Annotated in this window: 51 protein-coding genes (2 of these 51 cut by a window edge); 15 read left to right on the top strand and 36 right to left on the bottom strand. The window is 51.8% G+C overall.

The features are described 5' to 3' along the window. The 10 genes from HOV93_RS06195 to HOV93_RS06150 form a co-directional block, all read right to left on the bottom strand. A protein-coding gene (locus HOV93_RS06195; RefSeq protein ID WP_207395615.1) for an exo-alpha-sialidase crosses the window boundary here: on the bottom strand, positions 1–452 show its 5' end (the start). It extends 1,162 nt beyond the left edge of the window; only the first 452 of its 1,614 coding nucleotides appear in the window; its start codon is at positions 450–452; the stop codon falls past the left edge of the window. A 62-nt stretch (positions 453–514) separates the two neighbouring features. Then, on the bottom strand, positions 515–1,549 hold the full coding sequence (locus tag HOV93_RS06190) for a LacI family DNA-binding transcriptional regulator (protein WP_207395614.1): 1,035 nt from the start codon (positions 1,547–1,549) through the stop codon (positions 515–517). A gap of 21 nt (positions 1,550–1,570) precedes the next feature. Further along, entirely contained in the window at positions 1,571–1,978 is a 408-nt protein-coding gene (locus HOV93_RS06185; RefSeq protein WP_207395613.1) for a hypothetical protein, read from the bottom strand. Positions 1,979–2,008: 30 nt separating this feature from the next. Further along, positions 2,009–2,938 carry a DUF1559 domain-containing protein gene (locus HOV93_RS06180; RefSeq protein ID WP_235989886.1) on the bottom strand — a complete coding sequence of 310 codons (930 nt, stop codon included), beginning with the start codon at positions 2,936–2,938 and terminating at the stop codon, positions 2,009–2,011. Positions 2,939–3,445: 507 nt separating this feature from the next. Beyond that, the gene (locus tag HOV93_RS06175; protein WP_207395612.1) at positions 3,446–4,528 is read right to left on the bottom strand and encodes a LacI family DNA-binding transcriptional regulator; all 1,083 of its coding nucleotides are present in this window, start codon (positions 4,526–4,528) and stop codon (positions 3,446–3,448) included. 76 nt (positions 4,529–4,604) lie between these two features. Then, positions 4,605–6,473, bottom strand: coding sequence for a sodium:solute symporter family transporter (locus tag HOV93_RS06170; protein WP_207395611.1), 1,869 nt, complete (start codon positions 6,471–6,473; stop codon positions 4,605–4,607). Then, complete coding sequence (locus tag HOV93_RS06165; RefSeq protein WP_207395610.1) at positions 6,457–7,644, bottom strand: AGE family epimerase/isomerase; 1,188 nt, start codon at positions 7,642–7,644, stop codon at positions 6,457–6,459. The genes HOV93_RS06170 and HOV93_RS06165 overlap by 17 nt, the downstream gene beginning before the upstream one ends. Beyond that, positions 7,641–10,364: a hypothetical protein gene (locus HOV93_RS06160; protein WP_207395609.1), complete on the bottom strand. Its 2,724-nt coding sequence runs from the start codon at positions 10,362–10,364 to the stop codon at positions 7,641–7,643. Before HOV93_RS06160 ends, HOV93_RS06165 begins: the two co-directional genes overlap by 4 nt. A gap of 41 nt (positions 10,365–10,405) precedes the next feature. Beyond that, entirely contained in the window at positions 10,406–10,813 is a 408-nt protein-coding gene (locus HOV93_RS06155) for a hypothetical protein (protein WP_207395608.1), read from the bottom strand. A 36-nt stretch (positions 10,814–10,849) separates the two neighbouring features. Beyond that, positions 10,850–11,836, bottom strand: a complete 987-nt coding sequence (locus HOV93_RS06150) for a DUF1559 domain-containing protein (protein WP_207395607.1) — start codon at positions 11,834–11,836, stop codon at positions 10,850–10,852. A gap of 877 nt (positions 11,837–12,713) precedes the next feature. On the opposite strand from HOV93_RS06150, the gene HOV93_RS06145 reads away from it, so the two are divergent. The 10 genes from HOV93_RS06145 (at position 12,714) to HOV93_RS06100 (ending at position 24,079) form a co-directional block, all read left to right on the top strand. Next, a complete protein-coding gene (locus HOV93_RS06145; RefSeq protein WP_207395606.1) occupies positions 12,714–13,373 on the top strand; it encodes a GntR family transcriptional regulator in 660 nt (219 codons plus the stop codon). Between the two features lie 276 nt (positions 13,374–13,649). Continuing rightward, positions 13,650–14,633 (top strand): DUF1559 family PulG-like putative transporter, encoded by a 984-nt coding sequence (locus tag HOV93_RS06140; protein ID WP_207395605.1) that lies wholly within the window; start codon positions 13,650–13,652, stop codon positions 14,631–14,633. Positions 14,634–14,854: 221 nt separating this feature from the next. After that, positions 14,855–15,289: a hypothetical protein gene (locus tag HOV93_RS06135; protein ID WP_207395604.1), complete on the top strand. Its 435-nt coding sequence runs from the start codon at positions 14,855–14,857 to the stop codon at positions 15,287–15,289. 65 nt (positions 15,290–15,354) lie between these two features. Beyond that, positions 15,355–16,707 carry a Gfo/Idh/MocA family protein gene (locus HOV93_RS06130; protein ID WP_207395603.1) on the top strand — a complete coding sequence of 451 codons (1,353 nt, stop codon included), beginning with the start codon at positions 15,355–15,357 and terminating at the stop codon, positions 16,705–16,707. A 109-nt stretch (positions 16,708–16,816) separates the two neighbouring features. Then, a complete protein-coding gene (locus HOV93_RS06125; RefSeq protein WP_207395602.1) occupies positions 16,817–17,644 on the top strand; it encodes a sugar phosphate isomerase/epimerase family protein in 828 nt (275 codons plus the stop codon). A gap of 90 nt (positions 17,645–17,734) precedes the next feature. Continuing rightward, entirely contained in the window at positions 17,735–18,679 is a 945-nt protein-coding gene (locus HOV93_RS06120; RefSeq protein ID WP_207395601.1) for a ThuA domain-containing protein, read from the top strand. A 290-nt stretch (positions 18,680–18,969) separates the two neighbouring features. After that, a complete protein-coding gene (locus tag HOV93_RS06115) occupies positions 18,970–20,145 on the top strand; it encodes a C40 family peptidase (protein WP_235989885.1) in 1,176 nt (391 codons plus the stop codon). Positions 20,146–20,235: 90 nt separating this feature from the next. Beyond that, positions 20,236–21,597, top strand: coding sequence for a hypothetical protein (locus tag HOV93_RS06110; RefSeq protein WP_207395600.1), 1,362 nt, complete (start codon positions 20,236–20,238; stop codon positions 21,595–21,597). Next, positions 21,594–23,078 carry a sulfatase gene (locus HOV93_RS06105; protein ID WP_207395599.1) on the top strand — a complete coding sequence of 495 codons (1,485 nt, stop codon included), beginning with the start codon at positions 21,594–21,596 and terminating at the stop codon, positions 23,076–23,078. The genes HOV93_RS06110 and HOV93_RS06105 overlap by 4 nt, the downstream gene beginning before the upstream one ends. Positions 23,079–23,188: 110 nt before the next feature. Then, entirely contained in the window at positions 23,189–24,079 is an 891-nt protein-coding gene (locus tag HOV93_RS06100) for an endonuclease/exonuclease/phosphatase family protein (protein WP_207395598.1), read from the top strand. Between the two features lie 413 nt (positions 24,080–24,492). On the opposite strand, the gene HOV93_RS06095 is transcribed toward HOV93_RS06100, so the two are convergent. From HOV93_RS06095 to HOV93_RS06080, 4 genes are all read right to left on the bottom strand, one after another. Beyond that, complete coding sequence (locus tag HOV93_RS06095) at positions 24,493–25,350, bottom strand: SDR family oxidoreductase (RefSeq protein ID WP_207395597.1); 858 nt, start codon at positions 25,348–25,350, stop codon at positions 24,493–24,495. 63 nt (positions 25,351–25,413) lie between these two features. Then, a complete protein-coding gene (locus HOV93_RS06090) occupies positions 25,414–26,787 on the bottom strand; it encodes an alkyl/aryl-sulfatase (RefSeq protein WP_207395596.1) in 1,374 nt (457 codons plus the stop codon). Between the two features lie 190 nt (positions 26,788–26,977). Next, positions 26,978–27,838 carry an AraC family transcriptional regulator gene (locus HOV93_RS06085; protein ID WP_207395595.1) on the bottom strand — a complete coding sequence of 287 codons (861 nt, stop codon included), beginning with the start codon at positions 27,836–27,838 and terminating at the stop codon, positions 26,978–26,980. Positions 27,839–28,374: 536 nt separating this feature from the next. After that, entirely contained in the window at positions 28,375–28,623 is a 249-nt protein-coding gene (locus HOV93_RS06080; RefSeq protein ID WP_207395594.1) for a hypothetical protein, read from the bottom strand. 1,228 nt (positions 28,624–29,851) lie between these two features. Here HOV93_RS06080 and HOV93_RS06075 point away from each other — a divergent pair. Beyond that, positions 29,852–33,127 (top strand): VCBS domain-containing protein, encoded by a 3,276-nt coding sequence (locus HOV93_RS06075; protein ID WP_207395593.1) that lies wholly within the window; start codon positions 29,852–29,854, stop codon positions 33,125–33,127. 390 nt (positions 33,128–33,517) lie between these two features. Here the strand turns inward: HOV93_RS06075 and HOV93_RS06070 are convergent, their stop codons facing one another. The 12 genes from HOV93_RS06070 to HOV93_RS06015 all read right to left on the bottom strand — a co-directional run bounded on the left by HOV93_RS06070 (position 33,518) and on the right by HOV93_RS06015 (position 49,068). After that, the gene (locus tag HOV93_RS06070; protein WP_207395592.1) at positions 33,518–35,896 is read right to left on the bottom strand and encodes a hypothetical protein; all 2,379 of its coding nucleotides are present in this window, start codon (positions 35,894–35,896) and stop codon (positions 33,518–33,520) included. Between the two features lie 474 nt (positions 35,897–36,370). Beyond that, entirely contained in the window at positions 36,371–40,297 is a 3,927-nt protein-coding gene (locus HOV93_RS06065; protein ID WP_207395591.1) for a serine/threonine protein kinase, read from the bottom strand. 90 nt (positions 40,298–40,387) lie between these two features. Then, a complete protein-coding gene (locus tag HOV93_RS06060) occupies positions 40,388–41,002 on the bottom strand; it encodes an ECF-type sigma factor (RefSeq protein WP_207395590.1) in 615 nt (204 codons plus the stop codon). A gap of 152 nt (positions 41,003–41,154) precedes the next feature. Further along, entirely contained in the window at positions 41,155–42,372 is a 1,218-nt protein-coding gene (locus tag HOV93_RS06055; protein ID WP_207395589.1) for a hypothetical protein, read from the bottom strand. Positions 42,373–42,453: 81 nt separating this feature from the next. Next, a complete protein-coding gene (locus HOV93_RS06050) occupies positions 42,454–43,656 on the bottom strand; it encodes a DUF4852 domain-containing protein (RefSeq protein WP_207395588.1) in 1,203 nt (400 codons plus the stop codon). Between the two features lie 556 nt (positions 43,657–44,212). Beyond that, on the bottom strand, positions 44,213–44,827 hold the full coding sequence (locus HOV93_RS06045) for a pyridoxamine 5'-phosphate oxidase family protein (protein WP_207395587.1): 615 nt from the start codon (positions 44,825–44,827) through the stop codon (positions 44,213–44,215). A 38-nt stretch (positions 44,828–44,865) separates the two neighbouring features. Then, positions 44,866–45,327 (bottom strand): nuclear transport factor 2 family protein, encoded by a 462-nt coding sequence (locus tag HOV93_RS06040; protein WP_207395586.1) that lies wholly within the window; start codon positions 45,325–45,327, stop codon positions 44,866–44,868. Between the two features lie 88 nt (positions 45,328–45,415). Next, the gene (locus tag HOV93_RS06035) at positions 45,416–46,000 is read right to left on the bottom strand and encodes a carboxymuconolactone decarboxylase family protein (RefSeq protein ID WP_207395585.1); all 585 of its coding nucleotides are present in this window, start codon (positions 45,998–46,000) and stop codon (positions 45,416–45,418) included. Positions 46,001–46,111: 111 nt separating this feature from the next. Further along, a complete protein-coding gene (locus HOV93_RS06030; protein WP_207395584.1) occupies positions 46,112–47,065 on the bottom strand; it encodes an alpha/beta fold hydrolase in 954 nt (317 codons plus the stop codon). A gap of 53 nt (positions 47,066–47,118) precedes the next feature. Next, entirely contained in the window at positions 47,119–47,859 is a 741-nt protein-coding gene (locus HOV93_RS06025) for a cysteine hydrolase (protein WP_207395583.1), read from the bottom strand. Positions 47,860–47,949: 90 nt separating this feature from the next. Beyond that, positions 47,950–48,537 (bottom strand): TetR/AcrR family transcriptional regulator, encoded by a 588-nt coding sequence (locus HOV93_RS06020; RefSeq protein ID WP_207395582.1) that lies wholly within the window; start codon positions 48,535–48,537, stop codon positions 47,950–47,952. A 114-nt stretch (positions 48,538–48,651) separates the two neighbouring features. Continuing rightward, positions 48,652–49,068 (bottom strand): hypothetical protein, encoded by a 417-nt coding sequence (locus HOV93_RS06015; protein ID WP_207395581.1) that lies wholly within the window; start codon positions 49,066–49,068, stop codon positions 48,652–48,654. 98 nt (positions 49,069–49,166) lie between these two features. Between HOV93_RS06015 and HOV93_RS06010 the strand changes: the two genes are divergently transcribed. From HOV93_RS06010 to HOV93_RS06000, 3 genes are all read left to right on the top strand, one after another. After that, the gene (locus HOV93_RS06010; protein WP_207395580.1) at positions 49,167–50,504 is read left to right on the top strand and encodes a tyrosine-type recombinase/integrase; all 1,338 of its coding nucleotides are present in this window, start codon (positions 49,167–49,169) and stop codon (positions 50,502–50,504) included. 232 nt (positions 50,505–50,736) lie between these two features. Then, positions 50,737–50,964 carry a hypothetical protein gene (locus HOV93_RS06005; protein ID WP_207395579.1) on the top strand — a complete coding sequence of 76 codons (228 nt, stop codon included), beginning with the start codon at positions 50,737–50,739 and terminating at the stop codon, positions 50,962–50,964. Positions 50,965–50,986: 22 nt separating this feature from the next. Beyond that, on the top strand, positions 50,987–51,427 hold the full coding sequence (locus HOV93_RS06000; RefSeq protein ID WP_207395578.1) for a hypothetical protein: 441 nt from the start codon (positions 50,987–50,989) through the stop codon (positions 51,425–51,427). A gap of 6 nt (positions 51,428–51,433) precedes the next feature. Here HOV93_RS06000 and HOV93_RS05995 read toward each other — a convergent pair whose 3' ends face one another. Next, positions 51,434–51,904, bottom strand: coding sequence for a hypothetical protein (locus tag HOV93_RS05995; RefSeq protein ID WP_207395577.1), 471 nt, complete (start codon positions 51,902–51,904; stop codon positions 51,434–51,436). 182 nt (positions 51,905–52,086) lie between these two features. Between HOV93_RS05995 and HOV93_RS05990 the strand changes: the two genes are divergently transcribed. Then, on the top strand, positions 52,087–52,719 hold the full coding sequence (locus HOV93_RS05990; RefSeq protein ID WP_207395576.1) for a SprT family zinc-dependent metalloprotease: 633 nt from the start codon (positions 52,087–52,089) through the stop codon (positions 52,717–52,719). A gap of 252 nt (positions 52,720–52,971) precedes the next feature. Here HOV93_RS05990 and HOV93_RS05985 read toward each other — a convergent pair whose 3' ends face one another. The 9 genes from HOV93_RS05985 to HOV93_RS05945 form a co-directional block, all read right to left on the bottom strand. Further along, positions 52,972–53,205, bottom strand: coding sequence for a hypothetical protein (locus HOV93_RS05985; RefSeq protein WP_207395575.1), 234 nt, complete (start codon positions 53,203–53,205; stop codon positions 52,972–52,974). 223 nt (positions 53,206–53,428) lie between these two features. Further along, the gene (locus HOV93_RS05980; protein WP_207395574.1) at positions 53,429–53,674 is read right to left on the bottom strand and encodes a hypothetical protein; all 246 of its coding nucleotides are present in this window, start codon (positions 53,672–53,674) and stop codon (positions 53,429–53,431) included. A gap of 56 nt (positions 53,675–53,730) precedes the next feature. Then, positions 53,731–54,024 carry a hypothetical protein gene (locus HOV93_RS05975; RefSeq protein WP_207395573.1) on the bottom strand — a complete coding sequence of 98 codons (294 nt, stop codon included), beginning with the start codon at positions 54,022–54,024 and terminating at the stop codon, positions 53,731–53,733. 126 nt (positions 54,025–54,150) lie between these two features. Continuing rightward, complete coding sequence (locus HOV93_RS05970; RefSeq protein ID WP_207395572.1) at positions 54,151–54,558, bottom strand: hypothetical protein; 408 nt, start codon at positions 54,556–54,558, stop codon at positions 54,151–54,153. A 51-nt stretch (positions 54,559–54,609) separates the two neighbouring features. Further along, positions 54,610–55,029 (bottom strand): hypothetical protein, encoded by a 420-nt coding sequence (locus HOV93_RS05965; protein WP_207395571.1) that lies wholly within the window; start codon positions 55,027–55,029, stop codon positions 54,610–54,612. Between the two features lie 75 nt (positions 55,030–55,104). Continuing rightward, a complete protein-coding gene (locus HOV93_RS05960; protein ID WP_207395570.1) occupies positions 55,105–55,476 on the bottom strand; it encodes a hypothetical protein in 372 nt (123 codons plus the stop codon). Positions 55,477–55,536: 60 nt separating this feature from the next. Then, positions 55,537–56,448 carry a tyrosine-type recombinase/integrase gene (locus tag HOV93_RS05955; RefSeq protein WP_207395569.1) on the bottom strand — a complete coding sequence of 304 codons (912 nt, stop codon included), beginning with the start codon at positions 56,446–56,448 and terminating at the stop codon, positions 55,537–55,539. Positions 56,449–56,543: 95 nt separating this feature from the next. Next, positions 56,544–57,008: a hypothetical protein gene (locus tag HOV93_RS05950; RefSeq protein WP_207395568.1), complete on the bottom strand. Its 465-nt coding sequence runs from the start codon at positions 57,006–57,008 to the stop codon at positions 56,544–56,546. A gap of 22 nt (positions 57,009–57,030) precedes the next feature. After that, a protein-coding gene (locus HOV93_RS05945; protein WP_207395567.1) for a Holliday junction DNA helicase RuvB C-terminal domain-containing protein crosses the window boundary here: on the bottom strand, positions 57,031–57,671 show its 3' portion. Its footprint extends 316 nt past the window's final position; the window shows 641 of its 957 coding nt (coding positions 317–957); the start codon falls outside the window, past its right edge; the stop codon is at positions 57,031–57,033.

Genomic DNA, 57,671 nt, shown 5'->3' with positions numbered 1-57,671 from the left:
CGCTGCCAAAAGCCACGTGAAATCCAACGAAAACCTTTTTTGCTGCGCGTGTTATAGTACTCGGAACCCTTGCCTGAGCCAGGCGGCTCTGGCGTTAGATACTTTGGTTTACTCCAGTCGATGCCGTTCTTACTGATTGCGAACGATACACGTTGACCAACACGGTCTTCCACCGCTGGTCCATCGCTCCACATGGCCCAATAGTTGTTGTCGTAGAAGGTCAAGTAATTGTGCTGATTCACCCCGCTGGACTTGCGGACGTCGCTGATCACCACATGCTGGGAAGGAATTTTCGGCAGGTTGTCGAAATCAATCCAATGCGGACTTTCCGGTACCCAATCGCCAGAGAGCATGACCGAGGAGTGTTCTTTAGCGGTTGTCTCTTCGGCCTGAAGTCCATAGGCGTTTAGGGCCAAGGCTAACAGCATTGACAATGTAAGGATGCGAAACATGATGATAAGCAACTCCAGGTGAGGAAGGGGGGAAAGGGTCTCGATTAAGTAAGCCAGGGGCGCTATGAAAAGTCGGCTAGCGATTCCCCGTCAATCAGGATCGGCTCGACGATGAGCTCGACGCGGCGACCACTTAGCTGGGGCTGCCGGATGTTCCAGAGCAGTTGCTCGACGGCTCGCCGCCCAGTAAGTTCCGGGCCCAGATCAATCGTTGCCGGACGAGGATGAAGCCCGGCCAGGTATGGTTCTTCGTTGTTGCAAGAGACGATTTCGATATCGCGTCCCACTTCAACGTTTGCTCGTTGCAAAAGTCGGTAAACAGTGGCCGTGATTTGATCGTCTGGTAGAAACAGACCGATCGGACGGGGCATCTCGGCGAGCATCGTCTCGACCAATAGAGCAAGCGACTCTTCGAGTTGTTGAGATGACATTTTTTCAAACGGGACATCCTGCTCGCTTTGAAATCGCCTGATTTCATGTCCGGCAAGATGGACGGCGTAGCCAAAGCCATCGCCGCGAGCTGCAAATCCAGGATGATCGCTGTGAACAGTTAGAAAGCAAAGATTCGTGTGGTTTTGCTTCAACAGATACTCACCAGCCAACTGCCCGATCGCCGCATTTCCCTGCGAAACAACGCTATCGGTACTGCTGACATGCGACGAAAGCCAAACGGCGGGGATCCCTTGTAGCTTATCAAGTAGTTCTTTCGAGCCCCGATGGCCCCACAAAAGGACACCGTCGAGCTGCTTTTGAGCGATTGCTGGCACGTTGACCTCGCCGCTGCTGACATCGGCCAGAATCATGTTCATTCCGGCGATGGCGAGTGCCTGCTGCACACCTTTGAGCTTCGCCATCGCCAATGTCGGATGACGCTGACAGCTTTCATCGAGCATGACGACCGCTACGTTTTTAGGGGGCTTCACAGGCTCGGAAGACTTACGGGCTTTTCTTGGGCGTGGCTGGTATCCGAGACGCTTGATCATGTCGCGAACCAACTGAACCGTTTCCGGAGCGACGCCGGACTGGTTGTTAATCACGCGCGACACGGTGGCCTGAGAAACACCGGCAGCCTCCGCGATTTCGACAGTATTGGCCATGAAACACTTTCTTTTTCGGGATTAACGCTTCTTCCGGTCGGTCAATTCGATATCGAGCGTCGAATCTTGTTTCGGTAGATCGAACCGTTCTTGATAGGTCAAACCGATCGATGCTCCGTACGGTGCATAGTCAGGGTTCACTTCTTTACCGTCGAATGCTTCAATAATCACGAGATGGGGACCGCCGACACTCGCTTGTCCCTGGAGCTTCGTGCTGAACTTGCCATCCTTAATTTGAGCAACACCATAAGGGCCGCTATTTCCTTGAGATGGATCTGGTTGAAAGACAATTGAACCGACCGGCACCGATTGTCCTTGATAGGTGACAACGCCTTCAATGTGAAACTTCTCAACATCGTCCTGCTGACTGCATCCACACGCTGCGAATATCGCCAAAAACAACGACAGTGCTCCTGCAAACCACTTCACCACGGCAATTCTCCTTTTCTTACAAGGCAGTTAGGGCATCGAAACGACTTCGCCACCACCGCGGCTAGCCAAAGCCAGGTAGGTGGAGATTTCGATGGTCTCTGGTAGAAACGTCACGGCACCATCCGCCATTGTGAAGTTCGCGCCACCGGGATGCTGACTGCCGTAGCCGCCATTGTTGGCCACCATGGTAAAACTGGGATTCTTCACTCCAATATTGATCGGGTAACGATGGTTTTTGGTTGTTGCCAGATAAAGGCCACTCGAGGTCCAGTGCAGCCCGCGATTCCAGGCTCGGTAAAAGGGATATTCGTTCCAGGATAGCTCTCCCAATAGAATCGTATTCGACGAACCATCGGTCGAATCTCGCAGGCCAAGCTCGCTACGCAATTTGAAGAGACCTTCGTCCCCAACTTCGCCAAACATCGAAACGTTTTCACGCGATGTATCACGTGCATAGTTTTCGTTCGTCGTAGCATTCAAACCAATCGGCCCAGCATTGCCAAAATAATGAGTCGTCGGACAAGGAGCTTCCGATGCCAGCGTCGTGATCGTTTGAGAACTGCTGGGGCAATGCAACGTAGCCATATCGGACTGCGAGCAAAGGGACAGGTTATCGCGCCAAGTGGCCGAGAAGTTGTATTGATCGTATAGGTTGCCTGCTTCAAAGAAGGGGGCCGTGCGAATCCACATCCCATGCGACTTGCCGCCATCAATCCCCGACGGAGGAAAAGAACCGAAGGTATCGTGATAGTTGTGCAGCGCGAGGCCCAACTGCTTGAGATTGTTCGTGCAGCTCATTCGCCGCGCCGCCTCACGAGCCTGTTGAACAGCCGGTAGCAGTAGAGCAATCAACACACCAATAATCGCAATCACAACCAACAGTTCAACGAGCGTAAAACCACGAGCCACCATCCGGCGGTCGTCCAAAGCACTGTTTGTTCTTGGGCGAATGTTCATCGGGCACTCCCAAAGTAGAAAAGGGGGAATAGGATTTTTGGTGGGAAATCAATCACACAGGGCAAAACCTACGGCTGCAAGTCTAACTATTCATTACGATTATTCAATGCAATACCGGCGACTTTTCTATTATATTTTTATTTTCCTCTTTCCACACAACGCGTTCAGAGGCGAATTAAAGTACATTAAATGGCCTCTGAGATTGAAGAACCTAAGACCTTTGGAAGGATTTCAGCCTAGACTTGATGGATAAACTCTGATTTATCTATCACCCGGTCATGAATATTCATAGATCGCAATAGCTGCGGAGATTGCTTGCGTATTGCCCTTACTGCTTACGGCGAAGTAGCACGAATAAGAAGGCCGGTGGTAGCCATCACGATCTGCGCAAACCACTTTTCAGCAGAGACTTACCACCACAACTGATAGCAAGGGCTTTTCTAATCGGAATGCTGGCATGTGGCACCGAATTGAGATTCGAGTGTCGGTGAGTACTCCGGCGAAACACTACGCAGACTCACGTTCAATCAGCTGCGGCTGGATTAGGACCTGCCGTTGATCAGCAGGCAATTCTTCTCCTCTAATCATTTTCTCCAGCATCGATACCATTTCCGTTGCCGCGCTCAGGTGATTTAGATCGATGGTTGTAATGGCAGGATCAGTAAAGTCCGCTAGATAATGATTCAGATAGCCGACCACGGCGACATCGTCGGGAACTCGAACCCCTCGTCGGTGAAGGCGTTTTATGAGCGTGGCTGCCCAGTAGTCGTCATGGGCAATAATAGCATCTGCGGACTGGCCGATGATGAGTTTTTCGATCAGGTCATCGATTACCTCTTCGGGAAAACTCCATTTCAAACTATCTACATCGTGGCTCGCGTAGGCGTTTTTGTGTTTAGGCGACGCATGAAACACCAACTCCGGCGTAAATTTATGGCCATGCTGACTTAAGGCTTCTTTGTAGCCGATGAGGCGGTCTTTCTGGCTCTTCCTGGACTTCACGTTTAGGGCTAGCCCAATTCGCTCTCTTCCTTTTTCAATAAGAAAACTAGTGGCTTTCCGGATCGCAGCCCGGCGATCAACTGTTACAAAACATGCGTTCGGCGTTCCCGGGTCTTCGTAAAAGACGGTACAAGGATGCTGTCCTAATAGGTCAGCCCGATCGCCTGGCAGCCAACTGTGCACAGCGCAGAGAACTCCATCGACACCGCTATTAGTAAATAGCTGTACTGTCTTTTCGAAACGATCAGGAGCAATAACCGTGTTTCCGATCAAGGTGCGATTGCCATGGGCGACCGCTTCTTCATCCAGATGCTGAATAAGAAACGACCGCAGTGGATCTCCTGCCGATGCAACCAGCAAGCCAAAGGTATGGGAACGTTTTCCAACCAATTGGCGTGCAGCAAGATTGGGCTGGTATCCCATCGACTTCGCGACGAGCTGGATCTCTTTCGCCTTTTGCTCTCCGACGGTAACGCGATTGCCGCCGGTTCCCAGCAGAACAGCAGAAACGGCTCGCCTGGAAACTCCGACTTTCTCGGCAATATCCACCAAGCGAACACGTTTGGGCCGGTCAAACTCAACGTTCATAGAGCCTATTCTGTCGAAAAGCAAAGGATAGCAACAGGAGAAGACTTTCCCGTGCTCTTAAATTAAGTATGCCAATTCAAGGGGACTCAACATAATGCGGATCCACCTTTTCGCGAAAGGGCTTCTGCTGTGCATCGCGTTCCAGATCGCCTGTACTTCGAGGCGGGATGAGCCTGCTGAAACCGAAGTAAAACACGGTTCCCGAAATAAGCATGGTTGCGGCTGCGATCGCTGCCCCATTCCAGCGACCAAGAAAAAGTAGTGAGAGCGCAAGAATACCGGCTGCCACCATGACCGTCCCGAACGGCGCCACAACGAACCCGGAGGCGATACGGCCGCGCGGAGGAAGCGGCTCTCCGGCAGCCTCGGCGACGGGACGCCACAAACCGAATGGCCGAGCTTGCCGGTAAAATTCTATCAAATGCGACATAGGCTCCGGCGGCGTCAGCCAAGCGACTGTTACCCAGAAAAGAAACGTCATTCCCATCGAAACAAAGATAATCATGTAGTCGTTATGGGGACCAAAGTCCAAGAGACTCGGAAAGGCAAACCATGGATTGGGAAAAACAAACAGCTTGTTCATGACGAAAATAAGTGGTCCGCCTAGCGAGGCTGCCAGTCTGGCCCAACCATTGAAACGCCACCACCACCATTGAGCCCAGTTTGCCGTTAACTCGGCCGATGACAAGCCTAGCATGAAAATTGAAATTTGGATGACATTCGTCGCGGCGACTGCCACCAGAATCCCAAGTATCAAAATGCCTGCCGAAAACACTTTACCCATCAGCAGATAATGTTTGACAGATGCTTTTTTGACCAGTGATCGTTGGTAAACGTCATTCACTAGAACCTGGGCACCGAAATTCATATTGGAGCTGACGGTGCTCATGATCGAAGCCAGGACGGCGCTCAAAGCAAGCCCGAGCAGCCCCGGTGGTAAATATTTTGCGAGTAGCATGCCATAAGCAAGCTCCTTTTGCTCAGCCGTTCTTACCTCCGGCCAATGGACCATCGCAGCCAAAGCCGGAAGTGTCAGTGTTGCCAAGAGGACAAAGAGCACGACCGTCGTCCAGACATACATCTTGGCCGATTCCCGTTCATTACGGCAGGAAAGGATGCGTTGCCCTTCCATTGCCCCTGCCATAGGTGCAGCATCACCTCCATATCCAATCGCTGTTCCCATTGTCCAGGCAGCTATCGCGATTAATCCAAGAACCTCGTGGCCTACCGGGGGAAAGACACTAGCAGCCTCGGTGCCAGCCGATTGTATTAATGCATCGTAGAGCTGAGTTGGGCCACCAAAGTCGACCAGTACGATGATCATCAGCAGAATTGAACTTCCGATAATGATCAGGGTTTGAAAAAAGTCGGAAGTTACAACGCCCACATATCCGGATGCCAACACATAAAACAGAATCACCGGAATAACTACGGCAAGAGTGGTGAAGATCGACCATTCAAGCAGTGGCGACGAAATTTTATGCAATCCCAATAACCCCGCACCGGTCCAGGCAGGCAAGGCGATCAACGCGCTTCGCAATGCCACCCAGCTACGCATTGTCAAAGCGGGTCCACCACTAAAACGCAGCTCGTAAAACTCCGGAGAGGTTCGCAGATTTAACCTCCGCCATAAACCGGCAAATAGCAAAGCTGCAATCATCAATGCCAGCCCAAACCGGGCAAAGTAAAACCAGCAGATGAATGCCCCCGTTACCACGGTCATCCCGCAGTAGGCAGGAGCAACATCGGCATTCATACACGTCGCCGCATACGAAAATCCATTTAGCCAACCAGGCAATTTGCGGCCGGCCAAAAAGTAGCCTTCTAAATCGTCTCCACTCCGCTTGCGAAGCAGGACCCCAAGGAGAAGAAGCCCACCAAAATAGAGCCCCAACACACTCCAGTCGAGCAAGCTAAGCTGCGTCGATTCAAACAGGCTGGGCATGAATTACTTCCTCGAGTAGCTGCCAGCAGTAGTGCTGCATTCTCGGCAAATGAAATGGCCCCTTCCATTGATTGCCCTTGATCGTGCTAGAGAGTGTTCCATCACGATGCAAATAGCCAAACCACTCCCCAAATTCAGGGTCAGCGAAATGCTCATACGCCCAATTGCTTATTTTTATATGCCAATTCCAATATTGGTCATCGCCTGTCAATCGCCAAGCGAGAAGCGTCGCGATGATTGCCTCGGCATGTGGCCACCAGAACTTCATGTCGTGCCAGTACTCGGAAGATGGGAGCCCGTGGCAATCTCGATAGTGATACAAACCACCGTATTGATTGTCCCAGCCTAACTCCAGAGACCAATCGAGAATTTGCCTCCCCAGCGAAGCCACCTTCGGTAAATCACGCTGGCGAGCCTCTTCCATAAGAAACCACGACAGCTCGATCGAATGACCGGGATTAATCAAACGCCCATCGAACGTATCGATCAGCTCGCCTTGCGACCCGACGTTTTCCAGTACACAACCTAAATCATCCTTAACGAAGTGACTGTGAATTTCGTCGATGCACTGATCGATAACCTCGTTACACTCAACAAAACCCGTTGCTTTGCGAATCTCTTGGGCAACGCCGATCAGTATCATTGGGTTAGCCAATGATTTCATCGAACGTACGTCAGGTCGCACTTTGGGTTCCAATATGGAATCGGGGCCCAAGTATTGTCGAATATTTTGAAACAAGTCGACAGCTAGTCGGCAATACTCGTCGCTTAGAGCCGCCTTCCCGTAGGCTGAATAGGCCATGGCAGCAAAGCATTCGGAAAATACATATCGGCGTTTTCGTAGTGGCTGTCCATCCTTGGTCACCAAGAAGAAGTATCTTCCATCGCGATCAATGCAGTGACGTTGAAGGAAGTCAATGCCGTGCTTGGCTCGCTCTAACCAGTAATCACGAGGCTCGACCGTTTCAGCGATGGTTGCAAGCATCCAAGCGAAACGCCCTTGAAACCAAACCGATTTATCTGTTTGAAGCTGCTTGCCGTCGCGATCAAACGCGGTGAAGTATCCGCCATGTTCTCCATCAATACTACGATCAAGCCAAAAAGGAAGTGTATCTTTAAATAGGTCATCTCGAAATTTGGCAGATGCTACTCGAATCTCATCAGACGTCACTTTGCTTCCTTCTTCTCTGAGTTAATGTGATTGAGTGCGATCTCGCTCACGAACAGCCACGTCGGCTTGCCTGCTGCGTGGTGGCCAACAGGAATTGTCCCGCGGCTTACGACTTCGACTTTAATGCGTTTGCAAGAGACCGTTTTGCCAGTAACTTGAATCCATTTAACTTGCCTGGGATGTGAATCATCTGGCTTGAATTGCAAGCTTGCCCACGGCTGGAATTTTCCATCGCTATCTGCGACTGATACACGAATGTTGCGTGGAAAGTAAATTCCGACCGGCGATGCCTGGAGTACATGGACATCAACCGTCTTGAGGGTTTGCTGTTTCTTAAATTCAAGTTCAGCGATAAGCGGCTCTCCTTCAATGCCAATCCACTGAGCGTCTTGATGCGACATTGGTCCGACTAATCCATTGGTCAGCGCGTGGGCACCCAAGGCACTGTAATGAGGTGCAGGCGTAGTGGCCAATTGGACCGAGGCGCCGTAACCATCATGCTGAGTGAGTTCTTGCTTGACCTGATTCACCATATCATGGGGCAACAATTGTTTACGATACTTGGCGTAGTCCCGGCGTGCATCGAGTTGCTGTGTCATCTCCCATAGGCTCATGTTGGCTTGCCGCATACCGAGCACTGCAACGATCCAGCCCTGCGTCCAACCAGATTCAATGGACCATGCTCCCCAACCAGCATCTCCATTCGACCCCCAGTACTCCCATCGCTTGTAATCAAATGCCCGCATCCAGGCACCATCTAACTCAGGATGAGCCTCACTTTTCGTTTGAATACGACAGAGAAATGCGGCCAGCTTGTCTTCGGCATCTTGATAGAATTTATCACCGGTAGCGGCAGCAGCTTCATGCAGCCCCAGGAACGCAAAGTTTGTTGTATAGAGCAAATCGCAAATAGGTTCGCCGTTTTCGTGAATTAAGGGTGCCTCGTGGGCACCAAACGATTCGTTGCTACGGTGAGGTGGATAGGCTCCTTGTTCAAGTCGTCCTAACTCTTCTCGTATCGCCCCGGACTTATCTTGGCAAGCAATTAGATCCTCGGCGATTTGTCTTAACCAGCGACGATGCTGTGGCTGGTCGTCCACTCGAATCAACCAGGCAAGCGGCAATAACATTCGGGCCCGCTCTTGCTGTAGACCGTTAGTCCACCGCCATTGATTGGGATAGCGAGACATCATGATTCGCATACCCGTACGAGCCCGATCTAAAAGCAACTCATCTCCAGACTGTTCATAGGCCCAAAGGTAACAAGCCCATAAGTAACATTGAAAGTGCGGGGAAGGATAGACGCTCGACTGTTTGAAGTAATACTGCCAGCCGTTACGTGACAGCTGATCTTGATCGATCCTTCCTGGCTTGAACCCCAGAGGTCCGGTTGTGCGTAGTCCGGCAACAACCGCCCGCGATATGTATGGGTTCCAGCGATAGTCGCCTGTAGCAGCTTCGGTGGCCATCGACGCTAATAGAACCCGCGCAATGTCGTCCCCATAATTGGCCTTCTTCCAAGCATCGTTCGAGATCCCCCAGGCAATCATGCCGTAAGAAGGATGGCCTGGATCGCCACGCTCTGCGTTGACGGCACCGGATCGCAGATAGAGATACTCTTGAAGGTTTTTAGCAATGGTCGACATCTGCTGATCGCCCATTACCTCACCGGCAATGCCAAGCCCCATCGCTGCCTCACTGATACAGTCGCTCCGCTGAATAACACGAACGCTTTGGCTACCATCAGGAAGAATCCCTGAGTCGAAACCTTCTAACATTCCAAACCGTCCATCGCCCAACTCGTCACGGAATACTTTCGAGTGGGCTACCTCGGAGGTCTTTATTTTTTCGCGACTTGTCTCAAGTGAACTTTCAGTAAGCAATAAGCCAGATTTAATGAACCACTGTGCACCACGCCGAAGCGATTCCCTCTCGGCATTCTCCGGAAGTATCTCTTGGGCCGAATAGCTGGGCCGCACTGTTGGCTCCCAGTGAATTCGAATCCCAGCCAAAGACGAGTCAAGCTTTTCCAACAGTCCGCTCCAGACGTCCTCCCAGGCCTTCGCAGGCGCGTAGCGAGCGGTCACGAAATCGCTCATTTTGCTGGCCGAAACATACATCTCAGGTGTCGCGTCCGTAGCTGCGAGGTGTACTAAGAGAGGCTGAGCTGTATCTGGAATTCCATAAACGGCCGTGTCGAGTCCCGCGACGCGTGCCAGTACGAGAAGAGGGTTCTCTGACTCGATGAGCACATACCGACTACGGTTCATTGAGAGTATCTGGCGTGGCTTGAGATGCGAACTAAGCTCATTCGAGGCAACGACCACACGTTCCCAACTAACGTCTATCGGCGTTCCAATGGAAACTCCAGGAATCTCCCTGGGATACTCAAGGTAAACCCGAAGCTGCTTGTTAGCTGCCTGCGACCAAAACGAACGGGGGACGACGGTTGTTTCTTCCGGGTACTTATCGGCCAGAATGGCAACGGTTCCTTGGTCGCTGACATGCTGTAGTGCTTCGTTCACGCTGGAAGCTACAGCAAACTCCACGTCGTTCTTTTGCAGCACTTTGCACAGATCGCAGGCTTGGCTGCCGACAATTACGAACGACGCCCTGTCTAAAGCGTCGGCTCGGCTGACAATGCCAAGCAAGAGCATAAGGCCGGCTAGAAGACAGGTGTGACGGATCGCAAGATTAATTTCCAATGTTTTAAAACGCATTTCTCTCTCAAACAAAGGTTCTAATACCAAAACTGGCAAGGTCATTTTTTAGACTGGACATCAAGTTCCAGAGAGTTTTTCCCGGGCGTAATATCGACCTTCAATCCGCTAGTTGCTGCCACTGTCAGATGACGTGGGAATTTAACAGAGACCCGCTGAGACTTGGTTTCGTGTGGTGCCGGTGGTGGGGGCGGTTGAAGAGCAACCGCATAATTGCCGGGAGGCAATGGGGTAGGAAACGAGAAACTTCCATCCTCTACAATGGCACTTCCTCCCGTGCCATTAGATTCATCTTGAAATAGAATCACACCGGTCGATACAGGGGATCCATCCAAAGCGATCCGGCCATCGACTTCAGCACCCGTCGGAGTTTCGGAACACCCAACAAGCGTCCCAGACGTAATGCAAAGTATCGCTACAGCTAACTTGGTGACTAGTTGATATTTCATTGATCTGTTTTTCTGAATCAATATGACGTGGGAAAGTTAGAAAGAATTCGTCAATCCGTCATCACATGCACTTAAACGGCGCAAGGTTTCCATATCAATCGTTTCAGGAATGAATCTGGTCGATCCATCCCCCAGTAAACCTAAGATTCCACCAGGATGAAATGAATTGAGAATGGTGTTATTCTCGTAGGGCTGGCTACTGGACGAAGAGGTTTTGGTGTCGTAGTTGATCTGCCAACGTACGGTGGAAAGCCCCGTATAATAATAATTGTCAGAACTGCTGGAGATCGAACTGACGGGGTAGTCCGCCAACTGCCCTGTCCATCCCCCGCCATAGTTGGCAGCAATCACTTCATTACCAACCATCCCGGACTGTTCGGCTACAGCCAAGCTGTTCGAGGTTCCGTCTGTAGCATCCCGAAACTTGGTCACCTGACCCGGCCGAAGCATACCGGTGCCGGCAGCGTACCCCCGAGAAGTTTGTTTCACGACGTCCGTTCGGCCAGCAGGGTCAGGGTATGCTCCAGCAATCCCGACATAGTGGTGCATCATCCCTGCCTTGTCTCCGTCGGCAGGATTATTCAGCCCTCCCGGGGCGGCAATTAGTGGATCAATCGGACTTGATGGACAGATGTAACCATCAAAAACGAGTCCTTCTAAAACCAAATTGCTTCCGGCGAAGGGAAAGTTGCTGTACCCGCTAAAGCTACCCGTTTCAAAATCAAGCTGATCAAACAGAGCGTTCTGCTCGAGAAAAGGAAGGATTGAGGTTCTCCAATTCACCCCTGATAGATTGGGATAGCTAACCGTACCGGCTCGTGAGCCATAGGGGAACGAACCAAAGGTGTCGTGATAGTTATGCAGCGCTAACCCCATTTGCTTGAAGTTATTGGAGCATTGCATCCGTCGAGCTGCCTCTCGGGCCTGCTGAACAGCTGGCAAGAGCAGGGCGATAAGAACACCAATAATGGCGATGACAACTAAAAGCTCTACAAGCGTAAAAGCGTGACGACCGCTTCTCATGACAATGACCCTGTAAAAACAAGCACGATATGTTGAATAACGAGTTTCGGGAAAAGCATGGTTGGGAGAAAATCATCCCTCGTGGGATTACTAGAGTCTAGCGGGATTAATTCGTGTGTCAAGTTAAATCATCCATCTTATTTTCAGTGGATGAGCCACTTAGATGCAAGAAGTTTCGTTTCGTAGTGGCGTCCACGCCTGAAAGCTTCGCGATCTGGGCAGGCCATCCCTGGTAGTTTCGTTACCTAACTTTTTTTCAAGGTGCGCGGCATGCGCACTGCTCTCTAGATCACCACCAATAAGAACAACCATTTTTAAAGACAGGCATTGGAAATCGCAGAGAGGTAAATCCGTGCAAACATAGAATCAGACATCCGAGGAACTTGCTACAGATTCATCGCTAAGGCCGTATCTGCAATCCCTAAGGAAAAGCGAGTTGCGACAGCTCACAACTGGGCTTAAGGGAAAGCGCGGGACTTAGTCGCGTTGCATGCCAACGAGTCTCGCAAATCATTTTGCACAGTGGCTCATAACGACACTCGTTCACTGAAGACTTATGCCTATCTAACGAAGTTGGCAAACACTTCTTGCCTTTTAACAACTTGAAAACGGCTGTTTTAGCGCTACTCAATAGGTGCAGACGAATATTCCCGTTTTCCATCGATCCCAATCTCGTAGCTCGAAATTACGGAGTGGGCAGATCTAGCCGCATGGAGACGATGCGTTCATTTGTGGGTTCTAGGCACTGCCTATTTGGGCTTAATCCACTTGTTTTATCGAATCTTTATTGACGCACCGAACAGTGTTGGTACACTGTTTATTCAGTGGCCCCCATAAGTCACATCATGCTCCCAGCTGCCCAGAAATGCAGGTACATATGACACTCCATCCCCCAAATAAGCATCCGGTTACCAAAGCCCAGCGAATATTTTTAGATCTGCGGTCCAAGATCCTAAGTGGAGATCTTACGCCCGAACGCCACCTGACGTTACGACCTATTGCTGAGACCTATGGAACCGGAATTAATGCCGCGTCCGAAGCTGTCAAGGCATTAGCTGCCGAAGGTTTGGTTCGACTCGAAGGAAAGGCCGGAGCGCGGATTCTCGCTCGGGATCTTAGCCGTATTCGCGGAGACTTTATCTTGCGATTGGCCATCGAGTGCGAGACCGTCCGCCGTGTTGCTGAAGTGGCCGACGACATGCAATTAGCTGCCCTGAAAAGAATTGCAGGGCACGTCGATGCCCTTTTCGCGGAGGGCGATTCGCTTCGAGAGTGCCGTGATTTAGACGTTCAATTTCACGATACTTTGGCCAGCTTTTCTGGCGTATCGCAACTACGTGAAGCCCTTGCTCCGCTATTAGATCGCTTAGTGTGTCTTGACCAAACAACGAATCGAAATGAGGAGATTCCAGGACAGAAGCACATGGAGGTTTTTGAAGCCATAGAAACTAGAGATCCCAATCATGCGGTTGAGGCTATGCGAATGCACTTAGAGCATTCCATGCATCTCTCGCTCGCTGAGTTGCAGTTTGGATAAATGGTGGATTCACAGATGCGCGAAAGATCAGCGATCAAGGCGTAAGCCTTTCCGGATCTATTCGTGGAACACCATCAGCCTTGCACGAACTGTGTGAGCTTGATGACCGAGCATCGTTCACCTGCAGGCGAAGCGAAAGCCATTTTGGGGATGACGTGTCATTCCGAATGGACATGAAATTGGGATCAGCTTACGAGAGTTGGCGACTTTTCAAGCAGCCAGTTCTTCACCAATTCAGCAGATTCCTATTTCATCAATCGTATTCGGAGTTAGCACATGACAGTCCACGCTACGCGTCGCCGGTATGCCGCTTTCACTCTTGTAGAACTACTTGTAGTGATCGCAATTATCGGTGTCTTGATTGCACTGCTATTACCAGCAGTTCAACAAGCGAGAGAGGCCGCACGCCGCATCCAATGTAACAATAACCTCAAGCAACTTGGCCTGGCGTTACACAACTATCACGATACCTTCTTGGTATTTCCGCCAGGCAAGATAGGCACAACTTTCCCGGACACCTATACCGCCGCAACCGCAAATCGCCGATTAGGTTGGACGGCGTTTATTTATCCGTTTATCGAACAAGACAACGTTTATCAGCAGTTCGTACCGTACATGAACGGTGATCTACAAATCGGATCCCCGGCAACTTGGCCAGCTTCGGAGACTAGAATACCTGCATTAAATTGTCCTTCGGATCCAGCCAGCTCTAAGAGTATTGGCTTCAACAGTTCCGGAGCCGAACGAGAGCGAGCCTATCACAGCTACGCTGGATGCATGGGGTCGACCGGCACCATGATTGGCTCGGATAATTCTGGTTCCCAACTAAATGGGATGTTCTATTCCGCATCCAAAACACGCATGCGAGATCTGACCGACGGAACAAGCAACACGGCCATGGTTGGCGAGATTCGATTGGCGGAAGCAGATGGCTCACAGTCAGGTGACTCCGGCGATGATTGGCGAGGATATACGTTCAACATGGCAGCACCAAATAATTGGTTTAGTACCCGAAACCCACCCAACACTGCGACGGCCGATCAACTTGGTCGATGTCGACAAGATTTCGACGACATGCCTTGTGTGAAGGTCAGCGTATCTAACGACAACATGTACCTTCACGCCAGAAGTATGCACCCAGGTGGTGCACTTACCTGTCTTGCAGATGGATCCGTACGGTTTATCCCCGAGACGATCCACACCGAGACATTTCAATTCTTAGGAAGCCGAAACGACGGACAGGTTCTCGGCGAGTTCTAAGTCTACCCATAGACGTTTAAACATCGGCATCGCTCCGGAATTTCAGCATGGGATTTCTGGACAGGGTCGCGGTACGTCTACGCACATGACCATGCTGACGGATTTTACGCTATGAGTTTCACCATTCGCTCAATGTCACATTCCGCTGTTCCATCGCACCGACAACAGCCCGAGGTGCGTACGAATGACCATGAGTTCAGCGCACCCATAAGGTCGAGTCAATGACACGTTCGTTAGTCTCTCACTCCCACTACTTCTGGCCAATGGCATTACTCGTATGCCATTGCCTGAGTTCCGGCTGTAGTCGCCAGGATACATCGCATGTTCGAGCTGGCTGGGTGTTGGCAGAAGGCAATGTATCGCTCGACGAGAAACCGCTGGACGACGCAAAGATATCGTTCGTGCCAGCTTCGTTAAAAAATCTCAAGGATCAAGAACAATGGTTTACCGCAGCCATTCTCAAAGGGCGTTTCAAGGTCGAACTCCCATTGGGTGATTACAAGGTGAGAATACAAAAATACCGGGAAGGGCCAGGCTATATCAGCATTCCAACGATTCCCAAGCAATTCAACGAAAGCACGGTCCTAACTGCCAAAGTAACAGAAGCAACGTTCAATGACTTGTCATTTAACCTCGATCAGAGCGAAGACGACTAAACCTCGTCTCAACACTACCTTGGCTCTGATTTCAAATCGGTCAACAAACAACTAAGGATACACCTATGCAAGAGAAGCCTGCCAACAAGTCAAACTCCTTCATTTCTCGACGGGACATGATTCGCGGTGCCACCGCCACCGGCGTTGCTGCCTCACTGACCGGACGGCCATACGCTGCTGGTGCGTCCAATCGACCAGGTCCCAATGAAACGATCAATATGGCTTTGATCGGTTGCGGTCATCGCGGGGTCGGCCGCGTAATGCCGGACTACATGATGTCGCTTCCAGATGTCCGGATGGTTGCCGTTTGCGATGTCAATGACGACGGCCGAATTGAGAAGGCGCAAGCTGTTGCGGGGGGAAGTCGAGTACGCAAATATCGCGATTATCGAAAACTGCTCGAGGACAAAGATATCGATGCGGTAATTGTTGCTACCAATGGCCATTGGCACGCCTTACCCACAATTCATGCCTGCCAGGCGGGAAAAGACGTGTACGTCGAGAAGCCAGCGGCGACCTCCATTGGCGAGGGCCGGGCCATGGTGGAGGCAGCGAAGAAGTATGGCCGCATAGTGCAAATCGGTACGCAACAGCGAAGTACAGAACACTATCAACGTGCCGCAGAAGTCATTAAGTCTGGCATCCTGGGAGAAATCTCGGAAGTCAAAGTGTGGGACTTCGACTACAAGTTTCCAGGCTTTGGTTCACCGCCAAACTCGAAACCACCAGAGGGATTGGACTGGGACTTCTGGGTTGGACCTTCCCCCGCCCAGCCGTACAACCCCAATAAGGTTGCCCAGCACTACTGGTTCTACGATTTCGGTAATGGCTGGGAAGTTGATTGGGGCGTGCATCACTACGACATCGTGCATTGGTTCATGCAGGTCAACGCCCCAAAAAGCGTGACTGCTATGGGAGGCAATCACGCTTTTCCACAACCATGCAACGCGCAATGGCCTGATACCTTTTCGGCCATTTGCGAGTATCCTTCTGGGGCGATCTCCAAGAATGGTTTCCTAATGCAGTATTCGAGCCGCGTCGGCAGCCGTGGCGAGAAGGTGTCACACGGAAAGTGTTTTTACGGCAGCGAGGCATCTCTAAGGATTTATCGTGGTGGTTACGAAGTGCGTGCAGAAGCAACCAAAGGCCGCGAACTTGGTGAGTTGATTGATTCATTCAACAAGACTGGTCCTAAACATGGTCAGGCTTTTGTCGATGCAATGCGTAGCCGCAAGCAACCATCCGCGAACATAGAAGTGGGGCACCACTCATCTAATCCCGGCCATCTAATGAACATCTCCTGGAAGGTCGGAAGAACCATTCAGTGGGATGCCAAGAAGGAGCAGGTCGTCGGCGATCCCGAAGCAAATTCGCTCGTGACTAAGCAGTACCGAGCACCATGGTCGCTGAAGGTGTGAAAGCCAACAGCAAGATATCGAGTTTTGACGACCGCGACCGGTTGTCGCAATGACTTCACAAAGTTCAACATCACGAAAATACGACTTGTAGAAAGATAAGGTAATTACCGTGGGAAAAGTATCTATTGGATTGAATGCGGAGTACTCGCGAAGCAGCGACAAGCCATTTGAATGGGCAGTCGAGCACGCCGCTAAGATGGGTTATAAGTTCTTTGAACCCATGGTTCATTTCGGTCGGGAACTAATGAGCGAAGCGGGGTACTTTCACACTGTCTCGCTATTCGACGATCCCTATCGAATCAAAAACGCATGCGATGAAGCCGGTTTGACGATCTCCGGGCTACAGAGCCACGGCCCCCTGGGTCGTCCCGAGGTTCACGGAGAGTACATCAAATTGGCGATTCGAACTGCAGCTGAAATTGGTGCACCTGTGGTTAACACCGACGAAGGCATCAAAGCAAAATGGACGACCGAAGAAGAAGACTTCGTTCTTATCAAATATACCCTGCAAGAGGCCGCTTTCGTCGCCGAGCGACGCAACATCAAAATCGGACTCGAGCAGCATGCACAATACTCTCAGCATCCTGAGGGGCTAGAACGAATCTATAATCTGGTAGATTCCGACGCGATTGGAATCAATTTTGATACCGGAAACGCGTATCTATGCGGCCATGATGTCTATGGCTGGCTCGACAGTGTTGTCGAGCGTCTGGTTCATCTTCACGCCAAAGACATTTCGGTCGAGCACTCTGACTCGGAACGCGGCAAGGTTACCGGTACACCGGTTGGCTGTGCCTGTGGCGAGGGAATCTTGGATTGGGAACGGATCATCAAGACGGTCCGGGATAACTGTCCTAACGACATTGTCTTCAGTGTCGAGTGTGGCACTCCGGTTCAGGCCGCTAGGAGTCTCGAGTACCTAGGGCAATTTGTTTAGCTCCATGGCTGCGACCGTAATCTGAAACTGTTTGCGGAGCAGATTGCGGATCACGAAGCCATTCGCCGACCTTGATTTGAAGTGCTTTCCATGAAAAGAAATTGTACTTTTACCTTTTGTGTCATTTCCAGTTTATTCGTGTTTATCGCTGTGTTTTCAGGCGTTGACACGTGTCGATTGAGCGCCCAGACAACCGAAGGGTTATCCTTCGGCAATCAACAGCTGGGCGAGCAATCGGCCGATGACCGTAAGCGTTTGCTCACTACGGACACCGAATCGGTTGTTTTAAAACCGAAAACGAATGACTCGGCCACAATACACATTCTGTTGCTTGTGGATGAAAAGGATCACGGTCCGGCAGGAAATGGCTTTCATGATTATCCTCTTTGGCAACGCCGCTTAGCCGCGTTGCTGAACACACCAGCGGATACTGATTCGAAAAAGGTTTCCGTAGAAATTGCCTGGACTTGGCCCAGCGATGAGCAGCTCGGCAATGCAGATGCCATTGTGGCTTACTGCTATATCGAGTGGTCCGAAAAGCGGATTGCACAACTGAAGCGATACCTGCACGACGGAGGTGGCTTGGTGTTTATTCACTCGGCAACCTGGACCAAGCCTGGCCCGGTTGCTGCCGTTGCCCAGGTGACAGGAGTCGGTGGGTTTGAGCTTTACCGACGTGGGCCTGTGCAGATGAAATTACCCGAGCCACAGCACCCAATTTGTAAAGGATTGCCAAACACGATTGAGTTGGCAGACGACGAAACTTATTGGCCGCCTGTTCCACTTTCCGACGATGCGGTTGTGTTGGCGACTTCCAGGGAAGGAAAAGGCAAGCATGGCAGTACCCCGGAGGCCGATCAACCAATTCTTTGGTGCTGCGAAAAAGGAAATGGACGGATTGTCGGCTGCGTCCCTGGGCATTGTATCGATACGTTTGACGAACCCGACTTTCGCTCGTTAATGCTTCGGTCGATCGGCTGGGTGGCGGGAGCTGACCCTGCTCGATTTGCCTCGTCATTCCCTAACCCTGATTAACTTGTGCGGTTTCCGCGCGGCTGCTTACTTGAACTAGTGCTTAGCCTGTTTGTACCTGACCTGAACGAAAATAATCCCTTAAACCGTTCTCATGCGGTTGGAGCGCAAGTCGAACCATGTTTTTCCGACGCATAATATTAACTACGATCGTCGCGATCACGATTTTAATATCTACAGAAAGCTTATCGCACGCTGAGAAAGCTACCCCAGCCCCGGCGACATCAGATGAGCTACCCCCCTGGAAAGAACAGGCAGTAACTTACGCACGCAAACTGTCTGAAGTGAAATGGATGCCCGTTGCACCGGGTATGCCCACACGAGGAGGTTATTTCGAAGAAGGCGTAGAGTATACCGGGCTCCCTTATTCAAGCGTCAAGTCGACCGGTCGCTATATCGGATTCGATATTTACCTAAAGACATTCCTGGCTGCCCTAGAGAATCCCGACAGTGTTCTCTATACGGAAAACCTCGCCGGTGAAATACCGAATGCCGAGAGTTACTACGGAACGGTTTGCTCCGCGTACACTTCTTACGCGTATCAATGCGGAATTTGGTATCTAAGCTGGTATCACGGCCCGACGCATCAACAGGGCGTTGAATTGGTAAAGCCGGCCAATGGTCAAACAGCCCAAGTTGGCGACGTGATCTTTCGACCGTCACGAGGAAAAAGTGGCTCTCACGTGCAACTCGTAACCGAGGTATTTGCCAACGACCAAGGCGTCGTTACCCACGTGCGTGTGGATGAAAGTACCTCGCCTCTTGCCAAGGCGACAAAGTATAGCGCTGAGGAGTTCAACGACCATCTCAACACAAGAGGAAGAGAGTTGTATCGAATCACCGACCCAGATGCCTGGCGTGCAGGCAATCGTGCAAACTCGTTTCAATTTCCTAATTATCAAGAAGACACAAGCACTCCCACCATTAACCGAGTCGTGCTGCTAGACCGCGGCGATTGGGTTGCCTATCAGAAAGATCAGTCCGTACGGTTCAACATTCTCGACAAGGATGATCAAGGCGTAAAGTCACTGGTCATCGAACGAGAAGGATCGGTGATCGAGAAAGTCGGCGTGACTGACAAGGGAATCGTTGAGCGCACATTCGAGCAGTGCGGGAACTACACCGCCCATTGTGTACTCGGTGACAACTCGCTGAGTCAGGAATGCGAGTTTTCTGTCTGTGATTTAGATTTTAGCCTTCCCACGAGTGGGGTGCCTGTTAGCGGAGCATGGGATCTCGACTTCCACACCTCCAATATGAATGCCGTTATCGTCTACTTCCGATGTGGAGTAAAAAGAGAACGACAACACACCATACTTATTTCGGAAGAAGACCGAACGCTCGGCAAAGTTGAGATTCCTGATGAGGTCGTACGTGAACTAGGAAACGTCGAGGTCTGGCTAATCGGCGAAAACAAATACGGACGCCTGAAAAAGAGAATGATGGTCGAAGTCAAAGATCATTCCTGAGGACCGCTTGGGCTCGGCCTCTAAGCTCTTCAAACCGCATTTGGAATTTAGTTTATGAATTGTTCATCTAGCCTGGGATCTGATTGCAATATGCGCAAACCAGCATCATTGTCTCACCTTGTCATTGCTTTCCATGCCATGGTGTTCCTGGCGTTGTCCGTGGGGACTTTGCCTGCCGATGAGCTGACACTTGGTTGGTCTAGCATCGATTTAACGCCTGATCAGCCGGTTGCCATGCGTGGAAAGATCCTTTCCGAAGGAGTCTTGGATCCCATTTACGCAACCGCGCTGGCAATAGAAAGTGGACGTGGCGAAAACTCGGAAAGAATCGTACTTGTGAGTTGCGATCTCCTCTGGATCCCCGATGGAAATCGCTACGAGGCAAACCTTCGCGATCGAGTTCGCGACTTAGTTCACCATGCCTGCCCCGAGATTCCTCACGCCAACATTATTCTCATGGCGACCCACACACATGTCGCTCCGTCAGTAAAAGCGGACGAGTCTTATGCTGAACTTGCAGCAAAGCGAATTTCATCGGCGGTAGTTCAAGCGTGGCAGAGACGTGAGCCAGGTGGAATTGGCTTTGGGCTTGGCCATGCAGCTTTGTCACACAACCGGATTGTAACCCATCGTGACGGCTCTTCACGCATGGTGGGATCCTTTCAGCAAGGCAAGACCAGCGATGACAAATTCAGTCACATCGAAGGCTTTGAAGACCATGCCGTTCAATTGCTTTTCACGGTCAACAAAACCGGCGACCTGACTGGCCTTCTGATCAACACGCCATGCCCTGCTCAAGTTCAGCGAGGAAATCTTATCAGCGCAGATTTCTGGCATGAGACACGCAATGAACTGCGGCGCCGTCTGGGCGACGATCTTTTTATCTTGCCACAAGTAAGTGCAGCCGGAGACCTGGCGACGTCGGTGATGGTGGAAACCAAGGGCGAAAAACGCATGCAAATGCTTAGCTTTCCAGATATCGAGGATACACGAGCGCTCCGGCGCCGACAAATTGCCACCCGGATTGCGGATTGTGTTTGCGATATCTTGCCGGTTGTACGCGACCAGACGGACTTCTCTCCGACAATCGCCTGTACCAAACAAATACTTCGATGGCCTCTCGGTTTTCCAACTCCCGACCCCAGTGCAGGGGACGTAGCCATTGAACTCAACGCAATACGTTTGGGAGATGTCGCCATGGTGACCAATCCTTTTGAACTGTACTGCGACTATGGCGTTCGCATCAAAGGTCGCAGCCCGGCAATCCAAACGTTCGTTGTCGAATTAGCTGGTAGCGGATCTTACTTACCAACCGCTCGGGCAGTTGAAGGAGGCGGCTACGGTGCAATTTCCAGGACTTGTCGCGTGGGACCTGCGGCAGGCGATGCGATTGTGGATGCCAGTCTGAAAATGTTGGACGAATTATGGAAGAAACAAAGGTCAAGCGAATGAACAAAACAAGTACCACAGTATGCCTTGCCTTCGTAGTATTCTTACTTGGCTTGCCGCTGGCAAATGGAGCCGATTCGCGCCCCAATGTTCTATTCATTATGGTGGACGACTTACGTCCGGAACTCGGGTGCTACGGAAGCCCGTACGTCCAATCCCCGAATATCGATTCGTTGGCGACACAAGGCCTAGTCTTTAAACGGGCCTATTGCCAGCAAGCTCACTGTCGTCCCTCTCGTTACAGTCTGTTAAGTGGCCTTCGCCCCGACTCTGCCGGCATCTGGACGAAAGAAGACGTTCGCCCGGCGCTGGCGGATACGCCGTTGCTGCCAGATTATTTTAAACAGCATGGCTATTACTGCGTCGGCATTGGCAAGATTGCCCATAACAATGAAGAAGATCCCGCTTGCTGGAGCGAACCTCACAGCATGCCTCAAAATTATCGATTTGAATATCGTACTCGAGCGGGACGTGCGATGGTCGATCAGATGCAACGGCAAGCTAGTGAGGCTGGACTTCCTAATCCCTTTGAAGGCGTATCGGAATCAAAACGTCGCGGAATGCCATACGAGTGCCTGGACGTCGCCGACAATGAACTTTCCGATGGGCAGATTGCAGATGAAGCGATTGCCGCACTGAAGCGGCTTCAAGATCGGCCTTTTTTTCTTGGTCTCGGATTTCTACGACCTCATTTGCCATTTGTGGCGCCGAGACACTATTGGGATCTCTACGACCCAGAGCAACTTCCTACAGTAGACCCAACGGCTGCCCATGATGGCATCCCCAAACTTTCTTCTGCGAACTCCAGTGAGCTGAGAAAGCAGTATCGGAACGTACCTGCCGAGGGTAACTTACCCGATGAGCTTAACCGGAATCTTTGGCACGGGTACTTAGCCAGCGTTAGCTATGTCGATGCGCAAATAGGCCGCGTCCTCGATACCCTCAATCGTCTGGGGCTCGCTGACAATACGATTGTGGTAATCGCGGGAGACCATGGGTTTTCTTTGGGAGAACTCGGACTATGGGGCAAGGCGACCAACTTCGAATCCGCAACCCGAACCACGCTGATCATCTATTCACCTGGCATGAAAGCATCGAGCGAGTCTACGGAATCCTTAGTAGAACTCGTCGGTCTCTATCCCACACTATGCGATCTCGCACGAATCCCAAAGCCGAATCACCTCCAGGGCAAAAGCTTCTCGACGTTGCTTGACGTTCCAGATCGAGCAACAAGCGACTGTGCAATAAGCCAATACGGACGTGGCGATAATATGGGGCGATCCATCCGGACCGAACGGTATCGTCTTGTCGAATGGCGACACCGAGAAAGCGGTAAATTAGTCGGTCGTGAACTCTATGATCATGAAAACGATCCAAATGAGACGACGAATTTATGCGAGTCTACCGAACACAACGGCACGCGAGATTCCCTACCCGAAAAGCTTCACGAAGTAACTCCTCACCGCCGTGCCGGCGATCAGTAACGTTGAATTTCCTCCTTCTATGCACTTTCGCAGCGACGAGGTGTTCTGAACATGGTAAAAAGTCGGTCCCCAAGAAGTAAATCGAACAAAGCACTCTGGGATCGGAAACCATGAGATCACCTTCCTCGCACGAATCGTGCACCCGGCGAGACGTGTTGAAACAAGCTGCATTCGGGAGTCTTGCCGTCGCAGCGACCGGCATGAGTAGCGTGCTTGCTGTTAATCAGAAGAGTCCACCGCTTCGAGTGATCTCCTACAACGTCTACAACTGCACGGGCTGGCCAAAGGATCGGGCGTTAGCAAACAAGGCAACCAACTTGGGACAAATGCCTGATCGCTTCGCTCACGAACTTGCTCTCTACGAGCCAGACATCATTAACTTCTCTGAGTCACCTAGTGAAGACATGGTAAAGGAAATCGCCAACCGGCTCGGCATGAACTACGTCCGCTTCCCCAGTGGAGGCAATTGGCCCGGCACGCTGCTTAGCCGTTTCGAGATCGTCGAGCCGAAGAACGTCCCAATGGTCGAAGGCGAACGGCCCCATGACCTGTTCACTCGGCATTGGGGGCAGGCCACGATCAAACTACCCAATGGTGAACCACTAATCGTCCACTCGGCTCATCTGCACCCCAGCGTTGAGCCAGATATTCGACTTCGAGAGATTCCGCTGATGTTGAAGTCTATGAAGCGAGACTTCAATGTCGGGCAATCAATGCTACTTATCGGTGATCTCAACCACACCCCAGACACCAAGGAGTACAAGCTCTGGGTCGATGCTGGTTGGACGGACACCTTTGCTAAGGTCGGCAAAGGCGATGGGATGACGATCAAGGCAGACAAACCGCAGCGGCGAATCGATTACGTGATGGCCGCTGGTCCGATTGCAAAGCAAATTGAGGAATCGCGACCATTATTCGAGGGAGCCTTCCGCACGAACATCGAAGACCCAAAATCCTTTGCTCTCAGCGATCACCTACCGCAGTTGGCCGTATTTGAGTAAGCCATTCAAGCTTTAAGTGGCGAGCTGCTATAGGTCCAACTTATTCGACTTTGAAACCAGAACATGGGCAGGCAGGAACGGAATCTCCTGACCAGTGGGTTATTTGGGAGATTATCTATCTGAATCAATCAAATGTGATTGGACAAAGCAGACGCGAGGAGCCGCAAAAGCAGTCGATTTTGGCCCGATCGCGGAAAGCTAACGATTATTAGGTTGTCGTAAATGGCTAAAGACAGAGGAGACCAATACCAATGGGGAAGAGGCTCTCTATCTCGCAGTAATCGATGAAGATGACTGCGTTGTTTACATGCGGACTGACAGCGAATTACTGGTCGCTTCCGAGTAATATGACCTCAATGACTAAGCGTTTTGCATATTGCAATGATGAAACCAACGCTGTGGCCGATTTTGTGCTAACCCGTCAGCCCCGCGAAATAGGCTGGCCAGTTTAGATGCTCGCGGCCGGCTGCCTGGCGGAAGTGGCTTTCGTTGTCCAGCTTTCCTTGGCGAATGCCTTCGTAGATTCCGGCAATGACCGTTCCCAGAAATTCTCCCAGTTCGGACTGGCGTTCTTCCTGGTATTGCTGAACGGTCATGTTCCGAAATTTCAGATCGGTGCCAAACGCATCGTTGATCAACTTCGTCAATTGCTTTTGAGTTATGGCCTGACCGTGTAGGTTGTAAGTCTGACCGTCGTGCTTCGACTGGGTCAACATGCAAGCGTAGGCATAGGCCAGCTCCTGACGCGTTGTGTAGCCCGCCTTACTCTCTCCAGCACAATTGGCAATCTCACCACGCGTTTTGTACGTTTCGATGTAATCGATGTCCGGCTCAATGTAGAGACCATTGCGCCCGATCACCCACGTTAGGCCACTAGCACGGATGTCTGCTTCGGTTTGCCGATTGCTTTGCACAATTGGGGAGAAAGCCGTACCGGTGTCCGCCCCTTGAATGCTCGTGTAAACGATCTTGCGAACGCCTGCCTCCTTGGCTGCCTCGATCACGTTACGATGTTGATCAATCCGCTTCTCAGGTGCATCCATCCCTGAGACCAGCAGCATGCTGTTGACGCCGGCGAGCGACTCTGCCAGTTCGCGGCGATGTGTATAGTCGCCGGCGCGGATCTCTACCCCCAGCGAGACAGCTTTGCTGGGAGTCCGCGCCAGTCCTACGACATTGTCCTGACCAACAACTTCGCTGACCGCTCGAACAATCGCGGAACCAAGGTTACCACTGGCCGCCGTCACGGCAATGAGTTCAGAAGACTTCATATCAGCAATGCTTCCACCTTAAGTATTCGTACTGGGAATTACGCGAGCACCTGCTCTAACTACTTAGAACCAGATGTCGCTCAAACGTCCTGACTCCAAATCATTGGCGTAGCTCAAGTAGTAATTCCGATTCGGGGCATTGTATTCCCGCGCTGCGAGACCACGTAGTGCCGCAATCTTCACCTGTCGGGCAAGCTTTCGGTCAGCGTCATCCAACCACTTAACATGGTCGGAAAGCTCCAAGGCCCACTGGTAGTCTTGCTTCTCTAATACGACCTGCATCTGCTCGGTAAGCCTCTGCGTTCCCCCGGCAAGCTCGGCCATTTTTTCTGCTTGCTGTTTGGGGGCCAGCGGATTAAGCGTCGTGGGATTGCCATCGTACCATCCCAACAACCCCGAATAGATGGCCCGAACCGCATGCGGTACGCTGCCATAGAACTGAATCAGGTACGGCTTATCTTTCAGATGCTCCGGCAACTTGACTTCATGCGCGATCTGACCTGGACTTTTGCCAGCATTGATTCCAAGGATCGTCTGGTCGTAAACACTTCGAATCGCTTCGCTATAGTCCTTAAGCGCCGTCGTGGATGCTTCCTCACCTCGGATTGGCATCGTGTGTCCCGGCACAAGCACATTCGGCCGAAACTCTGCCATCTCCGCGACACTTTCCGACCAGGTCAGTACATCCCGATAAGGCGTCCCTCGAATTGCGTACAAATTAGGGAACGAATGATAAAAGTTGTCGCCAGAGAACAGCACCTTTTCGCTGGGTAGCCAGATGAACATTGCATCATCCGTTTCGCCCGGAGCAATGTGGAACTCGATGTCGACGCCTGCAATGGTGGTCTTGAGACCACTGCCAGGTACCGTAACGGTCGGTGACAAATACCCTTTTCCACCATCGTGGTCGGTGGTCGAAGCCGGTGCGACACCACGATTGGTACTTTCAGCCGGCGAAAGGTTTCGCCCAAACTGACGTGCCCCTCGTTTCATCCCGATAGGACCGACGGCCTTATTCAATCCCGTGGCCGAGCCAAACCCCTTGGTGGCATAAATATCTGGTTTCTCGCTACCGACAAACGCACTCGCCCCACCGGTATGGTCGCCATGGCTGTGCGTGTAAACAATCGCTTTGACCGGTTTATCGCTGTACTTCCGAAATGCTTCCGCCGCTTTTGCGGCACTGGCTGGCCCACGGAGGGTGTCGATGATGATAACACCATCGGTGCCCACAATCATCGACGTGTTGGCCCCATGGTACCCCACGGCCGTATAGATGTTGTCGGCTACCTGCACGATCGCTTGTTCAAACTGATGCTGCTGAGAATTCAGCATTCGGATCGCGGTCTTCGGATCGACCTGCGTCTGCCCGCTGACAGCACCAGCAAGCCAAGTAAATGATAAAAGTAAGGCGAATGTTTTCGTCGGCGTACTCATGAGCGTATGTCTTTTCCAGAAAGTGCAATGCTTTTGACCCTTTGCGAGACGAACCGGCACAACGATGGGTCGACCAGCCCGACACTCAAATCTTAGGGAGAGAACTAAGGCGAGCCATGGTGGATGCCAGCATTCGAATGGTCAAAAGCGGACAGACGGTGGGATAAGCGACGATTGACCGCAGCAAAATTCACTTCTGCCACTGACGGCGAAAGACATCCGGCGTGCTACCGGCTAACCGTTGAAAGAACTTGACGAAGTTAGTCGCCTCGGTGAATCCCAGGCACTTGCCAATCTCCAAGGCACTATCCTGAGTGAATGCCAGCAAACGTCGCGATTCAATGGCAACTCGGCGGTCGATCATCGTCTTGGGCGTCTCGCCGCTTGCTTCCTTGCAGATACGGCACAAGTTCCGATACGAACAATCCAGCCGCCTGGCATACCACTGGGCATCGCGCCGCGTCGCATAAAACTCTTCGACAATCGTAAGAAAAGCGAAAAACAACGGCTGAGGAGGGCTTTGGTAAAGCGGGCTACTCGAAACGGCCGTGCGATAGGCAAGCGATGCCAGCCCAATCGCAACGTGCCTGGCCGCTTCGGGATGATCCCATATCCCCTGAGAGCAATGCTGCTTGGTTAGAAAACTAACCGTAGCCGTCACGAATTCAAGCGAAGGCTTATCAAGCTTCGTTGCAGGTGGCCAAAGGTATTCTGCCGGCGGCTGCGTTCCTGAGTCAGGGCCATAGAATTCAACCGGCAAGACCTCAGGCCGAAAGATGAGCAGGGTCGCTTCCGTGTCAATGTCACTGGCAAACGCATGCACCTGGTTCGGACTGATATGGATCAGCGTACCGCGGCGACAGTCGTGCATCTCGAAATCGACCATGTGAGCCCCGACGCCATTTTCGCAGAGGATCAACATATGAAAGTCGAGCCGCTGCGGCTCGGCCAAGCCAGGCCGCAGATCTCTCTCTCGCAACTGCCGCAAGGTCACAAGCTGAAAGCCGCTCTTAACATCCCGGCTCCAAAACACGCTACGAATTCGAGCCAACCAACCTTCCTCCACGAGAACTGAACAAGCCTAGCCATCGATCAATTAACCAACCGCTAAAGACTTGTTCTAATTCGTGCCAAACCTGATTGCCAGTACTGGCCAGTTGCACGTTGGCAAGTCAGTTGGATTCACCACGCATTGGTCGGGGGTTATACCTTCTAAAGTGCTTCATTAGTCAATCAAGTATTTGTGGCAGGCTGATTCGTCTACCTCGATGCGCAGGCATAACGCCTTTCTCGCGCATCGAGGTGCGAGAAAGGCGTTGCAGGGAAGCTTCGTGTCATCCAATTCGAGATGCACGGAAGCGATTCTAGTTGAACGCCGGTTTCTAGGGCTCAACAGCGCCGCCATCTTGGTTGCTGCCTTTTCCCTTGCCGAAACTACCACCGCTGCCCTGTCCTAGACCTGGCGGCTTCGCTAAGACGGTCGTCGTTATGCCCGGCAAGACTGCTCTGCCGGCGAGTAAGGTCGCCAGGAATTGACGTCGCTGAGAAACTATTCGATGCACATTAAGAGTTGACGACTAAGTCGGCTCAACGTTCGGTAGACGCCTCCGGTGACTTGCCAGTGTCCGAGGCGATGGCCTTCATCGATTGCTCGCCAGAACAGGCATTCAGAACCAAACGGCGTCTCTGATCAGGGAGCTTCTCAACGCAGCCTTCAAAGGCCCGAAGCTGATCTTGCTGGGCAGCCGGTTCCTCCAGCCCTTCATCGGAAATCAATTGCTCAACATCTTCTTCCAGTACAACCCGGTCTCGGGCTTTGACTCGCCGGTATCTCAAGACCTCAATTCCCACCGCAACTGTTGATCTGGATCTATGTGGCCGCCAGAGTGCATGTCACGGTAGAACTTCCTCCCCGGTTGGCCGACCCCCAACCGAGATAGTGATCGTCACTACGACTACCATCTAAAAGCTGGTAGCGGTTCTCGCCGACGAGGAACGTATTGGAAGATACATCGCTGATTCTGGCGAAATTGGTTCGTGAATTCTGAAAGAGAACTCCGTTGAAGTAAAAGCGTCTGCTATGGTTGCTCGATTGGCAGTTGGCAAGGTCACTAGCGCCATCCCCATATAGCCCTCATTTTTCCTGTCAGCGATCTTTCTTCCTAGCCAAGAGCTTTATGCCTGAAAATCAGTGGGATCGCGTGTATGAAAGTGGATTTTACCGACCAAAATCAGACACGAATGCGTTTTGTGGCCTTTAGGCGTGAAAAGGCCTATCACCCAAACCCGATAAAAAAGGCCGCTTGCGATTTCTCACAAGCGGCCTGAAAGTGGAGGCGGCGGGCGGGAAACTCCTTCTGAAAATCGGCATCGCAACGCCATGCGATTAAGACACTTACATAAACAGGTATTCTTGCTGCCAGGGTCGAAAAGGGCCAAAATCAGACACGATTTCAGACATATCAGACACGCATAGCTATGAGTGGTTGTATTCTGAATTCGCATTTCACGAAAATGACATAAGTGGATAATCATAGGACCTGCGGAATCAACAGGCAAAATGCTGAAAAACGCCTTACTCCCGAACGTGATTGAAAACGGGCATGCGATTGATACCCACGGTTTGGATGCAAGAGGAATCAAAAGACAATATTCCTCTCAGGCTGTTCACGGAATTCTCTGCTTCTCGTCCACCGAATCTCTTAGTGGCTCAAGCTGTTCCGAAAGCCACTCAGCTACTTTAGTTTCCAGTAGTTCTTAGCCTTCGCTTGACTGATCTACCTTCGTCGCCTGTCGGTCGACTACGAGGCCGCCACCAGTTTCAGTCAAGCCATCCTGCAACTGGACATGATCCGATTGATAGTGAGAAGACTGGCCAAATGAGGCTGCTCAGGCAGGTTCTAAATGGAAAATGGAAGTCGTCAACTTATTGCAGAATGTCGGCGGACGTGGCATCCTCCCTCAGATATTTTTCCCAAGAATATCGTCACCTCTGTCGGGTAAAGTTGTCGGATCGCGATTGTACCTTCGACAAGCCCGTATATTTTGTTGAAGGTGTCGTCTTATGTTTTGCAACTTCTTGGATTTCAATGCTTCCTCTCAAGCCTCGCCACGCCGTCGACTGGCCCGAAAACGGGGGCGACTGGAGACATTGGAATCGCGATGGCCCCTCTCGGTGAGTCCGATCTACGCTGACGTTTCGATCGATGACTCCTATGTTTCGTACGAATCTGGAATCGTTCTCGACGATGTCCTGTATTTTTCAGGCGAGACGCGACACGACCAAATTGGGCAGGAGTTCATGAAATACGATCCCAGTGCCAACGGGGGTCTGGGGCAAGCGTCACCGATTGCCGACATCAATTTGGGTTCTGGCGATGGCTCGAATACCTCTAACTTCAGTTCAAATCCCAGCAACTTTGTCACCATGAATGGCAAGGTTTACTTCACGGCAGAAACCTTTGATTCGTGGATCGACGTTTACGAGTACGACCCCGCCGCAAACGAAGGGGCCGGCCAACTCCGCCGGGTTTACGACCTGCCGACGACATTCACATTTGATGAGATGGAAGCGCTCAGCGGCAAGCTGTATTTCTCGGGCGACGACGGAGAACATGGCTACGAACTCTGGGAGCTTGATCTTACTAGCGAAGGAGGCATTCCAAGCGTTCGAATGTTAGCCGATTTCTTCGTGGGAACGAGCGGTTCGGTTCCGATGATGCTGACCGCACACAACAGCAAGCTCTACTACATGGCTAAAAACGATTCCATCGGTTACGCCATGTGGAGCTTTAATCCTGCTGACGACGGCGGACAGGGTACCATCGCCTTCGAGGTGGACGTGACTCAAACTCACCACCCTCCTAACCAGGAGTATCTGGTCAATGAAGAAATGGTGGTCATCGACGACACCCTCTACTTCCGAGAAAAACATGGCAGCGATGCCAATGAGGTGTGGGCTTACAACACCAACACTCAAACGGCACGCGTGATTGATATCCGGGAGGGCCATTACGGATCGGAACCGCAATACTTCACGGTCCTCAATGACCGGCTCTATGTGACGGCCAAGAAAGGGACTCAATTTGAACTGTGGCAATTCGATCCCCACGTCGGCGAACATGGCACGCTAACACTACTCACCGATGCCAATGGCTTCAGGCCTGAAGACACCTATGCCTATAACGGTCGGCTCTATTTCAATGTCGGGACCGATAGCGGAGATGATTTGTGGGAGTACGTCCCTGGTCCCGCTGGCTCGGTCGGGGAAACAAATCTGGTATTCGACTTTTCTTCCTATTTCAATGGTCCCTCGACCTTTATCGAACTGGATGGACTCTTGTATTTCGATGCGTATGTGCTTGAACTGGGGAACCCGAATTACGGCTATTTCCTGCACCGCTTCGACCCGAACCCTCCGCCGCAAACGATGTCAGATACATACCTTGTCGCCGAAGATTCTTCGCTGGCAGTGACGACCGGGGGCGTCCTCGATAATGACTCCGATCCGGACGGAGCCACCCTCACGGTTACGCTGGAAACGCTGCCGCAATTTGGGGTCGTGCAACTGAACGAAGACGGGACATTCACCTACACCCCCCACGAGAATTTTTCCGGGACCGATACCTTTACGTATCTTGCCAGTGATGGAGGAACGGGCCAAGCGATCGGGCATGTGACCATTACCGTCGAACCGACACCCGATGCCGCCGTCATTGCAGGAGACCTCTCGGCGACGATCACCGAAGACCACGGCACGCTCCAGGCCGGTCAACTCACCGTGACCGATCCTGACGAAGGTGAATCGGAGTTCCAACCTCAGACCGATGTTCCTGCCGAGTATGGTATATTTCAATTGGAAGCCAACGGCGATTGGACTTATCAGCTAGATCCAGAAAAGGTTCAACACCTGAACCTGGGCGACACCGCAAGCGAAACACATCTGGTCCGTGCGCAGGATGGAACCGCTCATGAACTCACCATAAACATTCAAGGTGCAAACGATGCCCCGACGGTTGCCTTCGATTCGATTAGCGAAGCCCCGGTGGTCGGTCAACCGATTGATGTCATGGTTTTGGCTGACGATGTAGACAACGCGAACGAAACGTTGACTTATACCCTTGAAGTATTCCAGGGCGATAACCCCCAGCCGATCGAAGTGCAAAGTGGTACGCATCAGACCCAATGGTCGGTGGTCACTCAAATCACGGGAGTATATACGTTATCCTTGACCGTGACCGATGCCAACAACGAATCGTCCACGGTGCAGAAAACCATTATTGTCGGCAACAGTTCCTCGCTTGATTTTCTCTTCACCACCGATGCCTCTCTGCCTGGAGCGATCAATAGCGAAGTCACCGCTCCCTCAGGCATGTTTCACGAGTGGGAAGATGCGACCGGGCAAATTTGGTTTACCCTAGGTAACGACCTTCCCCCTCGTCCCATCGATGTCGAATTTCAAATCACCTCGACAGCGAATCGGTTCCTCGCTCCCCATCTAATCAACGCCCTGGGCGAGGATCGACCATGGGTGCATAGCCAGGAAGACACCACAATTACTTCGACCGCGACACTGCAAAATGTCGATCTGTCCGAGTACCAACCAGGCGACCGTGTCCTGTTGGCGACGGTTATCTTTTCTCAGAACCTGGAAAACGTGGCCGGCATGCGGGTCGACGTGGAAGGACAATACATTACCCCCGCCAACACGCATGGTGTTCAGCTTGAAAATGCTCGAATTCTGGATACCAATCGTGCCATTGCCGTACAAGAAGAAGTGCCTGGCAACTTTGGACCGGTCATCTACGATACGAATGACGATGGCAAGATCGGTCTCAGGGACTTCGCCGATTTTATCCGTGAGTATGGAAAGTCGGTCGGCCCAGAGAACGGGGCTGCCTATCGTTTCGACTTCAATCGTGACGGAAAGGTGGGCCTCACCGATTTTGCCTACTTCATCCGTAACTATGGTGCTCGCAAAGCCGAGACCTCGAATCTTTCGTTTCCAGAATCTTACCTCGATGTCCCTGAGTCCGAGCCAGAACCACCATCGGTAACACTAGAAGGGGAGTTCCCTGTCACAAGCTTTGTAGAATCCCCGCAAGTCCTCCTCAGTGACTGGGATTCGGACTTCCTGAAACGTGAGGAAACGGCGAAGACGGCTCGTGACTCAATTCAAGAGAACACAGCGCCAGTCCAACCGCTTATGGCCAACCGAACGGAAGAGGAACTTCGCATCCTGGATGCTGTGTTCCAACAAATAGACAGCGATCGAGACCTTTCCGCTACGGCTGCCGATGATCACGCACCCGATCTACGCTCCCAAAGGATCGAGCGATGAAATGCTGAAGATTGGTGGGCGTCTGGTCGCCTAGTTCTTCGGCCAACTGCCAGCCATTCTTCCGCTCGACGCGGCTGATCAGCCCTTGCAGATATCGACCCGCGTGGGCTCGAAGGTCTCGTCGAGAATATCGATCCGCAATCCGTAGCGAAACGGCTTCCAGTTTACTTGCTCAGCCCTTAACATCCTGAATCGTCGGCATTCTTGCTCTTCCTGAAAAGATCGGGAGAGCATACCTTAGACCGTCAAATCAAGAAAGTCCAACTGTAGTACTTAGGCGGGCCACCGGGATTAAAGCGACTCGACTCCTGCCTGATATGTTGCATCAGGCAGGAACGTTTGTTCTTCAGCGAGGCATTTCACGAGGTTCATCAATATGTCGCTGAGAGCTTACCTACGATACTTCTTATCCAAGGCGTCTAAGAGATCGATCGCTCCGCGGCCTGGCTTCGAGAATTCCCAAGGGGTTTTTCGCTTTTGCATCGTTTGATTTCGCCAACCGCTGGTGGTTAGCACAAACTCATCTTGATGGACCGTGCTTCTGGACTCTTGTCGTAGCAATCGCTGCTGAATTTTCCAAATAGGGTTATCTGCGAGTAACGTGCCTGTGCCGATTTCGCTTGGATCTTTACCCGCGTGAATTCCTTCCGCCTTGAGTGCGTCACGCATGCCCAGTTCGTAGCGATACTTCGTGGTATGCGATACCCCCTTCGGTAACGGAGAGCGATCTTGAGGGCTCGATTCGATCTTGAGAAAAGGAATGTCATACTCGAAATACATGCCAAGCACCTTCGCCTTGGATGTGGTAAGCATCACTGTCTGGGGACCCGTAATCTCACCATTTCCACCTTTGGCGGCAAACTCACGCAGGATGGCCTTGCGAATTGAGTCCGCGCTAGGGGGAGGAACGATCTCAGGAATCTCAATATCCAACGAACCAAGCTTCATCCAACAGCGTTCTTGGACAGAGTATGTTGCCAGCTTGCTTTCAAATTCCAGTCGCTTCTGATTTTTGGCGAAATGCTTGGCGAGCGCTTGAGATGTTAACTTTGTGCCGGCCGTTTGATCGACGAGAGTCCAGTTTCGCAGCGCGTCGAACGATTCTTGATTGGCGGCCGTTTCTACTTGGTAGAACACCTCGTTTAGGTAGTGATCGAGGAGTTGCTGGTGACGTGTTTCCATGAATTGAACAGCGGCCTGATAGATCGCTTTGTGGGAAGCCGAATCCTGCAGCAGCGAATACTCCTGCGAAAATGCTGGTAGCCGCTTCCCCAGTTGCTGGAGTGTCTTGATATTTCCCGGCAAGGTGGCCAACTCTTCAAACTCGGCAACCAACTCCTGGTGAAGATGGTCGTATTGCTGGCGTTCGGCCTGAAGTTCCCGCCATTGAGCGGTTCTCTTTTGATGCTTGGCAAGATTGGCCAATTCGCCCTCGTACGGATTTTGAGGACGTCCCATGATTGCACGCAACACCCAGGGGTAAATTCGGTTGAAATTGGCAGCTGCCCCAGGATATTGATCGGGCTCTAGAATACGCTCCTGAAAATTCGCGTACCATTTCTCGTTGGCCTGCTGTTGAATGACATGCCCACGCAATATTCGGCGATCCCGATCGTTTGAAACATTCAATAACGCTGCAAAATTATCAAGCCACGAGAAATCTATGTCGGGAATATGAGGTACTTCTCCTCGTTGAATTCGATAGCACGCACCTCCTATAAAAACCCCAAAGAGGTATTGTTCCTGATAGTTCATTGCCAGATACGGCTTGCCAAACGCTTTCTCGAATTCTGGGCCGGAAATCATTGTCATGCCGCGGTGAGGCAGGTCGCCCCCGACCCATCGATCGAACGTTTCGTCGTTCATTTGATCTAAGAAATTCGCGTACCACGCAATCAGCTTGTCTACTTGCACTCGCAAACTGGGGTCCAAAGTCTCTTTCCGGAGTGCCTTCCTCAATTCTTGACCCTGGTTCATGGCACCTCTTCGAATATCACTAGGGCGGGTATATTCCGCAACGGCCAACTGTCGAAGCTGATCCATCGCTTGTCGGTCGCTAGAGAGTCTCACGTAGGTGTCGAGGCTGTTGACCCAACCTTGGATGGCATCCTCCTTCGGAAACCAGTAACCCGAGATCGCTGCATTTCTCAGTGTTTTATAACAATAAGGATGTTTTCCCGATTCCCACTCATCGACAAACAATGAGAATGTTCCCGACGCTGAATCGGACCATCCGACAAATGAAGCTGTATCGATTTTCTGCAGTTCGTCCGCCGGGTCTTTCCAAACCCCTTCAAACTCTTTGTTTTCCCGAATGCGATAAACGGTTAGACTACCTTTCATCTTTTCAGCATGGTCTGGATAGGCCGTGGGAATAACCTCGGATATTCGTCGTGCTAGATACCATCCTCCCCGCTTACCAAGATCACCTTGAAGTTTAGAGAGATCAATCTTGGGTTCTGGCAGTTCTCCGCCGAACTCTTCGACGGATATCTCAATCCAAACAAATCCTTTCCATTCATGATTAATTAGGCCGGCCCAGTGTTTTGGGAAATCGACTCTGTCAGGAAGGCGACCGAGGAATCCTTTCCCTTCCTGGTCTTTAGCACCGTGTAGCGAATTTAAATCTGGAATCGGAATGGATACGGGATGGGACGATGGAGGCGCTGGTTTGGGTATCACACGAGTGGGAATGGTCAAATCCCGAGGCAAAGACCCGGCCACCAACGGAATGTCATCCGCCGCCGCGGCTGCCTTCGCATCAACCACCTTGCTTTCGCGAGGCGCTGCTTGTGGACGCGTTTCTGTTGTCGTGGATGGCTCGGTCGACGATGGTTGGTTCGAGTCGACGGCAAGTGGTAACCGGACTTGTGGTTCCGAAGCGGGTTCATCGCGGGAATTTTTTGTTTCCGCATTTCGACTGTCATGAGAAGTCTCATTCTTCGTGCATCCAGAAACAACGAGCACAACTAAAAGCACACTGACACAGAGCACGGTAGTGAAAGAAGATTGACGGGCAGTACCCTCGCTTCGGCCTATTAAATCTGTTGAATTCATCTCATCCTTCTCTCATGATTCATGGGTCAAACACCAGGACTTGCCTCTTTACAGAAGTAAAGGACTAGATGAAGAATCGAAAAAGGAAGAACCTGCCCGACGTGAAATTGCGAGCCTGGTAGCGAATTCATATTTGAGATTAATTCGCCCAAGAAGCAGGGTGCTACCAAACTGAAATTGGCTACGTTATTCGTTTTGAGACTTGGGATCGTCCGCAGGTACCGAATCGTGGTCTAGCTCTGGAAGAAGTTCGTATTCCACGCCAAACGTACCGTACTGCGTTCGCAGGTTGATCAGCGGGTACTTCTGGTGGTAGTGGAGAAACGTATCTTTCGAGATGTCACTTCCTCTTAAGTCCATGTTGCCTGGACGAAAGCTGGGAAAGAGCGTTTCCAGATCTTCCTCTTGGAGGTCACTGTCGATCAACTCGATTTGCACAAGACCTCGCTTCGCCAGGTGTTGGGCCAGAAGCGAGGTGTTTGTCAAAGCTCTCCCATAGACGGCATGGAGCGGCTCAATGCGGTCGATTAGCTCGATACTTTCGGGTGTAACGTGAAATCCGTCTGGAAATTCGATTCGCCAAATCTGAGTTGAGGGATTTTCCCCCGGGGCTGGCACGGCGGTAATATCTGGTTTCGTGGTAAAGCCCATATCCAAAAGCTCTTTGGCAACGTGTCGCTGAACGGGATTACCTCGAAATGCCGTATGTGTTCCTGTCCACTGAGTAATGGCCAAAGTAGGATGCAAAGCCTGTATCTCTTCGATGATCGATTCGGAGAAATCGTTGCGAATGCCTAAGTGCAGCAGGCGTAAATCGCTATTTCGGAAATGCTCGGAGGCTTCCAAAGACTCCAACGACTCTTGTGTAGGATCGTCAATTCCTAAGATTCGAAGTCGCGGCATTTTGCTCAGTATTTCCCAGTTGTCGTCGACCTGGCTACTCCCTACACCAAACTCAAGCAGGTTCGATAGCCAAGCATGATCTGCCAATTCAGAAGTTTTCAACGTACCGAAAAAGATAATCAGCTCTTGCAGGGAAGACTTGAACTGCATCCCTTTCATCATTCCGGGGGATAATGAACCGTGAAGAAAGTCGAGCCTGGTCAATCCACGTAGATTGTCTAATTGCTGAAACTCGTGAGCTTGCTTGCTGTTGAGCTTAAGGCCTTTCACATAAGCGATAACAAATGCGTCGTCCGGCAATTCGCTCTTTTGAGTGATGGGTACTAGCGGCCGATCGGCAAGGCGTAAGTTGAGCGCACCTCCGTTTTCGAGAACCCAGTTGGCAACCCTGCGTTCGTAAGCCAAGTAGGAGTCTAACTCACGTTCAGTAGAATCTTTCTGCAACGGGATAAGCTGCGGCTGAAACGTTCCGTGATCACTATAGATGGTCAGCATAGGCGATTGCTTCTGGCATCTCAGAATCGTTTCTGCCGAGATGCTAGTTCCTCGAATATCGAGTTCCCCTTGCCGGTATCGGGAAGTGAATCTTATCAGCCCGTAGTTGGTTAAGTCGGAATCGGAGAGGTCGACGTAGCGGGTGCTGTAGTGCATCAGGTGCTCAATCAACTGGTCGGTGTTCCGCAGAGATGGAGCGGTTATTTTCGGAATCCATGTCGTCTTTGCTAGGAGTTGGACGATCTCGTTCGTTAGTTCGAGTTCCTTGGGAAAAACCAATTCACCCATTTGAAACGGCTTATCATCCGGAAAGGGAGAGTCCTTGGTAAAGAGTCGATCGCTTTTAAACCTGGAACGCGCCCGAACACCGAACCCAAATTCCATCAGCTCGCGAAGGGCCAAAGCGCGAACCGGCTTCCCAACATAGATTCGACCACCATCCAGAGTTTGAATGATGGAAAGATCCGGGCAGATATTCTGCAATCGACTTGCCGTCTTTTCGGATACGGAAGTGCCCCAGTCTCCCAGAAACAAATAGTTGAGCTTGGTATTGGGTAAAAACGTAGACTCCGCGAGCTGTCTCACGGCGTCCGTTCCTGAACCAAGAATCATGAGCGATTCGATACGTGGCAGAAGCTCTAAGCAACTCCATTTATCATCGACTTGCGACGCATGGACTTCAAACGCTGATACATTTCCTAAGCCAGAACATTGACGCAATTCTGAGGTCTTAATCTTGGTACCGGCGATATCGAGGAAACTCATGGCCGGACCAAAGTGAACCCCATTTAAGGAATCTTCGGGGATGTCAGGGTCGTGAATTTTTAGTTCCCGAAGCATCGTTAGTTCATTGAGTTGACGCAGTCCTTTCGATTCATCCGTTGACAGTTTCACTCCATGAATCTTGCGTACATAGAATGGCTCAGAAGGCAGTTTTGTCGCTTCCCTAACGACAAGGTCGGTGTGCGTATTGGCCAGCAGAATATGCACCTCGCCATGCTGAGCCAACACCCATTGAGCCACCTGACGTTCGTAAGCCAATACCTCTTCTAATGTTCGAACAGAAGGTGTTTCGTTTGCTACCGTTGCAACGCCCTCGGGTGGATGCAGCCACTCGATGTTGATGGCCGCGGTGGGACTGGTTCCGCGGGTGATTTCAAACCTGTCTCCTTCCAACTGAATGCCAGCGACATTGACACTTACCGTTCGTTTCTCATTGTTGAGTTGAATCGTTGTCGACTCATTTAATGACAACTCCTGGTCGCCAATTCTTAGCGCGAGTCGATGGGTTCCCGATGTTCGAATGCCTTCCCACTTCCCATCCACGAGAGATATTTTCTCTTGGTCGATGAGGACATCCACCGCCTGGTCATTCACGACCACCCGCAACGGGGCGCTCGGAGTTTGAATTAAAAGGACAACACCCCAAACGATTGCGGCCGCGAATAGCAATCCTCCGACGATTGTGGCGGCCTGCCTGGGGGTACGACTTCGACCTTCGCGAGTGGAGGGCGAGTCAATCGGGGTCTCGGCTTCCAGCCAGATATCGATCGCTTGGAGCACCTCTTGAAGCGAGGCGTAGCGATCTGCGATCTCTTTGGCCATCATGCGGCGGACGATCTCTTCGAGCCGCGGATCGATCGTATCGCGGAACGTCGCCATCGCAGGCGCGTCTTCGCTCATGATCTTTCCGAGAATGGCGGCGGTGGAACCCTCGAACGGTCGATGCTTGGTCAATAACTGAAACGTCATCACGCCCAGCGAGTAAACGTCGCAGGCAGGCCCCAACCGATCTAAATCGCCTTCTACTTGCTCTGGGGACATGTATGCCGGTGTGCCCAGGATTTGCCCGCTATGGGTGATCTGAGATGTACTATCATCGCTTCGATGAGCCAGGCCAAAGTCGGTGACAACCGGCTTGCCTTGTGCGTTAATCATCACGTTCGCAGGCTTTAGATCGCGATGCACGATCCCGTTTTCATGGGCCACGTGAAGCGCTCTGGAAATTTGCCGAACGAGCAGCATCACTTCACGATCGGTCCAGTCTTGCCCTGACTTCAATAACTCATCTAACGAGTGCCCTTCGATGTACTCCATCGTCAAGAAGTGCTGCCCGTCAACTTCGCCCACATCATAAACCGCACACAGATTGCTATGATTCAAGTTGGCAGCGGCTTTTGCTTCACGGTAGAAGCGAGCGATTAGTTGAGGATCGGAATGGTAGTCAAGTTGTGGCAGCTTGAGAGCAATGTGTCGCTCGAGTTGCGTGTCGGATGCGAGAAAAACACTGCCCATACCTCCTTCGCCTAACTGATGCAGAACACGATATCTCCCAAACTCGGCAGGCAATGAAGGAAAAAACGTTCTTCTGTTCGGTGCGGCAGATGGTTGAGATTTGGTTTCGTACGATACCTGAGTTGCTTCAATGTTCTGGTTGGACAGCAACTTAGAAATCTCAGTGGCGATCTCGAAATTATCAGATAAAAGCTGCTCGTTGCTGACTGGTTGCCCTAAATACAGTGAACGGTAATGCCGCTCAATCGAGATCAACTCTTGCAGAAGTAGTTCTCTTGTGCCTAGTTTCGTTTGCTCAAGAGTGTCGGCAATGGATACAGGCTCTTGTTCAATCCAAGCAACCTCGAACTGATCACAGATTTCGACGATACGAGCCTGATCTTTCGCTGACAAATCGAATAACACAGGTCTTGGGCTCATGGAAGGTTTACCTATTCAAGGAACAAATCGATTCCATAAGCTAATCGAAAATCAAACCGAAAGCCCGACATTTAAAGCGAGCGGGATTGCTCATGCCACACCAGAAGCCTCGGCATCGGCCAATTCCGTCCATGTTTGCCGGATCAAAACCAGGCGACGTTCAATGCTCCGCACCATCACGCCCTCTTTTTCAGCAATTTCGACGTTGGTATAGCCTTCCAGTTTCAATCTGGCTACTCTTTTAAGTGGCTCTTTATTTAACGCGTCAAGCATTCTTTTGGCCTCTTCTGCTGCTTGTACAGCTATTTCAGGCGACGCTTGCTGTCCGGCGAACTGATCGATCCATTTGCCGTCTTCCTCGTTGCTGCTTGCGGATACTACGCGACGAGCGTCTCGCTTCTGGGCACCTTGCCTCCGGTGAAGATCATGTGCCTTGTGAAGTGTCATGGTGACAAGCAGCGGCCAGAGCTCGGTTCGGTCGTTTAATTTGGGATATTGTCCTTCCTTCACCCGACCGAAAAAGCTGGTAAACGCACTCAGTACCACGTCTTCTTCGTCCTCGACACGACAGTAGTCGCGATGTATACGTGCCCGGGCAATCCGTACAAGCTGTTCGAAATACCGGTTCCAAACTTGTTGCTGAATCTCTCCCTCGGCACCGTCTTTCAGTTTGTTGATCCAATTAGTTACGGAACCCGCCTGCATGATTGCATCCCCAAAGTTTTCGATATTCGAAACCAAGTCTCCTAAAAGAGGTTCTCAGTCTAAATCGATACCGTATGCTTTTCCAGGGAAAGTTGGTTCGGAACCCAGGGGATTATCTTGTCCCGACCATCTCCGTTCGGTCCGCCCTTTCGCTACTGTTCAGACACTTCGAGGTCTTTAACATTCCAGCGATAGACCGTGGCATAAGGATCGTCCGTATGCACAAGTGACAATCCTGACAGTTCGGCGGTTACCGTAGGCTCGAGGCCTGGTTTTTGGGGATTATCAATCGCTGCCGAGCGAAAGTTGCTGAGAATGAAGTCATATTTGAGGACAACTCGCTTGCCATCGAGTTGACTGGAAATATCACGCGCCCTGGCAATGTCGACTTCTATTGTCTCAGGCTTCTTCCAGGGATTAGTTTTTACAAAGCTCATTGGCATTGAATATCGACTGGCCCCGCGTACTAGAATGTCTCGGTCACTATGGCGAAGTGGAAAACACTGACGATCGAAGTCATAGGTTTTAAGATCGACATTCTCCACAATTGTCAATCGAAGTTTCTGTGGCGTATCGATTTGGACCAGGTGCTTTTCATACATATCGATTTTCTGGGCAGTCTGCGTACCTCGCTCAAAGTCGTTTCGCGTATCCGTTGTTATTTTAGCTACCGCCTCCTTATGGCTCTTGAGATGAAAATACTCGTATAGCGAGTTGAAAACCTGGTACGTCTTAAACGTCTCTTGCTGTTGCTCGCTGTCGCCGGAATGCAACGTTCCTTCGAACCCTCGTTCCTTGAATTTGTTCGCCAGAGGTTTAAATGCGGCGCGATCTGTAAAGTAGGTGATGAGCGTTCCTATTTGGTCCTTTGCCTTTACTCGGAAGTATTCCTTTCGGCCCATCATCGATTGGATGTCGCCGATCACAGGCACCCCGTTGATCGTTAGCGGCCGGAACTGCGGCAAGAAGTACTCCAGCTGATCCCAGCCAGATGCCTGGGACATCCCTAGTTGATGCACTGGGGGAGGATCGAAGAGTCCCGCCGAATTTGGCTTCGTGCCGTGGCTGGCAGCATATTTCGCATTCCTGTCGAAAATGCGACTGTAGTGGTTTCGTAAGTATTTTTGGTCTTGGTCGCTGAATCGCTCGAAGCGTGCCGAAACCACATAATCGCGGTAGTTTGATTTCCAAATCATCAGTTTGCCGTCAAACGCAATACATTCGGCAACAAACGTTTCGTCATCCTCCATCGTCCACTCACGCTTTTCGGCAGAGGCCAACGCAGGGAAGATCAGCAGCAACACGATTCCGTAGTTCAGCAGTTTGAGGTATCGAGAGTCATTCACGTTGGTAGTAGGATGCGTCGGCATGGCAAGAGTTCCTCTAGGCTTAATAGTGCAGATATTCACGCGTTGGAAATTGCTTGGCAGAGAACATAAAGAGGCAACCGGCTATTCCTTTTCCGGCGACTTGAGTTCATCGACATCCCATCGATAGATCTCGGTATGAAGATCTTTTGCCAAGACCAGCGTTAAGCCTGTTAGGCGAACCGAGGCACACGGGTAATTACCTTTTTTGCTAAGGTCTTCGTAGTCGGTTCGGCGAAAATCGCTCAGGATGATCTCTTGTTTGAGAACGATGGAGCCGTCTTCCATTCGTTTGGCAATTTCGCGTGCTTTCGCGGCATCGACTTTCAACCCCTCTGGAAGTTGCCAATCGCTAAGAGGTTCAAGATTGAGTACGTGGCTCACTCCCTGGATTATTCCCATAGGCACGCGGTAAGTACTAGTATTTAATGGAAAATACTGGTTATCGAAGTCATAGGTACTCAAGCTGGCACTATTGATGAAAACTAAAGGAAGCTCTTTCGTTTCGCTGATCTTTGATAAATGTCCATCCATGAAGTCGACGCATTTAGCTTCCAACTCGCCTCGCTTAAAGTCGTCCTCGGTGCCGCGAGACGCGGACTTGAATTCTGCATATTCATCTAGGAAGTGTGAGTATTCATAAAGGGCTTCAAGTTGACTACTGGCCAGTGACATTGCCTGACGCTCTTCTTCCTCTCCCGATCGAAAGGCACCACTTCTGCCTCGTTCCTTGAATCTGGCGGAAAGCTTTTTGAAGCATTTTCGGTCGGTGAAATAGATCATCAACTCGGCAATTTGATTTTGGGCGAAGCTAATGTCGTAATAGCCATCTCTACTATTTGGAACCACTTTCAGGTCACCGATTACGGGAACTCCGTTGATCATTAAAGGTTTCCATTCCGGAAAAATCCGCTTGAATTGCTGCCAAGTAGTTGTGTCTAACTCCGTCTTGAAAGGCTGAGTTTTTGTTTTTGGCGATTTAGCTGCTTGCTGGGCATTCTCTGCGAAAACCCGGCGATACGTTTTTCGCAAGTACTCTTGATCCGCTGCGCAAAGGTCTTCCAGGTGTACCTTGGCGACCCGACCATTGGCTTCAAACTTGAGAACGACCAGTTCACCATCCGTACCATAGCACTCCGCGACCGCCTTTTGCTTGCCGTCGCTCGTCGTCCAAACGCGGGATTCCGCGATGGACAGAGATGGAGTGATCAATAGCAGGACTGCTGCGAAGTACGATAGATTGCGGATGGGAATAGATGTGCTGTTGAATAGTGTGTAGGCCAGCATTAAGTCGACTCCTGCTCGCTAGTTTCGGGATACAAAGTCCTTGCAAAAGAACAATCGAAAACCAGGAAGAACGCCCGACGTATAAAATTTAATTTTCACCTGGAAACTTCCGACATTCTCAACGCGAGCAATTATCTATACAGTCAGCTTGGGCACTTCGAGGACTACCTAGGATCAGAGCGGCTACTTTTCAAAAGCAGTTTTTAATTTTCTGTTGGAGAATCAGACACGAAATCAGACACACAAATGCTTGTTGACCGATTCACCACTTAAGCTGTTGCTGCAAAGCCAAAGAAAAACCCACCTTGCCTTTGCGGCCAAGGTGGGTCGGATGGAGGCGGCGGGCCGCCAAATACGCCGTCTTAACTATTGCTATTTAAAGACTTACGAAAACACCTCACTTCCAACCTGGCACGCTAACTGACACCCAGTTTGGTGACTGACACACGGGAATTGAACCCGTGATCTGGGAAATGCCCCAAGTGGAGGCAAGTTCCCTCTAACCCGTAGGTAAGCGTTCATTCACTTCGCTAAAGTGAATCGTTTGTAATCTCAGTCAGGTCTTATTTGCCTGCCGCAACGTCGCCAGTTGTGCTTCGAGTTCCTGAACTCGCTCTTGAAGCTGCTCGACGACCGGAGCAACTTCCCGCTGCGGAAAACGCTTGTGGATGTGCTGAGGACAGTTGATGTCCCACGCCTCAATTTCAAAAAGGATGGCACGTTCGACGCTGCCGGGATAATCTGGATCACGGAGCCTCTCTTCCAGTGCAGCATCGCCCTCTACAACTCTTGCATTGCCCCACAATTTGATGCGGCGGCTGTGAACATAGTCCATCAGGAAGATGAACGCCTTCGAGTTCTCTGCAAGATTTCCCAAGCTGATGTACTGCTGGTTGCCGCCGAAGTCAGCGAAGCCCAAAGTCTTTTCGTCAATGACCTTCAGAAAGCCGGGCGCACCACCTCGGTATTGGATGTAGGGCTGGCCTTCGGCGTTGGCCGTGCCGAGATAGAACATGTCCAGATCGGCAAGGAACGCTTCGAGATCAGGCGTGACTGTCGTTCGCCAACCTCCTCGCTCCTCCATCTTGGCGTAGGAAGACCGAGAACCGTTCTCCGACTGAATCGCTTTGACGGCAGGAGTGAAAGCGATGTCGCTGGGGTATTCGTGCATGGTCGTGATTCCTTATGCCGAGTGCGTGGATTGGATGGTCATGCGACATCAGGGATGTCTGCATCGTCCTTGGGACGTGGGCCGGGGGCTGGCCAATGGAACTTGCGTTGTTCCTCCTCGATGGCGACATCATTGATGCTGGCTTCTCTGCGCCGCATCAGTCCTTCTTTGTCAAACTCCCATAGTTCATTTCCGTAAGCTCGAAACCACTGCACCTCGGCGTTGTGGTACTCATACTGGAAGCGAACAGCGATCCGGTTATCGGTGAAGCTCCACAGTTTCTTCGTAAGTCGGTAGTCGAGTTCCTTTTCCCATTTGCCCGTCAGGAACTCTCGAATCCGCTCACGGCCATGAATGAATTGATCTCGGTTCCGCCACTCGGAGTCTTCTGAGTAGGCCAGTGAGACACGTTGCGGGTCACGGCTGTTCCACGCATCCTCAGCAGCACGCACTTTGGCGATGGCAGTTTCCAGCGTGAACGGTGGTCGAAGAGTGGTCATGATGGTTCCTTTCTTGATGATTGTTGTGGTGTCCCAGAGTGAACCGGGTGCTTGGACGGAGCCAAGCACCCGGTCAGGTCAGGTTGGCTCAATGCACAGAGCAGGCTTCAGTGCCGCAGTTTGAAGTTGAGCAAGCCTCGACCGGCTCGGCTTGCGGGACATCGAGTTCCGTATCGGCCACGTTGTTGAGAAAGTTGGTGAAGCAGCCCAGTACCACGCTGGCGACGATCTCCACGATCTCGGCGTCACCGAATCCAGCTTTCCGCACGGAATCGAGTTGTTGATCGCTGACCTTTCCTCGGCTTTCCAGTACGTCGTTGGCGAACGCCAGAGCAGCTTTGATGCGGTGGTCTTCGGACTTGCCCGTTCGACCTGAGAGAATGTCGGCAGCGGATAAACCCGCCGAGGGAGCCACTGCACTTAGAATCGACGTGCAGTAGTCGCACGAGTTAGTTTCGCTGGTGTTTAGCTTCACTTGGTTGTGGAGCTTCTCACCGATATTGGCCCCGCCCATCGCAGTGCTGAAGGCGAGGAAACTGTCGAGGACAGCCGGTGAATTCGCCATCACCTTGGCGGTGTTGGGGATCACACCGAATGCTTGCTCGACGGTATCGAGCAGCTCCTTGGTGCGGCCTTCGGCGACTTCTGGATTGACGGAATTGAGACGTTGCATGGTTGTTCTCCTGCGTTCGAGAAACACTTCGCGATGTGAACCGGGCAACACACCCGGCTGGCAAAAATACAGACAGGTCTGTATTGTATGGGTCAAAAAAAGGAGGGGCGGTTACTCAGTCAGTTGTTTGCCGAGGAAGCCTCGGATCAGTGAGGCGATCACTGCGTCATCTTCCTCAAGGGCAAAGTGGCCCGTGTCGAGCAAATGAAAGTCCACGTTCTTCAGGTCTCGCTTGTAGGGATGCGCCCCAGCAGCGGGAAAGATGGCATCGTTCTTTCCCCAGGCGATCAGCGTCGGCGGTTGATGCTTGCGGAGATACTCCTGCCACTGCGGATACAACGGTGGGTTGCTTCCATAACTGAAGAACAAGGCCAGTTGAATCTCTTGGTTGCCGGGACGGTCCAACAGCGGTTGAACATGCCCCCATGTGTCAGGGCTGATCGTTTCCACGTTGCGGACGCCGTGGGTGAACTGCCACTTGGTGGCATCGAGCGTCAAAAACGAACGCAAGCCGTCGCCATTCTCCTTGCTGCGGTCCTTCCAGTACTCTTTGATCGGTTCCCAGAAGTCGTTGTCAATTCCGTCGTCGTAGGCGTTGCCGTTCTGCACGATCAGCGATTGCACTCGCTCGGGGTGCCTCACGGCCAGCCGGAACCCGACCGGGGCACCGTAGTCCATCAGGTAGATCGAATACTTTTCCAGACCGAGCGTCTCAGTGAACTTCTCGATGACGTTCGCCAAGTTGTCGAAGGTGTAGTCGAAGTCGTTGACGGAGGGAGCCGAACTGGAGCCGAAACCGGGGTAATCGGGGGCGACGACGTGGTGCTTGTCCGCCAACGCTGGGATCAGGTTGCGAAACATGTGCGAGGAAGTCGGGAACCCGTGCAGGAGCAAGACGGTGGGAGCGTCTTTGGGGCCAGCCTCCCGGTAGAAGATGTCGAGGCCGTCGATCTTGACGGTGCGGTGCAAGACTTGAGTGGTGGGCGTCGTCGGCTCAGCGGCGTCGGCAAACGAGCCAACTGCCGTGAGAGCCGGTGCGATGGCGATGTTCTTCAGCGTGGTCATGGTTTCGTCTCCAGAGAAAAAGGTTGTTGAAACGGGTCAGTTGTGGTCTTGGACTATTTAAGTTTGGCCAACCGCTCAGCGGCTTCGCCGGTACTCCACAGGTCGCTGGCGAGGAAGCGGAAGTTGATGATCGCCGCTTCGTAGCCGTCGTAACCGGGTATCTGCGCAGCGGCGGTGGCATCACCAACGACAACCACCTCGAAGCCCTGTTCGAGCAATTCCCGCAGGTGCGACTCGACGCACAGGTTGGCCGACATTCCGGCGAGGACCACCTGCTCGATACGCCGCTTGCGAAGTTGCAGGACGAGATCATTCGACTGTGGGCCATAGACCTTGTGTGGACTGCACACGACGGTCTGGCCGTCATTGATGAGTGGTTTGTACTGCTCCACCCAATCGGCTCCCGAACCATCGAATCCCGCTGTGTCCAGTGGCCCCGGACGGTCGAACATCTTGATGTCGTGCATCAACTGTTCCAGCGCCCCCTCGAACTCCCACTTGTGATCGTGGGGGAAGTAGTAGTGCGGACTGACGAACAAGGGAATGTCGAGTTCCTTCGCCAGCGAGAACAACTGGCCAATGTTCTCCACGGTGCGGTTCTCGGTGACGTTCTGCCCGACGACGCCCCATGTGACACCCTGCGGACTGAGGAAATCGTTTTGCGGATCGGTGACGACGATGCCGACGTGCCCCTTGCGGAGCTTGAGTCCGGGTCGAGGGACGGCGGCATCCGGTCTGCGGCCACTGCCGTAGACGATGGTTTGTTGCGTGGTGTTCAGATTGGCTTCAGACATCGTTCAGTCTCCTTGGTTTTGGGTATCGAAACCCAGAATACAGACAGGTCTGTATGCTTACTTGCAAAAAAAGAGAGATGGCTTGTTGGGCTATTTCCTTTTCGACTGGGCGACCAGCGCCAAAGCTGCGTTTCGGGCCACGTCGGCAGGTTTTGCTGACTGCTCCATGACAGCGGTGACAATCGCCCCTTCCACCATCAGGGAGATGGCAGGAGTGAGCGATTCCGCCGCATTCTCCCCAGCGGTTTCGGCCATGATCCCTTTCAGCATCTCGTGAAATCTCTCCTTGTGACAGGCCGAGAACTTCGACGCTGGGTGTTCCGCATCTGCCAGTTCCGCACACGAATTTATGAACATGCAACCCCGAAATCCGGGACTCTTGAACCAGTCTTTCAGGGCGGCGAAAAAGGCTTCCAGTCGGTCCGTCTCTGCTTTGACGTGCCGCTTCATCCACTTCTCGAACATGGCATTGAACTTATCCTCCCGGTATTGCAGCACGGCGAGGATCAGGTCGTCCTTGGAAGAAAAGTGGTTGTAGAGCGACATTTTCGCCACTTCCGCCTCGGCGATGATCCGGTCGATCCCAACCGCCCGGACGCCCTCGGCATAGAACAGCCGTTCGGCGGTCTCCACGATCCGTTGGCGGGCGTCGGATTTTTTGGTTCGTGTCTTGCTCATGCCTGAAGTATACAGACCTGTCTGTTTTCGTCAAGCCTCAGTTTCAGATTTTTTGTATCGGCCAGAAGGCAGCGGTATTGGGGTGTTTGCCACCCCATCCTCGATCAGTCCGCATCAGCCATCTGCTCCAAATGCCGAACGATGCCTTGCTTGAGCAGAAACGAGATCAACCAGAGCACGGGTCTCGCCAGAACAGATTTCGGGTGCATCTCGAAGGAACACCCACGTCTCGTCGAACACCGTCGCCAGTCGGGACACGGGCGGAGAGAACTCGTGCATGTGCAAGCGCAAGCGTCGTGTCGGTTCCCATTCGACGATTTCTTCAACGTGGGTTGAGCCGTCCCGATTCGTAACCCGGATTCTCATCCCGACGACTTCGACGTTCTTGGTCTCGAACTCGGCGTGCTTGATCCCCGGCAGCGGGCCGTAGCCGTTGAACTCGGGCCACTTGCTCAGATCGAGAATCTGACTTGCGATCTCTTCAGGTGTGTGAGGCAGCGTTGCTTCACAGGAGAACGTGATCGGTTTCATTGGTTGGCCTCTGGGCGAGCCAGCGAAATCAACATCACGTCGGGTAGCCCAAGGCTGTCCCTCCATCTCTCCGCCAGACGTGAACGGGAGGTGAAACGATGGCTTCGATCTTCAAACGTACACGCGATAAGAAAAAGAAACACGCCGCCTGGTACGTTTCTTACACCGATCACAGAGGCAAACGACGGACGAAGAAAGGCTTCACCGACAAGTCACTCACTGAGCAACTTGCCGCGAAGCTGGAGTCGGATGCCCGGATGCGAAAGACGGGCCTGATCGATCCCGATCAGGAAGCGGCTGCCGAAAGTCGGCGGTCGGAACTTGAAACCCACCTGAAGGCGTTCGAGCAAGTTCTCGAACGCCGGAAGAATACGCCGAAGCACGTCAAGCTGACGATGGGACGAATTCGCCGCGTGATCGACGGGTGCAAGTTTAAGACCTTGGGTGACCTTAGAACCGAGAAGGTGGAGACATTTCTCGGCAAAATTCAGCAGGACGACGACCTTGGTCATCGCACGTACAACCACTATGTGCAGGCGATCGAGCAATTCGGGATCTGGTTGGTAGATAGCCGGAAGCTGCCATCGAATCCGGTGGTCGGACTGACGCGGTTGAACAATGAGGTGGACGTCCGTCGAAACCGACGGGCACTCACCCAAGATGAGTTCAAGAGACTTGTCCAATCCGCACGCGAAAGTGACACATCGATTCAGTGTTACGACGGCGAGACTCGTGCCAAGATCTACATCTTGTCTTATATGACGGGACTCCGACGCGGAGAACTTGCTTCCTTGACACCTGCCAACTTCGACCTGGCCTCGCAGCCGGCGACGGTAACGATTCCAGCGACGATCTCGAAGCATCGGAAGAAGGATGTCCTACCGCTTCATCCTGACCTCGTCACTTTCCTTCACGTGTGGCTCAAGGACCTACAATCGTGCGAAGTGCTTTTTCCACATCTTGCGAAACGCCGGACCTGGCTGATGGTGAAAAAGGATCTTGAACGGGTGGGGATCGCGTACGAGACCCCTGAGGGTGTCGCCGACTTCCACGCGGCAGGCCGGCACACTCATATCACCGAGCTTCTTCGGAACGGGTCTTCGCTCCCGGAAGCCCGGATGCTGGCTCGTCATGCCGATATCAACATGACGATGAAGTACACCCACATCGGCATCCAGGATCAGGCCAAAGCTCTCAAGGGTCTACCCAGTAGTTGGCAGCGAATAGGCAGCGATTCGGACGACTTTCAGGAGCAACCCAAGTCGTCGGATGGCAATGGCCGACGCACTCTTGGTCAAAAACGTAGTGACGTAAGTCCTGGCGATACGTCATCTTCTGACAACAAGAAACAAAAAGAGGCATCGGATGACTCCGATGCCTCAAGGTGGAGGCGGCGGGGGTTCTGCTGGCAAAACCACGCGTGCCGCAAATGCTGAATTGACATAGAGTTACGTGTTTTGCCATCGAGCGGCAGGTCTCAAAAGTCAATATTCGCACGATGCAAATCAACATTTCTCGCCACATCAATAACGCTGTTCGCGACCCCAGAATCGGCAATTTCGCCAACCCAGGCTTGGCGTTCGACTGATGTGTTCCTGCGTGCTTCGCGACATCACTTTCTGAGAGATGGACCAGCGGGACGGTCCACCCGAATCAGGAGAGAAAGTGATGACATCGACCCCAGATCGAATTCTTGGACTGCTCGTGATTGGCGTTTGCCCTCACTGCAACGGTGATGGTGTGTATTGGCACATCGACGATCAGGGGCCATACAACAGCAGATGTGAAGGCTGCAATTGTGTTGGATTTTTGCTTGACGTTCCCGACTATTGGAAGAAGGACGGGCGAATCTCGGACACTGCCGAACTGGACCAGGATGACGATGTTCCCTTTTGACTCCATCCCAAGGAACATCACCATGTCACGCGAACGAACTCCAGAGTGGGTTTGCCAACTTCGTTTCTACGTAATCTGTATCCCTGTTGGAATTATCGCGGCCATCGCGTTGCTCCCGTTCGCAGTCCCCATGCTTCTCGGTTTTGGCCTTACGCTCGTCATCTTCTGGAACTTCACACGCTTGTTCACCAATGCGGTGGTTCGCGTTGCTGATCCTGAAACTTACAAGGCGATGCGTGATCGCGGCGTTGATCCATTTGTCGCGTCGTTGGGTGCTCCGCTGAACTTTGATTCCGAGGAGGTTCGTCTTAGAGGACTGACTCACAATGCTTCGTGTCCTGCTTGTGCCGATCTGCTCTGGATCAATCCTGGCTTAACTTTGACATGCCCAGGTTGCGGTGCTTGTTGGCACAATGACCAGTGGTGGAAATGGAACGGATCGCAGTGGATTTTGATTCAGTAATGCTGATCATTTTCGGAACAGCGGTGCAAGTTCAAGAATGACCGAGCGATCAATGTCAAGTTCAAGCAGGGTGATTAAGGCTTGACTGGCAAGGATCGGCTCGTCGTAACCAACGATGAACCGCAATGCGGCTACGAATTCTGGCTCGAACGCACGCAGGCTCTCGACCGCCAGAACCGCAGACATCCTGACAAGACGGTCTTCGTCCTCAAGCAACGCCAAGACAACGGACTCAAACGGTTGAACGAACTCATTGCCGTGCGTGTCCGCCGCATAGCAAATGACCGAGAGCACGAGTTGTTTCACATCACTGTCGTTCGATTCCAACGCACCCAGCAGCACGGGGTAGCATTCCTCCCAGCCAAATGCGTCAATACGGTTCCAAAGTTCTGGGGCTGTGTGCGTCGTCGTGGGAACGGCAAGTAACCGTAGTAAATTCGGTAACTCGCTAATGAATTTTTGCGAATCAGCGTTCATTCGATTTTCTTCCATGCTGCGTTTAGCAAAAACGATTCCAAGTGTGGCTCAATGTACCGGTGAGAAATGGACCATGCCAACATGGTCCATTTCGCGATCTTCGGCGGTACCGATTCCAGGGTTCGAATTACTTGCCGCGAAAGTATCGCGGACCCCCAACGTTCAACTCTGGAGAACAACACATGAAGCACAATTCTTCGATTAGCCATCCTTCCGCTTTGCAAATCCACGAATGGATCGACTTCGCACTTGATCGTAACGAAGTCAATTACCTGTCCAGCATGATTCGAGTTCGTTGGAACAAGCGATTTGTTCGTAGGTTCGCCGATGCAGGTTACATCGTAAACCCTCCCCGTGGGATAATTCGAGTCAGTCCATTGATCTGGGAGCGTGCGTCAGAAACAGAGCGTCGAGAAACGATCATCCACGAGGCATGTCACATTGTTGCATTTCATCTTCATGGAACGGAGATCAAGCCGCACGGCGTCGAGTGGCGACAAGCGATGGAAAACTGCGAAGTGAAACCGGATCGCTGCCACAACATTCCGCTAATCGGGATCAATCACTTTCACGTGCGAGAGTGCCCGAAAGCAAAGTCTGAACGCTGTTCAATAAGTCGCCGAAGACTGGGCGACATGCGGCAAAACGGAACTCTGCTCCATTGTTTGACCTGCGGATTGCGAGTTGATCTGGAATCGCTTGAATTTTCATCAGCACCAAGAAGCGATCCGCCTTTGAAAAACATTTCGTCAAACGCTAAGTCCAAGTCCCTATGGGTAAGTCGAGATGTCTCGTCCCGTTCAGCACTGACCTGAGTTGCCCGACGCGTGACGAACACTCCGAGCGGGTCAAATGCACTTGTGGTTAGTCCAATAATACCGATTTTCTCGCGGCGGCGAATTTTCGATTTGCCTCTTCGCAGAAGTTTCAGCCCCCACAGCAGTTTGTTCGCGTTGCGAGTTACAAAGAATGCAACAACGTTATTCGCTCCACTGCTGGGGGTGGGGAACTGACGTGGAGATGTTCGTCTGGAATTGTTGGATTGCAAAAAATCGAACATCGTCCGTTCAACTAGCAAACAGGTCCGACTCAATCAAGGTTTCGGCTACTTGAGCGGAGTTCAAAAATGGATTGACCTTTCGTTCGCCGACCGCCTGAGCGATGAACATCCTGACGCTGTCGGGCAGAGCATCGGCTGCTCGATATGGAAGGTGAAAGGTTCGGTGGTCAGCAGTTCGATGAAGTAGCAGGATCAAGTAAAGCGTGGCGATCTCGTGTGGCATGGGCCATCGAAACCGCATGTAGCTGCTTCCAATAGAACACGCCCAAACCCACGCCAGTTGCCACGGCTCATCCACTGGTCGCATTCCGTGTCGCCAAAGATGAGATCGAACTTCTTTGACGAGACGGCGGCTCGGTCCGCCATGAAGATGTCGATGTTCGATCAACGTTTGAACCTCTTGACTCTGAACAAAAAATGGTTCGCCGCACCGTAGCACGGCGAACCCGCAACCAACCACTTCACTACTCCGGCGACCAGCCGAAGTAGAAGCGTGGACTGCCTTGGAACATTAAGGTGCCTTTGGTCCCGGCTGATTTGAGGCGGGCGACCACAAGCGGTGCCATGAAGCCAAGCACATCGAAGTCACGTTGGAGTTCCGATGTATCCCAGACCTGCCCGTGTTTCGCTTCCAGATATTCACGGCTACCCGGTTCGGATGCGAGATTGCTTAGCATCTCACGGCGGATCGTTTCAGTTTCATCGGTCATTCGATTGTCCTTTGAAGGAGTGAAGTGTGTCGTTCTGTTGATTGCGATTGGTCCGATCAATAGCAGTCCGGCGTGAGGACGCATGTACTCGTTCTGTCGGCTTCGGTGATGACCCAGATGCGGTCGTCATCGTTCAGGTTGTAAGCCGAGAACAACCGAATGCCGTCGTTCAACGCCGTCTCGTTGGCGTTTCGGTCCTCTTCGCAGAGATCGCCCCAATCGCCTTGGTGGTGACGAGTGATGAACTCAAGCGGTGTGCGACTATGCTGCTGCAACAGTTCGATAGCAGCGGGCGTAGCGACAATTTTGCCGAGTGCAAACAGTGGTTTTCTGTCATTCTTGGCTACCATGCTTTGTTCCCTTTGTTGAAGTGAGTTGGTGATGCTTCATCAGGCAGGTCCAACGCGGATCGACGATGTGTCTGCAAATAAAAAGAGCCGAGACTTCCTTGTCTCGGCTCTTTTCTATAACAGTGGTTACGATTCGATCTCATCCCAGCAAAATTCAGTTGGCTTCACACCTTCGGAAGCGAGACCCTCACCGTGATACATGCAAGGGAATGGCGTGTCGCTTCCTTCTTGTCCGTGAATCATGATGTGGTCGAGAACGAGAACCTGACCACTTGGTCCGTAGTGACGACTGTCCTCTGGGTAGTCGGCGAGATACTCATCTTCAACAATGATGTGATGACCGTGCTTCTCGGAGTCCGCCAGTTCATCGATTGCGTCAGACATGCTGTCAGCTTCGATGACGATGTAATGCGACGAATAGCTTCCGCCGATCTCAATCAGCCACGTTTTTCCGAACCAGTCGCCGGGATTGACGACTTCGATATCCCTGAGTTCGTGACCATTCAGGTTGCCGTTTGCTTTGATCGTTGCCATGCTTGTGTTCCTGGTCGAAGGTTGGTTGACACAAGCACGGCTGCGGTCCGATCACGCTTGAGCGAGTTCCGCTTGAAACGCTTCCTCATCTTCGGCGTCGAGATCAGCGAAGAAACTTGCAATTCGACGGGCTTCTCGGCGAGCATCGTCTTCATCGCAATTGTCAATCAGTTCGCCGCGAAAGAGCATCCCGTTTTCATCGAGTGCATAGCCGACGACAAAACGCCCCTTGGTCAATCGGAACATGAATGCGAGTGAACCCGACCAGTACCGTTCAATGATTTCGCATCGACAATCGAGCATTGTCTTTCCGCACCAACCTGCCAGCTTGATTCCGTGTCGGTCCGACTTGGTGTAACCGGTCACATGCCGACCGACCACCGAAGCACCGAGGGCGACAAACTCATGCCCTTGGTGCTCGATGATTCCGATTTCGATTTGTCCCTGTCGTTCGCATCGAGTAGTCGCCATTTCCATTTCCTGTCGTGGTGTAGTTTGTGTGCCAACACCACGGCAGTTCGGTCCCGTTAGAATAAAGCAATTACTTCAAAACAGATTGCTGAAAATTCTATCGAGGCTGGATAATTCGCTCGATTTCCGTTGAGCCAGTTGTTTTGCCTCTTCGCAAGTTCCTTTGAATAGCTCGCCGCGAAAGAGCTTCCCATTGCCAGTCGCGTAACCAACGATGTAGCGTCCACGTGTCAATCGAAACAGCAACGCAAATGTACCATCGCGGTACTGCTCCACGACTTGATGACGGCAGTCGAGAATTAACAGCCCACACCACTTTCGAAGTGTGACATGCGACCCATCGACTGTGGTGTAACCAATCACCACATTTCCAATCGCGGACGATCTTCGATTGGCGAGATCAAAGCCGTCGTTAATTGGTTGATCTTGGAATTGTTGATTCGACACATGACCTTCCTTTTGAGTATTGAGTCAACTTGATGCTCAAAACGTCAGGTCCGCTATGTTTCAGTACGAGATGTTTTCCGCCGCGTCCGAAAGAGATGAGTCCGTTCGTCGCGTATAGCGAGCGGTTGTGTTCAAGTTTTCGTGACCAAGAATTTGGGCAAGTCCCACCAGATCGTTTTCGTTGTCTGATAGATATTGGTGGGCCATCGTATGGCGAAGCAGGTGAGGCGTGATCTTGACGCCAATGATCGCACTGTACTTATCGCACAATGCACGAACACCCTTATCAGTCAACGTGCCGCGTTCACCCACAAAGACGTGTGTCGAGTTGACAGGTGGTCGAGTGTCGAGATATGACTGTAACGACTGGCGAGCAACGAGTGGAATTGGAACCGAACGTTGCTTCCCTCCCTTTCCATTTCGAAACGTGATCATCCCCTTACGGACGCAAAGCATCAAATCTGCGAGTTCCAGGTTTGCCAGATCGGAGACGCGGCAACCGGTGTACAGCATCACGGAGAAAATTGCACCGGCTCGGATGTCGTTTCGCAATTCGACTTCTCGAATTAGCTTGCGAACGTTGGCACGGTCCAATCCCTTCGGTGCTAAATTCTGTTGCTTCAATTCTTTGACGGGCTTTGCCGGATTGAGTTGGATTACCCCTTGTTCTGACAGCCAACCGAAGAACCGACGCAAGGTGACGAGGTTGCGATTGACGGTTGCAACCGCGTGGCCGTTGTCCTTTCGAAGATAGCACTTGAAGTCAGACACATCGCGTGTCGTGACCCGTTCAACCGCGAACCGTTCATTGTTGACTTTGTTAAACCACTTCGCGAACTTCCGAAGGTCCAAAATGAATCCACGCTGCGATCCAATCGCAAAATCGTGTGCATCGAGAAACCGGTTGAGCAGCCCTGTTTCAGCTTGCCCGACTTCAATGTTGATGAAAACATTTTCTCCCCAATACTTCATGTCTTAACTCCACGAATTTGACGTAAACGAGACTTGAATCTGACACCGACGAGTGAAAATTCAGGAGTAAATGGCAATTTACTCCTGACCTTTTCTCACGAATCCCGTCGCATCAGATGCACGAAAATGGTCCGAAGCACGTCCCCGTCGTCGCCCGTCTGACCATTCGGATACAACGCTTTGATCGCGGCGTCTACTTGTGCTGACGTAACCGTGGACATGCCGAGTTGTTTCAAACCCTCGATTATCGACTCATGGCGTTGGGTACTTTTGGGACAAGCGGACCCTTTACGCGAAGGTTCGACGGTGCCCGACCGAACTGGCGTCGTTCGCCTTGCATAGAACATGATGGGGCGATTGTTCAAACCAAAGTTTGTTTGCCGAACGCGAAGATTCGTCTCCTGCATCTCGCTGACATACAACGGACGCTTAGTCTTGATATCGTAGACTGGCAACAAGAAGACGCCCTCACACGCCAATTGCCAAAACCGCTGGCGTGACAATCCAACCATCCTGGCCATCTGTGAAACGTTTACAATTGACCGAGATTCTGTCGTCATTGCGACACTCCATTTTCGAGATTTAGACTTGATTCATACGCAAATCTGACAGATGGTCCATTCCAGATTTGGTCAAAGTGCGTCGTCCGCCGTTGTCCTTGATGACGACTCCTGATCGAATCAAAAATGGCTCAATGACTTCACTGACCGTTTTACTTGGCATCCCCAAACACGACGCAAGCACGTTGAGTCGAGTCGGTCCTTCGCCGAGCAACTCAAGATATTTCTGCTCCTGATTGGTCAGTCCTAGATTGTCAATACGGTCGAGTTCGCAGGCACGTCGAAGATGAGCTAAGGTGATTTCAGACTCGCCTTCACTACGACTAACGCGGCGAGCCGATTGCAAAATACGAAGTGCAATGCGGGGTGTTCCGCGTCCACGAATTGCGATCTCGCTGGTGACACCGACGCCAAGTGACCAGCCGAGTGCTCGACCGCGTTGATGAACGACCTCGGTGAGTTCATCAGCAGTCAAGTATGCGAGTTCCAGCGTCATCTTCATGCGGTCTCTGAGCGGCGACAGAACCTTATGCGGGTCCGTTGTACTCAGTAGCAAGGAAAAGTTCGCCAACGGAATCGACAACGCACCCTTCTGATTTGTAACAAGCAGTTTCCGTTGATCCAGACAGATGAAGAGTGCTGTTTGCTGTTCGGTCGCCAATT

It is taken from the genome of Bremerella alba, from assembly GCF_013618625.1.
Lineage (GTDB): Bacteria > Planctomycetota > Planctomycetia > Pirellulales > Pirellulaceae > Bremerella > Bremerella alba.
Note: the sequence above shows the minus strand (reverse complement) of the source record. Positions and strands in the feature narration are given on the sequence as shown.

What these genes read in the sequence shown, in the direction of transcription:
- HOV93_RS06030 (WP_207395584.1), bottom strand. Translation starts at nt 47,065, where the DNA reads ATGACCACGCTGAAGAACATCGCCATCGCACCGGCTCTCACGGCAGTT.
- HOV93_RS06035 (WP_207395585.1), bottom strand. Translation starts at nt 46,000, where the DNA reads ATGCAACGTCTCAATTCCGTCAATCCAGAAGTCGCCGAAGGCCGCACC.
- HOV93_RS06060 (WP_207395590.1), bottom strand. Translation starts at nt 41,002, where the DNA reads ATGCAGGCGGGTTCCGTAACTAATTGGATCAACAAACTGAAAGACGGT.
- HOV93_RS06065 (WP_207395591.1), bottom strand. Translation starts at nt 40,297, where the DNA reads ATGAGCCCAAGACCTGTGTTATTCGATTTGTCAGCGAAAGATCAGGCT.
- HOV93_RS05970 (WP_207395572.1), bottom strand. Translation starts at nt 54,558, where the DNA reads ATGGCAACGATCAAAGCAAACGGCAACCTGAATGGTCACGAACTCAGG.
- HOV93_RS06095 (WP_207395597.1), bottom strand. Translation starts at nt 25,350, where the DNA reads ATGAAGTCTTCTGAACTCATTGCCGTGACGGCGGCCAGTGGTAACCTT.
- HOV93_RS06155 (WP_207395608.1), bottom strand. Translation starts at nt 10,813, where the DNA reads ATGAAATATCAACTAGTCACCAAGTTAGCTGTAGCGATACTTTGCATT.
- HOV93_RS06040 (WP_207395586.1), bottom strand. Translation starts at nt 45,327, where the DNA reads ATGACCACTCTTCGACCACCGTTCACGCTGGAAACTGCCATCGCCAAA.
- HOV93_RS05955 (WP_207395569.1), bottom strand. Translation starts at nt 56,448, where the DNA reads ATGAAGTATTGGGGAGAAAATGTTTTCATCAACATTGAAGTCGGGCAA.
- HOV93_RS06130 (WP_207395603.1), top strand. Translation starts at nt 15,355, where the DNA reads ATGCAAGAGAAGCCTGCCAACAAGTCAAACTCCTTCATTTCTCGACGG.
- HOV93_RS06170 (WP_207395611.1), bottom strand. Translation starts at nt 6,473, where the DNA reads ATGCCCAGCCTGTTTGAATCGACGCAGCTTAGCTTGCTCGACTGGAGT.
- HOV93_RS06145 (WP_207395606.1), top strand. Translation starts at nt 12,714, where the DNA reads ATGACACTCCATCCCCCAAATAAGCATCCGGTTACCAAAGCCCAGCGA.
- HOV93_RS05965 (WP_207395571.1), bottom strand. Translation starts at nt 55,029, where the DNA reads ATGGCGACTACTCGATGCGAACGACAGGGACAAATCGAAATCGGAATC.
- HOV93_RS06115 (WP_235989885.1), top strand. Translation starts at nt 18,970, where the DNA reads ATGCCCGTTGCACCGGGTATGCCCACACGAGGAGGTTATTTCGAAGAA.
- HOV93_RS06090 (WP_207395596.1), bottom strand. Translation starts at nt 26,787, where the DNA reads ATGAGTACGCCGACGAAAACATTCGCCTTACTTTTATCATTTACTTGG.
- HOV93_RS06135 (WP_207395604.1), top strand. Translation starts at nt 14,855, where the DNA reads ATGACACGTTCGTTAGTCTCTCACTCCCACTACTTCTGGCCAATGGCA.
- HOV93_RS06105 (WP_207395599.1), top strand. Translation starts at nt 21,594, where the DNA reads ATGAACAAAACAAGTACCACAGTATGCCTTGCCTTCGTAGTATTCTTA.
- HOV93_RS06175 (WP_207395612.1), bottom strand. Translation starts at nt 4,528, where the DNA reads ATGAACGTTGAGTTTGACCGGCCCAAACGTGTTCGCTTGGTGGATATT.
- HOV93_RS06180 (WP_235989886.1), bottom strand. Translation starts at nt 2,938, where the DNA reads ATGAACATTCGCCCAAGAACAAACAGTGCTTTGGACGACCGCCGGATG.
- HOV93_RS06020 (WP_207395582.1), bottom strand. Translation starts at nt 48,537, where the DNA reads ATGAGCAAGACACGAACCAAAAAATCCGACGCCCGCCAACGGATCGTG.
- HOV93_RS06000 (WP_207395578.1), top strand. Translation starts at nt 50,987, where the DNA reads ATGTCACGCGAACGAACTCCAGAGTGGGTTTGCCAACTTCGTTTCTAC.
- HOV93_RS06050 (WP_207395588.1), bottom strand. Translation starts at nt 43,656, where the DNA reads ATGCTGGCCTACACACTATTCAACAGCACATCTATTCCCATCCGCAAT.
- HOV93_RS06010 (WP_207395580.1), top strand. Translation starts at nt 49,167, where the DNA reads ATGGCTTCGATCTTCAAACGTACACGCGATAAGAAAAAGAAACACGCC.
- HOV93_RS06075 (WP_207395593.1), top strand. Translation starts at nt 29,852, where the DNA reads ATGTTTTGCAACTTCTTGGATTTCAATGCTTCCTCTCAAGCCTCGCCA.
- HOV93_RS05980 (WP_207395574.1), bottom strand. Translation starts at nt 53,674, where the DNA reads ATGACCGATGAAACTGAAACGATCCGCCGTGAGATGCTAAGCAATCTC.
- HOV93_RS05990 (WP_207395576.1), top strand. Translation starts at nt 52,087, where the DNA reads ATGAAGCACAATTCTTCGATTAGCCATCCTTCCGCTTTGCAAATCCAC.
- HOV93_RS06190 (WP_207395614.1), bottom strand. Translation starts at nt 1,549, where the DNA reads ATGGCCAATACTGTCGAAATCGCGGAGGCTGCCGGTGTTTCTCAGGCC.
- HOV93_RS05950 (WP_207395568.1), bottom strand. Translation starts at nt 57,008, where the DNA reads ATGACGACAGAATCTCGGTCAATTGTAAACGTTTCACAGATGGCCAGG.
- HOV93_RS05995 (WP_207395577.1), bottom strand. Translation starts at nt 51,904, where the DNA reads ATGAACGCTGATTCGCAAAAATTCATTAGCGAGTTACCGAATTTACTA.
- HOV93_RS06140 (WP_207395605.1), top strand. Translation starts at nt 13,650, where the DNA reads ATGACAGTCCACGCTACGCGTCGCCGGTATGCCGCTTTCACTCTTGTA.
- HOV93_RS05985 (WP_207395575.1), bottom strand. Translation starts at nt 53,205, where the DNA reads ATGCGGTTTCGATGGCCCATGCCACACGAGATCGCCACGCTTTACTTG.
- HOV93_RS06110 (WP_207395600.1), top strand. Translation starts at nt 20,236, where the DNA reads ATGCGCAAACCAGCATCATTGTCTCACCTTGTCATTGCTTTCCATGCC.
- HOV93_RS06120 (WP_207395601.1), top strand. Translation starts at nt 17,735, where the DNA reads ATGAAAAGAAATTGTACTTTTACCTTTTGTGTCATTTCCAGTTTATTC.
- HOV93_RS06045 (WP_207395587.1), bottom strand. Translation starts at nt 44,827, where the DNA reads ATGCACGAATACCCCAGCGACATCGCTTTCACTCCTGCCGTCAAAGCG.
- HOV93_RS06055 (WP_207395589.1), bottom strand. Translation starts at nt 42,372, where the DNA reads ATGCCGACGCATCCTACTACCAACGTGAATGACTCTCGATACCTCAAA.
- HOV93_RS06025 (WP_207395583.1), bottom strand. Translation starts at nt 47,859, where the DNA reads ATGTCTGAAGCCAATCTGAACACCACGCAACAAACCATCGTCTACGGC.
- HOV93_RS06100 (WP_207395598.1), top strand. Translation starts at nt 23,189, where the DNA reads ATGAGATCACCTTCCTCGCACGAATCGTGCACCCGGCGAGACGTGTTG.
- HOV93_RS06005 (WP_207395579.1), top strand. Translation starts at nt 50,737, where the DNA reads ATGACATCGACCCCAGATCGAATTCTTGGACTGCTCGTGATTGGCGTT.
- HOV93_RS06015 (WP_207395581.1), bottom strand. Translation starts at nt 49,068, where the DNA reads ATGAAACCGATCACGTTCTCCTGTGAAGCAACGCTGCCTCACACACCT.
- HOV93_RS06150 (WP_207395607.1), bottom strand. Translation starts at nt 11,836, where the DNA reads ATGAGAAGCGGTCGTCACGCTTTTACGCTTGTAGAGCTTTTAGTTGTC.
- HOV93_RS06160 (WP_207395609.1), bottom strand. Translation starts at nt 10,364, where the DNA reads ATGCGTTTTAAAACATTGGAAATTAATCTTGCGATCCGTCACACCTGT.
- HOV93_RS05975 (WP_207395573.1), bottom strand. Translation starts at nt 54,024, where the DNA reads ATGGTAGCCAAGAATGACAGAAAACCACTGTTTGCACTCGGCAAAATT.